Raw genomic sequence first — 55729 nt, forward strand, 5'->3', positions numbered from 1 at the left:
GTCGCCGCCGGCCTGATCACCCGGATCACGTGCTACGCCGACCGCGCCCAGGCGCTCGACGCGGCCTTCACCGGCACCACCGGCAGGCCCTGGAGATGGCCTCCCTCGCAGCCGGCCGTGCCTCCTCCGCCCGGGTGAAAGGCCTCGCCACCCGGATCGAGAAGGCGCGGGACCCGGAGATCACCACCACGACCGGCTGACTCGAGGCCTGTCAGGCCGCCAGCACCTTCCCCAACGTCGCCAGCGCCGACCGCAGTTCCTCCGCGGTGATGGTCAGCGGCGGGGCCAGCCGGATGGTGGAGCCGTGGGTGTCCTTGACCAGGACGCCCTCGCGCATCAGGCGTTCGCCGATCTCCCGCCCGGTGCCGATCGCCGGGTCCACGTCGACACCCGCCCACAGCCCGCGCGAGCGGAAGCCGACCACGCCCCTGCCGACCAGCTCCGTCAGGCCGTCGCGCAGGATCACGCCCAGCTCGGCGGCGCGGCGCTGGAAGTCGCCGCTCTCCAGCAGCTCGACCACCGCCGTGCCGACCGCCGCCGCGAGCGGGTTGCCGCCGAACGTCGAGCCGTGCTCGCCGGGGTGCAGGACCCCCAGCACCTCCCGCCGGGCCACCACCGCGGACACCGGCACGATCCCGCCGCCCAGCGCCTTGCCGAGCAGCAGCACGTCCGGCACCACGCCCTCGTGGTCGACGGCGAGGGTACGGCCGGTGCGGCCGAGGCCGGACTGGATCTCGTCGGCGACGAACAGGCAGCCCTTGCGCCGGGTCAGCTCGCGGACCCCGGTCAGGTAGCCGTCGTCCGGGATGAGCACCCCGGCCTCGCCCTGGATGGGCTCGATCAGCACCGCCGCCGTGGTCTCGTCGACCGCCGCCTCCAGCGCGGCCAGGTCGTTGTACGGCACGATCCTGAAGCCCGGCGTGAACGGGCCGAACCCCGCGCGGGCGGTCTCGTCGGTGGAGAAGCTGACGATCGTGGTGGTACGGCCGTGGAAGTTGTCCGCGGCGACGACGATCGTGGCCCGGTCGGCGGGGACGCCCTTCACGTCGTAGGCCCATTTGCGGGCCACCTTGATGCCGGACTCGACCGCCTCGGCGCCGGTGTTCATCGGCAGCACCATGTCCAGGCCGGTCAACTCGGCGAGCCGTTCGGCGAATTCGGCGAGCCGGTCGTTGTGGAAGGCGCGCGAGGTGAGGGTGAGGCGGTCCAGCTGGCGGTGCGCGGCCTCGATCAGCGCCGGGTGGCGGTGGCCGAAGTTGAGGGCCGAGTAGCCGGCCAGCATGTCGAGGTAACGGCGGCCCTCGACGTCCTCCACCCAGGTGCCCTCGGCGCGGGCGACGACGACGGGCAGCGGGTGGTAGTTGTGCGCGAGGACCGGGCCCTCCGCCTCGATCAGCTCGGCGGAGGTGCGGGTGCGGGCGGGTGCGGTCATCTGGGGGATCTCCTGGTCCTCAGCGGATTTCCTGGGTGCAGCACTTGATGCCGCCGCCTGCCTTGTGGAACTCCGACAGGTCGACGGGAACGGGCTCGTAGCCCCGGTCGGCGAGCCGGGCGGCCAGGGTCTCGGCCTGCGGCGCGATGAAGACGTGGCGGCCGTCGGAGACCGAGTTCAGGCCCCATGCCAGGGCGTCGTCGCGGGTGGCGAGCACCGCGTCCGGGAACAGCCGGCGCAGCACGTCACGGCTGCCGGGGGAGAAGGCCTGCGGGTAGTAGACGATGTTGTTCTGGTTCCCCTCGTCCAGGACGAACAGCGCCGTGTCCAGGTGGTAGAAGTACGGGTCCACCAGGGTCAGGCTGATCACCGGGTGGCCGAAGAACTCCTGGGCCTCCCGGTGCGCCTCGCGGGTGGTGCGGAATCCGGTGCCGGCGAGCAGGTACCGGCCCGTCCAGACCAGGTCGCCCTCGCCCTCGGCCACCGAGCCGGGGCGGTACACGTCATAACCCGCGGTCTTGAACCAGAGGTCGTAGTGGGTCGACTCGGGTCGCCGCTCGGGCGAGTGGAAGAGCGAGCCGAAGACCCGGCCGCCGACGACGACCGCCGAGTTCGCGGCGAACACCATGTCGGGCAGGCCGGGGACCGGCTCCAGCCGGTCGACGCTGTGGCCGTGGGCGCGATAGGCGCTGATCAGCGCGGTCCACTGCTCCTGGGCCAGGTCGACGTCGACCCTGGTGTCGGGGTTCATCCAGGGATTGATCGCGTACTGCACGGCGAAATGTCTGGGTTCGCAGACAAGAAAGCGCCTGAGACGCGGCACACGGCTTTCGGACACAGAGGGGTTCCTCCGCTTTCCCGCGGTGTCGACTGAGGGTTGACACCAAGGTAGAAAGCGTCGGATACGGGCGACAAGCAATGATTGTTGCGTGTCTGCGCAGGAATGCTGCGTCTCCGATCGTACAAACGCAGGATCAGTGCGTTTACTCCGGCACGGGGTGGGTGGCGCCCGCCTCGGGGCTCTCCGGGAGCAGATGCGACAGCACCATCACGCTGATCGTCTTCCGGATGAACGGCTCCACGCGGATCCGCTCCAGCACCTCCTCGAAGTGGTCCACGTCCCGGGCCCGCACATGCAGCAGGGCGTCCGCGCCGCCGGTCACCGTCATGGCCGCGGTGATCTCCGGGTGGTTGCGGACCACCTCCGCGAGCCGCCGGGGCGGCGCGGCGCCCTCGCAGTACACCTCGACGTACGCCTCCGTGCGCCAGCCGAGGGCCGACGGCTTGACGGTGGCCGTGAACCCGGTGATCACACCGGTCTCGCGGAGCCGGTCGACCCGCCGCTTCACGGCCGTCGCGGAGAGCCCGACGGCGGCGCCGATCTCGGCGAAACTGGTCCGCGCGTTCGCCATCAACGCGGTGGTGATCTTCCGGTCGAGATCGTCGAAGGGGGCGGTGCCGCTGTTCATGCCCGCACTGTAACCACGGCCGCGGACACTTCGGGAACACCACTTCATCCGGCGCGGACGTCCACGTCCGGTACATGTCCAGCGCCGCGTTCGGCCGCCTACACTCCGTTCATGCTGCGCGCCCTCGCCGTCGACGACGAACGCCCCTCGCTGGAGGAGCTGCTCTATCTGCTGAACGCCGATCCGCGCATCGGCAGCGTCGAGGGCGCCGGTGACGCCACCGAGGCGCTGCGCCGCATCACCCGCGCGCTGGAGTCCGGACCCCAGGGCCCCGAGGCCATCGACGTCGTCTTCCTCGACGTCCAGATGCCCGGACTGGACGGACTCGATCTGGCCCGGCTGCTCACCGGCTTCGCCCGGCCCCCGCTGGTCGTCTTCGTCACCGCCCACGAGGACTTCGCGGTAAGGGCCTTCGATCTCAAGGCAGTCGACTACGTCCTCAAGCCGGTACGCAAGGAACGCCTGGCGGAGGCGGTACGGCGGGCCGCCGAACTGCGCGGCAGCGCACCCCGGATACCCGTGCACGAACCCGACCCCGACCACATCCCCGTCGAACTCGGCGGCGTGACGAAGTTCGTGGCGGTCGACGACATCACCCACGTCGAGGCCCAGGGCGACTACGCCCGCCTGCACACCGACCGCGGCAGCCACCTCGTCCGCATCCCGCTGTCCACCCTGGAGGACCGCTGGCGCTCCCGCGGCTTCGTCCGCATCCACCGCCGCCACCTCGTCGCCCTCCGCCACATCGGCGAACTCCGCCTGGACGCGGGCACGGTGAGCGTCCTGGTCGGTGCGGAAGAGCTCCAGGTCAGCCGACGCCACGCCCGCGAGCTGCGGGACCTGCTGATGAGGAGGGCCTGACGATGCCCGCCGACCCCACCGAGCGCCGGGTCACCGTCACCGGCCCGCCCCGCCGCGGCCGTCGCGGCCACCGTGACCCCGGCTACTACCGCGCGCGCACCGAGATCGACGAGCAGACCACCCTCGGCCACACCTACGTCCGCTCCCTCATGCGCAGCCAACTGCGCGTCGCCCTCGTGGTGTTCGCGGTCCTGGTGCTGCTGGTCGGCCCGCTCCCGCTGGTCTTCGCCGCCGCCCCCGACGCGCGCCGACTGGAGTGGGTGGTGCTCGGCTTCTGCCTGTACGCCCCGCTGATCCTGCTCGCCCGCTGGTACGTGCGCCGCGCCGAACGCAACGAGGAGGACTTCGTCCGCCTCGTCGAGGACCGACAGGACCGATGAACTCCAGCTATGCCGTCCCGGCGGTCGCCCTCGTGGTCGTCGCGACCGTCCTCGTCGGCGCCTTCGGCCTGCGCATCTCCCGGACCACGTCCGACTTCTACGTCGCCTCACGCACCGTCGGCCCCCGCCTCAACGCGGCCGCGATCAGCGGCGAGTACCTCTCCGCCGCCTCCTTTCTGGGCATCGCGGGCCTGGTGCTCGTCCAGGGCCCCGACATGCTCTGGTACCCGGTCGGCTACACCGCCGGCTACCTCGTCCTCCTCCTCTTCGTCGCCGCCCCGCTGCGCCGCTCCGGCGCCTACACCCTCCCCGACTTCGCCGAGGCCCGGCTGGCCTCGCGGACGGTACGGCGGCTGGCCGGGGCGTTCGTCGTGGGCGTCGGCTGGCTCTACCTGCTGCCCCAGCTGCGGGGCGCCGGGCTGACGCTCACGGTCCTCACCGGCGCTCCCGACGCGCTCGGCGGACTCATCGTCGCCGTCGTCGTCGTGGCCACCGTGGCCGCCGGCGGCATGCGCAGCATCACCTTCGTCCAGGCCTTCCAGTACTGGCTCAAGCTCACCGCCCTGTTCGTCCCCGCCCTCTTTCTCGTCCTCGCCTGGCAGAACGCCGGCGCCCCCACCCACGCCTTCGACGAACCGGCCACCTTCCGCGACCGGCGCGTCGTGGACGTCCAGGACACCCTCTCGCTCAAGCTCGACCGTCCCCTCACGGTCACCGTCACCGGCACCGTCGACGGCAGCCCGCGCCGGGACACCCGGGTCACCCTCCCCGAGGGCACCCACCGCATCACCGCGGGCACCCGGCTGACCTTTGCCAGGGGCACCCGCGTCCCCGCCACCGACCGGGGCACCAACGGCGGCATGTCCACCTCGCTCGCCGAGAGCCGCGAGGAACGCCCGCTGTACGCCACGTACGGACTGATCCTCGCGACCTTCCTCGGCACCATGGGCCTGCCGCACGTCGTCGTCCGCTTCTACACCAGCCCGCACGGCGTCGCCGCCCGCCGCACCACGGTCGCCGTCCTCGCCCTGATCGGCCTCTTCTACCTGCTGCCGCCCGTCTACGGCGCCCTCGGCCGCCTCTACACCCCCGAACTCACCCTCACCGGCGAGACGGACGCCGCCGTCCTGCTGCTGCCCGACCGGGTCGTCGGCGGCCTCGGCGGCGACCTGCTCGGCGCGCTGGTGGCGGGCGGCGCCTTCGCCGCGTTCCTCTCCACCGCCTCCGGCCTGACCATGGCGGTCGCCGGCGTCCTCACCCAGGACGTCCTGCCGTCCCGCGGCGTACGGCACTTCAGGCTGGGGACCGTCCTCGCCATGGCCGTACCGCTCGCCGCGAGCGTGCCCGTGGGCGGCCTGCCGGTCGCCGACGCCGTCGGACTGGCCTTCGCCGTGTCCGCCTCCTCCTTCTGCCCGCTGCTGGTCCTCGGCATCTGGTGGCGGCGGCTGACCCCGCCCGGCGCCGCCGCCGGGATGCTGGCCGGGGGCGGCTCGGCGTTCTGCGCGGTGGCCGCGACGATGGCCCGCCTCCCCGGCACCGGCAGCCTGCACGCCCTGCTCGCCTGGCCCGCGCTCTGGTCGGTCCCGCTGGGCTTCCTCACCATGATCCTGGTCTCCCTGGCGACCCCGGGCCGGGTACCGCCCCAGACGGGCGCGATCCTGGCCCGCTTCCACCTGCCGGAAGAGCTGCGCGCGGAGGTCAAGGCGTGACCGGGTTCCTGGCGGGCCTCTGCGTGGCCGTGCTCCCGCTCCTCGCCGCCGGCTTCTGGCTCGGCCGCCGCACCGCGCGCCCCCAGAACCTCGGCGGCCTCGGCACCCCCGTCGAGCACGCCACCTTCGAGACCCTGCACACCGCCTCGCTCGCCGCACCCCCGCTGCGCGCGGGCCTCACCGAGGAGACCGCCCGCCGCTCGGCCCGCCGACTGCGCACCCTGCTCGGCACCGACGCCCTCTGCCTCACCGACCACGAGAACCTGCTGGTCTGGGACGGCGTCGGCGACCACCACCGCACCGAGATCACGGAGCGGCTCGCCGGCCCCCTGGAGACCGGCCGCGGTGAGGCCTTCCGGCTGCACTGCGAGACCCCCGACTGCCCGGTCCGCTGGGCCGTGATCACCCCGCTCACCGTCGACGACCGCGTCCACGGCACTCTGGTCGCCTGCGCCCCGCGCGAGTCCGCCGTCCTGGTCCGGGCGGCCGGTGAGGTCGCCCGCTGGGTCAGCGTCCAGCTGGAGCTGGCCGACCTGGACCGCTCCCGGACCCGCCTCATCGAGGCCGAGATCCGCGCCCTGCGCGCCCAGATCTCCCCGCACTTCATCTTCAACTCGCTCGCGGTGATCGCCTCGTTCGTCCGCACCGACCCCGAGCGCGCCCGCGAACTGCTGCTGGAGTTCGCCGACTTCACCCGCTACTCGTTCCGCCGGCACGGCGACTTCACCACCCTCGCCGACGAACTGCACGCCATCGACCACTACCTGGCGCTGGTGCGGGCCCGCTTCGGCGACCGCCTCACGGTCACCCTGCAGATCGCCCCCGAGGTACTCCCGGTCACCCTGCCCTTCCTCTGCCTCCAGCCCCTGGTCGAGAACGCCGTCAAACACGGTCTGGAGGGCAAGACCGGCACCTGCCACATCCAGATCACCGCCCAGGACGCGGGCGCCGAGGCCCTGGTCGTCATCGAGGACGACGGCGCCGGCATGGACCCGGCCCTGCTGCGCCGCATCCTCGCCGGCGAGAGCAGCCCGTCCGGCGGCATCGGCCTGTCCAACGTCGACGACCGGCTCCGCCAGGTCTACGGCGACGACCACGGCCTCGTCATCGAGACCGCCCCCGGCGCGGGCATGAAGATCACCGCCCGGCTGCCCAAGTACCAGCCCGGGGTGCACTAGGGCGTGTTGCGAAAGTCCCGCCTGCCGCGCGACGCCATGCACGCACTCTCGCCGCACCGGCCGAAAGCCCAAGTACATCCAGTACGAGAGCTTCCGCCCGGCACGCCGAGAGCACGCACCTGACGCCGCGCGGCCCGCCCTCCGGGCGGACGACGGGACTTTCGCAACACGCCCTAGACGCTTTGCGAGCAGCCGTCGTCCGTCCGCGGCGCCGTGGTGACCGGCCGCGCCCCCTCGGGACCCCGTGGGTGCGACCGGGACGTCAGCTGCCCTGGGTGACCACCATCGCCAGTGTCAGCAGGCCCAGCACCACCCATCCGAACCAGAGCCAGCCGTTGCTGCCGAGCGCCACCGTGTAGGCCGTGACCACCACCAGTGCGCCGACGGTGAGCACCCCCATCGTCTTGGTGGCACCGTTCGAGCCGTTCGCAGAACCGGGCATCGCGACACCCTCCTCATGGTCCGACTCCCCCCATGGTGCCCCCGTTCTGCTTCCGGGGGGCAGTGCACCCGAGGAATCGGCCTTCCGCCGCCGAACGGGGAGCCCTTCAGCCGTTGCGTGCGTTCAGCGCGGCCAGATAGGCGTTGTACGCCTCGAGTTCCTTGTCACCGTCCCGGTCGGCGGCCCGGTCCTGGCGGCGGGCCTGGCGCTGTTCGGAGTTGTACCACTGGAACAGGAGGGCGATCAGCACCAGTACGGACGGGACCTCGCTGAACGCCCAGGCGATTCCGCCGGCCGCGTTCTGGTCGGAGAGCGCGTCGATGCCGAGCGAGGCGGGCGGATTCCTGAAGGTCCCGACCATCGGCTCCGACGCCATCATCAACGCGATGCCGAAGAACGCGTGGAACGGCATGCCCGCGAACAGCTCCAGCATGCGCATCAGATGTCCCGGCCGGTGCGGTCCCGGGTCGACGCCGATGATCGGCCAGAAGAAGACGACACCGACGGCGAGGAAGTGCACCATCATCGCGATGTGCCCGGCCCTGGAGCCCATCAGGAAGTCGAACAGCGGGGTGAAGTAGAGCGCGTACAGGCTCGCGATGAACATCGGGATGGTGAAGGCGGGATGGGTGACGATCCGCATGTAGCGGCTGTGCAGCAGGGCCAGCAGCAGCTCACGCGGCCCCTTCCGGCCCCTCCCGGCGACGGGCAGCGCGCGCAGCGCCAGGGTCACCGGGGCGCCCAGCAGGATCAGGATGGGCGAGAGCATGCTGATGATCATGTGCTGCACCATGTGCACGCTGAACATGACCATCCCGTAGTCGTTCAGCCGGGTGCACATCACGAGCATGATGGTCAGCACCCCGACGACGAACGACACCGTCCGCCCCACGGACCAGGCGTCCCCGCGCCGTCGCAGCCGCACCACGCCCCACCCGTACAGCGCCAGCGCCGCGACACAGGCGACGAGGAAGAAGGGATCCGCCGACCACTCCAGGCCGCGCCCCAGCGTGAACGGCGGCAGATCCATGGTCATGCCGTGCCCGCTGTGATCCATGCGGCGGCTCCTGATTCGTGGGGGCTTGTACGTTTACTGCCGACCCCAGAGTAGAACCGCCCCCGGCCGCCGTTACGACCGGGGGGCACGAGAGCGCCCCCGCAGGGGCGCGGGGCCGTGCCGACGGGCGGCCCCGCCGCGTGGGCGCGACCAGCGCCCACGCACCCGCGGCCAACGCACGGCCGCAACCCTCACAGCACGGTCTCCGCCTCGTCGTACCGCTCGGTCGGAACCGTCTTCAGCGTCTCCACCGCGTCCGCCAGCGGCACCATCACGATGTCCGTCCCCCGCAGCGCGGTCATGTGGCCGAACTTCCCCCGGTGCACCGCCTCCACCGCGTGCCACCCGAACCGCGTCGCCAGCACGCGGTCGTACGCCGTCGGCGTGCCACCCCGCTGCACATGCCCGAGGATGACCGGCCGTGCCTCCTTGCCGAGCCGCTGCTCCAGCTCGACGGAGAGCTGCCGGGCGATCCCGGCGAACCGCTCATGGCCGTAGATGTCCTTGCCGCCCTCGTCGAAGGCCATCGTGCCCGCCTTCGGCTTCGCCCCCTCCGCCGCGACGACGATCGCGAAGCGCTTGCCCAGCTCGAACCGCTCGCCGACCCGGCGGGACAGCTCCTCGATGTCGAAGGGCCGTTCCGGTACGACGATGGCGTGGGCGCCGGCCGCCATGCCGGAGTGCAGGGCGATCCAGCCGGTGTGCCGCCCCATGACCTCCACGACCAGCACCCGCTGGTGGGACTCGGCGGTGGTCTTGAGCCGGTCGAGCGCCTCGGTCGCGACCCCCACGGCCGTGTCGAAGCCGAAGGTCACGTCGGTGACGGCGATGTCGTTGTCGATGGTCTTCGGCACGCCCACGATCGGCAGACCGGCGTCGGACATCAGCCGGGCCGCCTTCAGCGTGCCCTCACCGCCGATCGGGATGATCGCGTCGAGCCCGAGCTCGGCGACGTGCCCCCTGGCCAGCTCCACGCCGTCGCGCAGGTGCGAGGGCTGGACCCGGGAGGATCCGAGGATGGTGCCGCCGCGGGCCAGGATGCCGGCCACCGCGTCGAGGTCGAGCTTGAGGTAGTCGCACTCCAGGAGGCCCTTCCAGCCGTCCCGGAAGCCGATGACCTCGTCGCCGTGGTCGGCGACGGCACGGTGCACGACGGACCGGATGACGGCGTTCAGGCCGGGGCAGTCGCCGCCGGACGTGAGGACACCAATGCGCATAGCCCGAAACAACCTTCTCCACGTGGGCCGGGTACCGGACCGCGCTGTCCGGCTGTCATCGGCGTCACCCTACCGGCGTGAGGGGGGCCTTTCGCACCGGGCGTCCGCCTGCTGGACGCGCCCGCACATGTGAGCGGGCGCACTGTCAGGCGGGCCCCGGAAGCGGCCGTTCCCGAAGGGTCACGCAGGCTGCTGAGCGGCCGCGATGCGCTCGTTGCGGAGCGCCTCGTACCAGCGGTCGTCGATGGGCGGCAGCGCGTTCACGTCGAGCGCCAGCTTCAGCAGCAGGTCCGCGATGAGCGGGTTGCGGGCGAGGACCGGCCCGTGCATGTACGTGCCGAAGACGGTGTCGTTGTACGCGCCCTCCGTGCCGTCCCCGGTGCCGTTGCCCTTGCCCAGCTGGACCCGGGCGAGCGGGCGGGCGGTGGGGCCGAGCTGGGTGACGCCCTGGTGGTTCTCGAACCCGGTGAGCGGGGGGAGCCCGAGGCGCGGGTCGATGTCGGCGAGCACGTCACCGACGCAGCGCTCGCCGGTGCCGCGCACGGTCGTCACGTCGAGCAGGCCGAGGCCCGGCTCCCGCTGCCCGAGGTCGTTGATGAACTCGTGCCCGAGGATCTGGTAGCCCGCGCACACGGAGAACACGATCGCGCCGTTCTCCACCGCCCGGTACAGGTGCCCGTCCCGGCGCAGCCGCTCGGCGGCGAGCCGCTGCGGACGGTCCTCACCGCCGCCGATCAGGTAGATGTCGCCGGAGGTCGGGATCGGCTGGTCGCTGCGCACGTCGAGCCGGGCCACGTCGAGCCCGCGCTGCCGGGCCCGGCGCTCCACGACGAGCGCGTTGCCCTGGTCGCCGTAGGTGCTGAGCAGGTCCGGGTAGATCCACACCAGCCGCAGTTGGTTGTCGCTCATGAGGGGATCGTCACTCCGATGTCTGATGCGGTCAGTTGCCGACGCGGCGGCGCAGGTCCTGGAAGGCGGTGTAGTTCGCGATGACCTCGATCCGGCCCGGCGGGCACATCTGGACGGCCTGGTCCAGCGACTCGCAGACCTGGAAGTGCTGGCCCGCGACCTCCAGCCGTACCGCGAGGTCCAGCTTGCGGTCGCCGAGCACGAAGATCGGGTGGCCGGTCAGGCGCGTGTAGTCCACGTCCCACAGCCAGGAGGTGTCCGTGCCGTCGGCGCCGCGCGCGTTCACCGAGAGGATGACCGGCGCCGGCGGCGGGTCGATCAGCGAGAACGTCTCCAGCCAGCCGGCCGGGTTCTTGGCCAGCAGCAGTCGCAGGTCGCGCTCCTGGAACTGCACGACGTCGTAGCGCCCCGCGACGGCCTGCACCTGGTACATCCGCTCCAGGGCGACCTGCGGCGGCACTCCGAAGACGGCGGCGACGGCGGCCGAGGAGGCGGCGTTCGCCTTGTTGGCACGCCCCGGCAGCTGCAGGTGGATCGGCCAGGCGGACCCGTGCGGGTCGAGCACGTGATCGCCCGACAGCACCCAGCTCGGCGTCGGCCGCCGGAACCCGCACTCACCGCAGAACCAGTCGTCTCCGGGCCGCTGCATCACGCCACCGCAGGACGGGCAGGACCAGGCGTCGTCCTTCCACATCTGCCCGGCGGCGACCCAGATCACGTTGGGGGAGGAGGAGGCGGCCCACACCACCAGCGGGTCGTCGCAGTTCGCCACGATGACGGCCTTCGACCCGGCCAGGCCCTCGCGCCAGTTCTCGGCGAGCATCCGGGTCTCGGCGGCGCGGTCGAGCTGGTCCCGGGAGAGGTTGAGCAGGGCGATGCACTTCGGGTCGGTGTCCCGGGCCACCCCGGCCAGGTACTTCTCGTCGACCTCGATCACGCCGAACTTTGACTCCGACCCGCCCGCCAGGGCGGAGGTGATACCGGCCGGCATGTTGGCGCCGAGCGCGTTGGAGACGACCGGCCCCGCGGCCTTCAGCGCCTCGGCGATGAGCCTGGTGGTCGTCGTCTTGCCGTTGGTCGCCGAGACGAGGGTGACGTCCAGGTTCTGGGCGAGCCGGGCGAGCAGGTCGGGGTCGAGTTTGAGCGCGACCCGGCCCCCGATCACCGACCCGCTGCCGCGCCCCGCTGCCCGGGATGCCGCCGCGACCGCCTTGCCCGCGGTCACGGCCAGCTTGGCCCGCGGCGTGAGCGGGTCCGAGTTGCCTGCCATCAGTTCTCGATCCTCCTTGCGTACGCGCCGCGCCTGAGCCATCCGGCAACGTGGTGTGAGGTCAGCCTATCGAGATCCATTCGCACACCCGAATTCCGGCCCGTGCCTGCGCGGCGGGCAGGGCCCGATCCGAACCGTACCCTTACGGCCATGCGACACGGTTCCATTCCGGGCGCCCGCGGACGGGTCCGGCCTCTCACCCTGCTCGGTGACCCCGTCCTGCACGCCCGTTGCGCGGAGGTCACCGAGTTCGGCCCCGAACTCTCCCGGCTGGTGGAGGACTTGTTCGCGACGATGTACGCGGCGGAGGGCGTGGGCCTGGCGGCGAACCAGGTGGGGGAATCCCTCCGGGTGTTCGTCTTCGACTGCCCCGACGACGAAGACGTCCGGCACCTGGGCCACGTGGTCAACCCCCGCCTGGCGGCGGCGGACGGCGTCACGCTCCGCGGCCCGGAAGGCTGCCTGTCCCTGCCCGGCCTGGAGGCGGGCACGGAACGCTACGACCACGCGGTGGTGGAGGGCTTCACGGTGACGGGGGAGCCGATCACCGTCCATGGCACCGGCTTCTTCGCGAGGTGCCTCCAGCACGAGACCGACCATCTGGAGGGCCGCGTCTACGCCGACCACGTCACAGGCTGGCGCAAGCGCAAGCTGATGCGACAGGTGGCGAAGTCTTCGTGGCGCCGGTGAGGAAAAGCCTTCGGGGGCGCGGGGAACCGCGCGATCGGCGCCCGCCGGGCGGTCGGCCGGAACCGGACCCCTCAGAATCCCGGACCGCCGACCTTGTCCCCCGCGGCCGCCAGGCGACCCCACAGGAGATCAGCCAGACTCTTGACCAACTGGGCCCGAGTACACGGCCGTTCCCCCAGCCACCAGTCCCCGGCCGCATGCATCATCCCGACGATCCCGTGTCCCCACACCCGGGCCAGCTGCTGGCTCCCGGGGCCCAGATCCAGCCGCTCCTCGATGACCTGCGCCAGTTCCTCGCCCATCCGCCGCAACAGCGGAGCCGAGTGCTTCCCGACATCGAACCCCTGGTCGGTCCCCGTGCCGCCCTCCGCGGGATGCATCAGGAACCGGTACACCTGGGGCCGCGCCTCGATCGCCGCGAGGTACGTGTCCAGCGTCGCCTCGACCCGCTCACGGCGGTCCGCGGGAGCGTCCAGCGCCTCCCGCAGCGAGTTCAGCAGCGCGTCCGTGTGCCGCTTGGCCAGCGCCGCGTACAGCCCGCTCTTGTCACCGAAGTGGCGGTACAGGATGGGCTTGGTGATGCCGGCCTCCGCCGCGATCGCGTTCATGGAAGCCTGTGGGCCGTCGCGCAGCACCACCCGGTCGGCGGCCTCCAACAGCTCGCGCCGTCGGCGGTCGGCGGACCGCTGCTGTTCGGTCCGCTGTGTGGTGTCCATGTGCTCTCCCCACCCCGTGCTGTTATCGGTGACGCCTGCGCAAACTAACACCTGACAGCCATTCGCCCTCGAACTGGCTGCCGAGGTGACCTCGGGAGTTGACTTTTCCTACCGATGAGTAACAGACTCGGGTTACCGCTAGTAACATATTATGCGCCGCCGCTGGAGGAGTCATGGCCGAGTTCACCATGGAACTCAACGACGAACAGAAGGAGGTCCGGGACTGGCTGCACGGGTTCGCCGCCGACGTCATCCGCCCCGCGGCCGCCGAATGGGACGAGCGTGAGGAAACTCCCTGGCCGGTCATCCAGGAGGCCGCCAAGGTCGGCATCTACTCCCTGGACTTCTACGCCCAGCAGTACTTCGACCCCACCGGCCTCGGCATCCCCATGGCCATGGAGGAGCTGTTCTGGGGCGACGCGGGCATCGCCCTGTCCATCGTGGGCACCGGCCTCGCCGCCGTCGGCGTGCTCGCCAACGGCACCGAGGAGCAGATCGGCACCTGGATCCCCCAGATGTACGGCGACCCCAACGACGTCAAGGTCGCCGCGTTCTGCTCCTCCGAGCCCGACGCCGGCTCCGACGTGGCCTCCATGCGCACCCGGGCCGTCTACGACGAGGCCAAGGACGAGTGGGTGATCAACGGCACGAAGACCTGGGCGACCAACGGCGGCATCGCCAACGTCCACGTCGTCGTGGCCGTCGTCGACCCGGAGCTCGGCTCCAAGGGCCACGCCTCCTTCATCGTCCCGACGGGGACGCCCGGCCTGTCCCAGGGGCAGAAGTTCAAGAAGCACGGGATCCGTGCCTCGCACACCGCCGAGGTCGTCCTGGACAACGTCCGGGTGCCCGGGTCCTGCCTGCTCGGCGGCAAGGAGAAGCTGGACGAGCGGCTTGCCCGGGCCCGGGAGCGGGCGAAGTCGGGCGGGGAGCGGGTGAAGAACGCGGCCATGGCCACGTTCGAGGCGTCGCGGCCCGCCGTCGGTGCGATGGCCGTAGGCACCGCACGCGCCGCGTACGAGGTGGCCCTCGACTACGCCATGACCCGTGAGCAGTTCGGGCGTCCGATCATCGACAACCAGGGGGTGGCCTTCCAGCTCGCGGACATGAGGACGTCCATCGACGCGGCCCGGCTGCTGGTGTGGCGGGCGTCCTGGATGGCGGTCAACGGGAAGCCGTTCACCGCGGCCGAGGGGTCGATGTCGAAGCTGTTCGCGAGCGAGACGGCGAAGAAGGTGACCGCCCAGGCGATCCAGATCCTGGGCGGGAACGGGTACACGCGGGAGTACCCGGTGGAGCGGATGCACCGGGATGCCGCGATCTACACGATCTTCGAGGGCACCAGTGAGATCCAGCGGCTGGTGATCGCTCGCACTCTGTCGGGGATGCCGATTCGCTAGCGCCGTCGGGGGCGCGGTGCGCTGCGGACCGACGGCCGTCGGTGGCTGGTCGCGCAGTTCCCCGCGCCCCCGGACAACAGGTGGGCACTGTCACCGGTGTTTCAGCGGTGTGAGTTGCTCGATGTCGTAGCGCTGCCGGAGTTCCTCGATCGCCTGGTGGTCGAGGGGCCCGTCGCTGCCCAGGATCTCCAGCAGCTCCTCGAAGTAGCGCTCGTGATCGGGCGGCGGGGACGACTGGAAGAACATCCTCGCCGGGGTCTCCGTCGGGTTGGCGAAGGCGTGCGGGCATCCCGGCGGCACGACGATCACCGTGCCCGGGGTCGCCCGCACCACTCTCGTGCCCGAACTCGACTCCCACTTCTGCCAGTTGTCGGGGGTGCGGATGCGCGGCTCGAAGGCGAGGACGTCCAGCTCGCCGTCGAGGACGTAGAACAGCTCCTCGCTGCGGGTGTGTACATGGGCGCCCACGTCGAAGCCCGGCGGGACCTCCACCTCGAAGGTGGAGGACGTCCGTGAGTGCGTGCCCGTCACCTTGAAGGTGACGCGCTGGGCCGGCGTGTGGACCACGCGCCCGTGTCCCGGTGGTACGAGGAGTCCCTCGGTCGTGGTCATGGGCCGCTCACCAGGTCACCGGAAGCGTCTCGGGGCCCCGGATCGGCGCGCCCGTCCTGAAGGGGAAGACCTCCGGGTCGCGGCTGAACCGGGGGGCGTCGGCCACCATCCGTACGTCGTCGTACCAGGTGACCGGCCACGCCCGGCCCTCGCCGTTCGGCAGCCGGCTCCGGGTGACCGGACCCTCCCGCATCAGTTCGCTCAGGGCGGGGTCGAAGGCCGCCCCCACCCGGTCCGGCACCTCCCGGTGCCGGACCGGACAGGCGGCCCCGTCGGTGGGGCCGAGTGGTTCGGTGAGCGTCACCCCGGTCATGCCGCCCCTCCGTCCGAACGCCGCCAGCGACCCAGCGACATCTCCGCCGTGATGCCGGGACCGAACCCGGCCAGCAGGCCACGCGCCTGGTGTTCGGCGCCGCCCTCGTCGAACATCCGGCGCAGCGCGTCCAGGACGACGGCGCTGGCGATGTTGCCGTACTCGGTGAGCGTGGACCTACTGAACCGGAACGCGTGCGGCTCGACCCGGAGGAACTTGCTGAGGTCGTCCAGGATGCGCGGCCCGCCCGCGTGGACTATGTAGAAGTCCAGGTCGGACGCGTCCCAGCCGTGCAGCCCCGCCAGGTCCTGGAGGGCCGGCGCGAGCGGCTCCATGGTCGCCGGGACCCGCTTGTCCAGCAGGAAGTGGAACCCGGTGGCCCGCACGTCGTACATGATCCACTCTTCGGTCTTGGGGATCAGGTACGAGCCGTTGCGTTCGAGTTCGACGCCCGTGCCGCCCTTGCCGCGGACCACGGCGGCGGCGATGCCGTCGCCGAAGAGGCCGTTCGAGAGCAGCGAGCCGACGCCGAGGTCGGTCGGCTGGTAGCACAGCGAGCAGAACTCGCAGGCCACGATGAGGGCGTTGGCGTCCGGGTACGCCGAGCAGAAGTCGTGCGCCCGGTTGATCGCGGCTCCGCCGGCCGCGCAGCCGAGCTGCGCGATGGGGAGCTGGCGGGTGGTGGAGTCGAAGGCCATCTCGTTGATCAGCCACGCCGTGAGCGAGGGCATCATGAAGCCCGTGCACGAGACGTAGATGATCACGTCGATGTCGGTGGTGAGCAGTTCCGCGTCGTCGAGTGCCCGCTGGATGACGGCGGGGACCCGGGCCTTGGCCTCGGCCTCGTAGAGCTTGTTGCGCTCCTCGAAGCCGGGGTGCTTCAGGGTTTCCTCGATCGGCTGCACGATGTGCCGGGTGCGAACGCCAGTGTTCTCGATCAGTCTCAGCGCCAGCGGCAGCTGCGGGTGGTTCTCGTGGTGGGAGCGCGCCAGTTCCAGCGTCTCCTCCATCGTGATCACGTACTCCGGGACCGACACTGAGGGTTTGCACAAAGTCGCCATGAACCGTGCCTGCTTTCAGCTTTCCGGCGGGTTTTGCCCGACCGGTCAGAGAGGTGGTTCACCTCAGGAGGTGGTCCCCTCACGATCACCCGGGAGGGCGATGATCTCGCGCCGAACTACTCCGAACCGGTGACCCCGTGTCAGGGTCGGAGCAGCACAGAGGTATCAGGACGAGGAGGACGCGATGCCCGCCACGGCCGCGGAGATGCTGAAGAAGACCAGGTCAGAGCTTGCCCCGGACTCGAACGTCAATCCATGGGTCCCCCTCGTCGCCGGCGGCCGGGCGAGTCCGGGGACACTCGCCGTCCTCGCGCTGGGACAACACCGGGTGATTCCCGCCGACCGGCGCGCGTTCCTGCATCTGGCGCAGCGCGCCACCGAGGAGCCGGCGGCCGCCGGGTTCTTCGCGGCGCTGGCCGAGGGCGAGGAACTGGCGGCGGCGCGGCTGGGCGCGTTCGCCGAGGCGTGCGCGGTGGACGAGGAGCGCATGCGGGCGTACGAGCCCCTGCCGGGCTGCCAGGCGTACCTCTCCTGGCTCGCCCTCAACGCGGGCCCGACGGACGCCGTCCTGGCCGTCACGGCCAACTTCGCGACGTGGGGTACGTATTGCGCGAGCATCGCGCAGGGACTGCGCACCCACTAGGGTTTCACCGACGAGGCCTGCGCCTTCTTCGACTTCTTCGCGACTCCAGCGCCGGCCCTGGACCGGCAGGCGACGGCGGCGGTGGAGGCGGGACTGCACGCGGGCCGCCTGGACGAGAAGCGGGTGTACGCCTACGGCCGTCTGCTTCAGGCGTACGAGCAGATGTTCTGGACCTCGCTCAGTGCACTGGCTCAGGGGCGCGAGGCTGGGTTCGATGTGCGGCTGCCGCCGCGCGGGCGCCACGGCCCCCACCCGTCCCGCGCTCGCCGGACGACCGTCACTCCCCACTGCTGTGGGCGATACAGGCCACGTCGATCCGGTCGGCGAGCTTCGCCAGCTCGATGGTCAGGGCGGCCACCGTGTCCTCGTCCAGCCCGCCCTCGTCGGCCTCCACCAGACGCAGCCACCGCGCCCCCAACGTCCGCAACAACTTACTCACGTCGGCCGCGGCCACCTGCAAGGTACCGCGGTCGTCGACGATCAGAGGCAGAGTCACTTCGCGGTTCACACCCGGATCGTAGCCGTGCAACCGTCACACACCCTGCCAAACGGTGGTGATGTTGCAGAACTCCCGGATTCCGTGCCCGGACAGCTCGCGGCCGTATCCGGACCGCTTCACCCCGCCGAAGGGGAACGCCGGGTGGGAGGCGGTCATGCCGTTGACGAACACGCCACCCGCCTCCAGATCCCGTACGAACCGGTCCACCTCGGCGTCGTCCCGCGTCCACACGTTCGAACTCAGCCCGAAGGGCGAGTCGTTGGCGATGAGGATCGCCTCGTCCAGGTCCCCGGCCCGGTACAGCGTGGCCACCGGCCCGAACGCCTCCTCGCGGTGGATGCGCATGTCGCGGTGGATCCCGGCGAGCACGGTCGGCGGGTAGTACCAGCCGGGGCCGTCCGGCCGCTGCCCGCCGCACAGCACCTCGGCACCCGACCGCTTCGCGTCCTCGACCAGTTCCTCCAGGTCCTTGCGCCCCTGCTCGCTGGCGAGCGGCCCGACGTCCGTCTCCTCGTCCATCGGGTCGCCCGTCCGCAGCGCCGCCATGGCCGCCACGAACTTCTCGGCGAACGTGTCGTAGACGTCCGTGTGCACGATGAACCGCTTCGCGGCGATGCACGACTGCCCGTTGTTCTGCACGCGCGCGGTCACCGCGATCCGCGCGGCGCGGTCGATGTCGGCCGAGGGCATCACCACGTAGGGGTCGCTGCCGCCCAGCTCCAGCACCGTCTTCTTGATCATCTCACCGGCGGTGGCGGCGACCGCGCGGCCCGCGGGCTCGCTGCCGGTGAGTGTCGCCGCCTTCACCCGCTCGTCGCGCAGGACGTCGTCGACCGCGCCGGAGCCGATCAGCAGGGTCTGGAAGCAGCCCTCGGTGAAACCGGCCCGGTGGAACAGGTCCTCCAGATACAGGGCGGTCTGCGGGACGTTGGACGCGTGCTTGAGCAGGCCCACGTTGCCCGCCATCAGCGCGGGCGCGGCGAAGCGGACCACCTGCCAGAGCGGGAAGTTCCACGGCATCACGGCGAGCACCGGCCCGACCGGCCGGTAGCGCACCCGCACCCGGGACGCGCCCGAGTCCTTCACGTCCGTCTCGGCCGGCTCCTCGTCGGCCAGCAGCTCCGCCGCGTGGTCGGCGTACCAGTGCATCGCCTTGGCGCACTTGGCGGCCTCCGCGCGGGCCTGCTTCAGCGGCTTGCCCATCTCGGTGGTCATGGTGCGGGCGATGGCGTCCCGGTCCGCGTCCAGCAGGTCGGCGGCCCGGTGCAGCAGCCGGGCGCGTTCGGCGAAGGTGCTCGTGCGGTACGTGCGGAACGTGGCCTCGGCGAGTTCGAGCCGGCGTTCGAGCTCGTTCTCGTCCATGGCCTCGAACGTTTCGAGCGTCTCGCCGTTCGCCGGGTTGACCGTCGCGATGGGCATGGCTGACCTCCCTGGGAGCGGGCTTGCTATGACCTTCGCGCGCGGCCCCGGGGACCGCAACGCGTGGGCGTCTGTTCAGCCCGAGTGCTCCGCCAGCCGGTCGAGAAACGCGGCCTGGGCCGTGACGATCACCTCGCGGGCCCGGTCGGCGGTCAGCCAGGCCACCCGGTCCAGCTCCGGGAACTCCTGGATCCGGCCCGACCGCGGCGGCCACTCCATCACGAAGGTGCCGGGGGCGATCGTGGCCGGGTCCAGGTCGGCCTCGACCGCCCACGCCGTGACGATCTTGCCGTTGGCCTGCCGGACCTCGCCCAGTTCGATCGCCGCGCCGTCCGGCGGCGGCAGCCCCAGCTCCTCCTGGAACTCGCGCCGGGCCGCCTCCCAGGCCGGCTCGGCAGGCTCGTACTCGCCCTTGGGGACGGTCCAGGCACCGGCGTCCTTCTTCGCGAAGTACGGCCCGCCCATATGGCCGAGCAACACCTCAAGACCCGCACCGGTACGCCGGAACAGCAGCAGTCCCGCGCTTCGCCTCGGCTCCGTCAACGCCGTACCTCCGGGTGGGCGGCCAGCAGGGTCTCCACCGTATCGGCCTCCTGAGGCCGTTTGTCCTCGCGGTAGCGGACGACACGCGCGAAGCGCAGGGTGACGCCCGCCGGGTAGCGGGTCGACTTCTGCAGGCCGTCGTAGGCGATCTCGACGACGAGTTCGGGGCGTACGGTCACCACCCCGCCGCTGTCCGAGACCGCCAGTTCCCTGAGCCGGGCGGTCTGCCACTCCAGCATCGCGTCGGTCATGCCTTTGAACGTCTTGCCGAGCATGGCGAAGGTGCCGTCCGGGTTGCGGGCGCCGAGGTGGAGGTTGGAGAGCCTGCCGGTGCGGCGGCCGTGGCCCCATTCGGCCGCCAGGACGACCAGGTCGAGGGTGTGCACGGGCTTCACCTTCAGCCAGGAGGCGCCCCGGCGGCCGGCGCTGTAGGGGGCGTCCAGGGCCTTGACGATCACTCCCTCGTGGCCGCGGTCCAGGGTGGCCGCGAGGAACTCCTCGGCGGCCGCCGTCTCCCCGGGCCCCGACACCAGCGCGCGGCGCACCCGCATCGGCTCGGGGACCAGCCGGGCCAGCTCCGCGTGCCGTTCGGCGAACGGGAGGTCGAGCAGGTCGTGGTCGCCGACCGAGAGCGCGTCGAAGAAGACCGGGGAGACCGGGACCTCCCGCGCGGCCTTCGCCACATCCACCCGGGAGCCGACCCGGCCCGCCGTCTCCTGGAAGGAGCGGGGGCGGCCGTCCGCGGCGAAGGAGATCACCTCGCCGTCCAGGATGAACCTTCGGCCGTCCAACTCCCGTGCGGCGGACGTCACCTCGGGGAGGCGGTCGGTGATGTCGTCGAGGGCGCGGGTGAAGACGCGCACGGCGTCACCGTCCCGGTGGACCTGGACCCGGATGCCGTCCAGCTTCTCCTCGACCGCGCAGCCGCCCAGCTTCGCCACCGCTTCGGCGACCGCCGCGGCGGTGTGCGCCAGCATGGGCAGCACCGGGCGGCCGACGGTGAGCCGGAAGCGGTCCAGGGCCGGCGGGCCGTCCGCCAGCAGCGCCTCGGCCACCGTCTGGAGGGAACCGGCGAGCATCACCGCCCGGCGGACGGCGGCCGGGTCCGCGCCCGTCGCCTGCGCGAGTCCCTCGACGGCGACCGCGTCCAGGGCGCCCTGCCGTACCTCCCCGGTGATCAGCCCCAGCAGGAAGCGCTGCTCGTCCGCCGTCGCCGCGGCCATCAACTCGCCCGTGATCCGACTGCGTTCGGCCTGCGAGCCGGGTCCGGAGACCTTTCCCAGCTCGGTCAGCCGGGCGTCGACCTCGCGGACCGTGAGGGAGGGTTCGGCGGCCGGCGGGACGCTCCTGCCCAGCACCTTCCAGCCGACGCCGAGGCGGCCCTGGGGCAGCCGGCCGGCCAGGTAGGGGATGACCACCGGTACGTCGTCGGGCGCCGTCTCCCGGAAGAGCCCGGCGAGCAGCGCGGTCTTGCGGGAGACGGCCGCGGCGGCGGCGACCTCCCGGGACACTTCGGCGAGCCGGGTCAGCAGCATGCAGCCATGGTGCAACGGGCGCGGCCGGATCACACCACCACGGGCGTGCCCGGATCCGCGTCGGCACGGGGGGCGGCAGCACCCGCCTCCGCGCGGGCGGGGCCGGGCCCCACCCATCCCGCGCAGGCGGGGTCGGCCACCCCCCACCGCGCGGGCGGGGCGGTGCTACCCCCGCGCGGCCGCGTCCAGGTCCGTGAAGAGCAGTTCGCCGTTGATCGCCGCGCCTGCGCGGTAGCCCCGGCTCGCCGCGTTGACCACCTGCTCCGCGAACCCGCTCGCGTTGCCGGCCGCCCACAGCCCGGGCACGGTCGTCAGGCCCCGCTCATCGATCACCGGGTAGCTGCCGAACGGCGTCTGCTTCAGCTCCGCGCCCAGCGCGGTCAGCAGGTCGTTCCGCGGGACCGGCCGGGGCGCGACGAACAGCGCCTCCCGGTCGTGCACGCTCCCGTCCCGGAGCCGCACGCCCGTCAGCCGGTCGTGCTCGACGCACAGTCCCGCCACCTCGCCCGGCACCACCCGTACCCCGGCCGCGGCCAGCCTGCGCAGGTCGTCGTCGCTCAGCTCGGCCTCCTCGACCTGGTGCAGGAAGAGGGTCACGTCCTTGGACCACTGGGTGACCATCAGCGCCTGGTGCACGCTCATCGGGGTCGTGGCCAGCACGCCGAACGCCCGGTCGCGGACCTCCCAGCCGTGGCAGTACGGGCAGTGCAGCACATCCCTGCCGAAGCGTTCGGCCACGCCGGGGACGGGCGGCAGCTCGTCCTTCAGGCCGGTGGCGACGACCAGGTGCCGGGCCCGGACGGTCCGGCCGCCCGCCAGCGACACCGTGAAGCCGTCCGGGTGGCCGCCGGCCGCGTCCACCGCCCGGTCCCGGACCAGCTCCACGCCGTACCGGGCGATCTCCTCCCGGCCCACGGCCAGGAACTCCGCCGGCGGCATGCCGTCCCGGGACAGGAACCCCTGCATGTGTGCCGACGGGGCGTTGCGCGGCTCGCCCGCGTCGACGACCAGGGTGCGGCGCCGGGCCCGGCCCAGCACCAGCGCGGCGGACAGCCCGGCCGCGCCGCCTCCGACGACGACCACCTCGTACGTATCGGTCATGGTGACCACCTCCGCGGCCGAGCGTGGCCCGGCCGCTGCGGGATTGACAAACGCCTTTGCCGAAACTGCAATGCAGGGATGACTACGGACGACGTCCTCGCGGGCGTGGGGCCCCGGCTGCGCCGGCTCCGCAAGGAGCGTGAGGTCACCCTCGCCGCCCTCTCCGAGACCACCGGCATCTCGGTCAGCACCCTCTCCCGGCTGGAGTCCGGGCTCCGCAAGCCCAGCCTGGAGCTGCTGCTGCCGATCGCGCAGGCCCATCAGGTGCCCCTGGACGAACTGGTCGGTTCGCCGCCGGCCGGCGATCCGCGGGTGCGGGCCAAGCCGATGGAGCGCTACGGCCGTACCTTCCTGCCGCTGACCCGGCAGCCGGGTGGTCTGCAGGCCTTCAAGGTGGTCGAACCGAAGCGGGGCCTCGAACCCGAGCCGCGTACCCATGAGGGCTACGAGTGGCTGTACGTGCTGTCCGGGAAGCTGCGCCTGGTGCTCGGTGCGCACGACGTCGTGCTGACGGCGGGAGAGGCGGCCGAGTTCGACACCCGGGTGCCGCACTGGTTCGGGTCGACGGGGGAGGGGCCGGTGGAGTTCCTGAGCCTGTTCGGGCCGCAGGGGGAGCGCATGCACGTGCGGGCGCGGCCGAAGCGGGCGTGACGAATCCGGCGTTCCCCGGGAGGCTGTTCCCTCGACGGCAAGCGACCGCTTAGTATGCGATGGACCCAGGTCGGACGACGCAGTCGACACAGTCCCGTGGAGGCACCGCATGCAGGCATGGCAAGTGCACGAGAACGGCGAGCCGAGCGAGGTGATGCGGCTCCAGGAGGTGGAGCGGCCCACGCCCGGCGACGGCCAGGTGCTGCTCAGGGTGCGTGCCGCCAACATCAACTTCCCTGACGTGCTGATGTGCCGGGGCCACTACCAGGTGCGCCCGCCGCTGCCGTTCACCCCGGGCGTGGAGATCTGCGGCGAGACCGAGGACGGGCGCCGGGTGATCGCCAACCCGGCGCTGCCGTACGGCGGTTTCGCCGAATACGCGGTCGCGGACGCCGCCGCGCTGCTGCCCGCCCCGGACGCGCTGGACGACGCCGAGGCCGCCGCGCTGCACATCGGCTACCAGACGGGCTGGTTCGGCCTGCACCGCCGGGCGGCCCTCCAGGCCGGCGAGACCCTGCTCGTGCACGCGGCCGCCGGCGGGGTCGGCAGCGCTGCCGTGCAGCTCGGCAAGGCGGCCGGGGCGACGGTGATCGGCGTGGTCGGCGGCGCCGACAAGGCGGCCGTGGCCCGCGAGCAGGGCTGTGACGTCGTCATCGACCGGCGCGCCGAGGACGTCGTCGCCGCCGTGAAGGAGGCCACCGGCGGGCGGGGCGCCGACGTGATCTACGACCCGGTCGGCGGCGACGCCTACACCCAGTCCGCCAAGGTCGTCGCCTTCGAGGGCCGGATCGTGGTCGTCGGCTTCGCCAGCGGCACCATCCCCAGCCCGGCGCTCAACCACGCCCTGGTGAAGAACTACTCGATCCTGGGACTGCACTGGGGCCTGTACGCCACGAAGAACCCCAAGCTGATCCTGCACTGCCACCAGCAGCTCACCGAGCTGGCCGCCAAGGGCGCCATCAAGCCGCTGGTGAGCGAGCGGGTCCCGCTGTCCGAGGCCGCGGCCGCCGTGCAGCGGGTCGGTGACGGCGTCACCACCGGCCGGGTCACCGTCGTACCGAAGGGAGCCGCGGCATGACCGACGCCGTCGAACTGGAGCGCCGCACAGCCGAACTGCTGGCCGCACATCCGCCCACCCGTCTCCCACCACCGCCCTCAACCGAGGGCCCTGCGGGCCCGTCCCTCTCGTCTGCCACGACCGGGAAGCTCGACTTCCTGAAGGCCCGCTTCGACGCGGGACTGGCCTGGGTGCACTACCCGGAGGGCCTCGGCGGCCTCGGGGCCCCGCGCTCCCTCCAGGTCGTCGTGGACGCGGCGCTGGAGGCCGCGGGCGCCCCCGACAACGACTCGCGCCGCAACGGCATCGGGCTCGGCATGGCCGCGCCGACCATCCTCAAGTACGGCACGGAGGAGCAGAAGCAGCGCTTTCTGCGGCCGCTGTGGATCGGGGAGGAGGTCTGGTGCCAGCTCTTCAGCGAGCCCGGTGCCGGCTCCGACCTGGCCGCGCTCGGCACCCGGGCGGTCCGGGAAGGCGACGAGTGGGTGGTCAACGGGCAGAAGGTGTGGACGTCCGGCGCGCACAACGCCCGCTGGGCCATCCTCATCGCCCGCACCGACCCGGACGTGCCCAAGCACGCGGGCATCACCTACTTCGTCTGCGACATGACCGACCCGGGCGTGGACGTCCGGCCGCTGCGCCAGATCACCGGCGAGGCCGAGTTCAACGAGGTCTTCCTCACCGACGTCCGCATCCCCGACTCCCGCCGCCTCGGCGCCGTCGGCGACGGCTGGCGGGTCGCCCAGACCACGCTGAACAACGAGCGCGTCGCCATCGGCGGCATGCGGCTGCCCCGCGAGGGCGGCATGATCGGCCCGGTCGCGAAGACCTGGCGCGAACGCCCCGAACTGCGCACCCACGACCTGCACCAGCGGCTGCTGAAGCTGTGGGTCGAGTCCGAGGTCGCCCGCCTCACCGCCGAACGCCTGCGCCAGCAGCTCGTCGCCGGCCAGCCCGGCCCCGAAGGCGCCGGCATGAAGCTCGCCTTCGCCCGCCTCAACCAGGAGATCAGCGGCCTGGAGGTCGAACTCCGCGGCGAGGAAGGCCTGCTGTACGACGACTGGACCATGCGCCGGCCCGAACTGGTGGACTTCACCGGCCGCGACGCCGGCTACCGCTACCTCCGTGCCAAGGGCAACAGCATCGAGGGCGGGACCAGCGAGGTCCTGCTGAACATCGTCGCCGAACGCGTCCTGGGCCTGCCGGCCGAGCCGCGCACCGACAAGGACGTCGCATGGAAGGACCTGGCCCGATGAGCGCGCAGCCCGACCTGCTGTACTCGGAGGAGGAAGAGGCGCTGCGGGCGGCGGTACGGGACCTGCTCGCCGACCACTGCGACGCGCCGGGCGTGATCGCCCGCACCGAGTCGGACACCCCGCACGACGCGGCCGCCTGGAAGGCTCTCACGGAGGGCATGGGGCTCGCCGGACTGCTGGTACCGGAGAAGCTGGGCGGCCAGGGCGCCTCGCACCGCGAAGTCGCGGTCGTGCTGGAGGAGCTGGGGCGGGCGGTGGCGCCCGTGCCGTATCTGACCAGTGCCGTGGTGGCGACCGAGGCGCTGCTGGCCTGCGGCGACGAGGAGCTGCTCGGGAAGCTGGCGTCCGGGCGGACGGTCGGGGCGCTGGCGGTGGGGCTGCATGTCGCCCCGGAGGCCGCGTTCGCGGCCGTACGCGTCGAAGACGGCCGTCTGTACGGTGAGTTGACCGGGATCGCGGACGCGGCCGCCGCGGACGTGCTGCTGGTGCCCGGGGACGACGGCGGGCTGTACGCGGTGGAGGCGGGCGCCGTCTCCGTCACCCCGCAGGTGTCCTTCGACCTGACCCGGCCGCTCGCCACGGTGACGCTGGACGGGGCGGCGGCGCGGCGCGTGGGCGACGCGGAGCCCGCGGTACGGCGGGCACTGCGGGCCGGGGCCGGGCTGCTGGCCTCCGAACAGTTCGGGGTCGCCGAATGGGCGCTGACCGAGACCGTGCGGTACCTCAAGGAGCGCAAGCAGTTCAACCGGCCGGTGGGCGGGTTCCAGGCGATCAAGCACCGGCTTGCGCAGCTGTGGCTGGAGGTCGTCAATCTGCGGGCCGCCGCGCGGGGTGCCGCCGACGCGCTGGCCTCCGGCGAGGACGCCGACGTGCTGGTGGCCGTCGCGCAGGCCTACGCGGCGCCGGTCGCCGTGCGCGCGGCCGAGGAGGCGCTGCAGCTGCACGCGGGGATCGGGATGACCTGGGAACATCCGATCCACCTCTATCTGAAGCGGGCGAAGGCGGATTCGATCGCTTTCGGCACGGCGGGGGCGCATCGGGAAGCCCTGGGCGCGCTGGTCGATCTGCGGACGCCGTGAGGTAGCGGGTTCGGCCGCGGGTGCGTGGGGACTGGTCGCGCACCCGCGGCGGAGCCGCATGTCCGATACCGTCCCGCGCCGCTTCGGGGCGCGCCGGCGCTGAGGCCGCATGAAGTGAACCCGGCGTGTCGGTCCAGCCAACTCCGCTCGCGGACAAGCCCATCGGGCTCTGTTCGCACGCATACTCCCTTCGGTCCCTCATGGCCCTACAAGGGAGGCAGAGCATGGCCCTCACCACCCGTCGCGGAGCCCTCACGACCCTCGGTGCCGCACTCGCCGGCGCCGTCGTGCTGCCCGGGGCACAGGCCTGGGCGAGCGGCGGTCACCGCGGTCCGCGGCCGCTGTGGCGTGCCCACGCCCACAACGACTACGAGCACACCCACCCACTCCACGACGCCCTCGACCACCGCTTCGGCAGCGTCGAGGCCGACATCTTCCTCGTCGGCGACCAGCTCCTCGTCGGCCACACCGAGGACGACCTGGACCCGACCCGGACCCTCGAATCCCTGTACCTCGACCCGCTGGCCGCGATCGTCAAGGCCAACCACGGTTCTGTGTACCGGGGCCGGCGGCGGCCGCTGCAACTGCTCATCGACATCAAGACCGAGGGCTCCTCGACCTACCTGGAGCTCGACCGGCATCTGCGGCGCTACCCGCACCTGTTCACCACCTACGCGTACGGCCGGGTGATCCCCGGTGCGGTCACCAACGTCATCTCCGGGGACCGCGCCGCGCGCACGCCGATGGAGGTGCAGACCGTGCGCCGGGCCTTCTACGACGGCCGGCTCACCGACCTCGGCACCTCGGCGCCCGCCTCCTTCGTCCCGCTGATCAGCGACAACTGGACCCTCAACTTCTCCTGGCTCGGCGACGGCGACTTCCCGCAGGCCGAGCGCCACAAGCTGCGGGGCATCGTCCAGCAGGCGCACGCGGCCGGGCAGAAGGTGCGGTTCTGGGCCACCCCGGACGTGGCCGGACCGGCACGCGACGCGCTGTGGAGCGAGCTGCTCGCCGCCGGGGCCGACTACCTCAACACCGACGATCTCGCCGGTCTTGAGGCCTTCCTGGACGCCCACGCGATGTCGTGACACCACTCGAACGGAGGCCGTGTCAACCGCACCGGCCCACCCTCCGCTACGCCACACTTGCGGCCGAACGCCCCGAAACGGGCGTGGCGGAGGAGGTTCGCGATGGCCGTTTCCATCTCTGTGGTGCTGCTGCTCCTGTTCCTGGCCGTGTTCTTGACGCGCCAGGGCGGGCTGAAGATCTCGCACGCCCTGGTCTGCGTGGTGCTCGGCTTCTGCCTGGCCAGCACCAGCATGGCGCCGACCATCAGCGGCGGGCTCACCGCGACCGCCGACCTGGTCAGCGGTCTGCGGCCCTGAGCCGTCGGCTCAGGGTTTCCAGAAGACCCCGATCCCGTTCGCCACGGCGCGCTCCGGGCTGTCAGTGGGGTGGTTGAGCACGCTCACCGTCTTCGCCCCCGCGGTGCGGGCCACCATCGTCGTGGAGCCGCCGCCGTCCAGGCTGAACGCGTCGGCCGCCCCCAACTGCCGCATCTCGCGGGCGACTTCGGCGATGGTCATACCGCTGCGGTAGGCCACCGCGCCGTCCAGTGCCAGCAGCAGCAGCCGGTGCCCGCCGCTCGCGTAACCCACCGCCGTGCGCACGGCCGAGGTGGTGTCGTTCAGCCCGGCCGACGGCTCGCCGCCGCGCAGCACCGGGTAGCCGCCGACCGCGAACCGGTACGGGATCCTGGCGGCGGCCGACACCAAGTGCTCGCGCACCGTGACCGGTTCGCCCTTGACCAGGGCGCGCAGCCGGTCCGCGCCCGCTTCCCGGCCCAGCAGAACGGTCGTACCCGCCGCGATCGCGCCGCTGCCCGGGGCGGCGGACGTGGCGACGACCCGGCCGGCGCGGATCCGCACCTCGAAGGTGTCCGTGCTGCACCCGGCGGCCCGGTCGGTGTCCGAGCCGCAGGTGGCGCGCTTGCGGGAGGCCGAGCCCCAGGCGGTGGTGTAGGCGCCGACGGACCCCTGCGCCAGCGCGTACTGGTTGAGCCCGCGCAGCGCGAGGGTGGCGTAGGGGGTCCGGACCGTGCCCACGAGCGTCAGCCGGTCGAGCCGGGCCCGGCGGTCCACGCCGACACCGAAGACGTCGGTGGTGTCGGTGCCGGGCGGCAGTGCCGGGCCGAACCGCTGGGCCGTGGGCACCGCGGCCTTGAGCACCCTGCCGTGCGCGATCGCCGGGCCGACGCCGGCGCCGGTGGCCTCGACGCCCGGGTGCTGGGTCTCGGTGATGTTGAAGAAGTCGCCGTTCACGCCCGCGACCGCGCCCGCCGCGTCCGCCATCGCGGACACCGGCGACCGCGCGGCCACCGCGCCCGGGGTGAGCAGGTCCACGTGGACGTGCGGGTCGCTCAGGTCGACGGTCAGCAGATGGGCGTGGACCGTGCCCCGGGCCGCCGGGACGTCGAACTGCCGGTAGGTGACGCCGGACGCGATCCGGCCGGCGCCCGGCACGGCAGTGGCCGGTGCCGCCCCCGCGAGGGCCGCACCGGCCAGTAAGCCGGACGTGGTGAGAATCGTGCACAGAGTTCGGGTCACCGCCGCAAGCCGTCTCTGACGACGCGTCACCGCACCTCCTGATGTCTCGTCGAGTTCGCTCAGGACTCAGGAAGTGCAGCAGACGAGAGTGACCGGCGGGGCGGCTAGCCGTCGACTACGCGAGAACGGGTGAGGAAACGCACCCCCTCGGGTGCCTCCAGGGAGAAACCGCTCCCCCGTCCGGGTACCACGTCCACGATCAGCCGGGTGTGGCTCCACACCTCGTACTGGCTGCGGGACATCCAGAAGGTGACCGGCTGCTCGACACCGTCCACCGCCAGCTCGGCCAGCAGCACGTCCGAGCCGCCGGTGCGGAACTCGCCGTCCGGATAGCACATGGGCGCGCTGCCGTCGCAGCAGCCGCCGGACTGGTGGAACATCAGCGGACCGTGCTCGGCGTGCAGCCGGCGCACCAGCTCGGCGGCCTGCGTGGTGAGTTCGACGCGCGGTGGCGTCGCTGTCGGGTCGGCCATGGTCGCCCTCCCGGGGCCGGGGCGTGGGACCCCCTCAGTCTCACGCCCCGTCACGGGCACGTCCAGAAGCGGTCGCCGCTCTGTTCGGCACGCGGCGCGCTCGCCGGGCGGATCCGGGCCGCCCAGGTTCCAGTGCCGCGTCGAGGGGGCCGTCGTACGCCCTCGGGCCGGTGGGCGGGGCGAGGGCGTACGGCGCGCTCGGCCGTCGTACCGATGGACATCCGGACGCCCGAGCCGGACGGCCTGGAGGCCCCCGCCGGATCCTCGCCACCACCGCGGGTCCGCCTCACTTCGGGGCGGGCCCTGAGACAGTTGGGGGACGCCCCGGTGAACGCGGACGCGGACGCGGACTCACGGACGCGGCATCAGGTTCGCGATCGTCCGGTCCACAAGGGGCAGGGCACGCTGTCCCCAGACGGCCAGGGCGACCGACGCGGTCACCGCGCCCAGGGCGAACGGGCCCAGCGGGGTGCAGCCGAAGAAGTGGCTGATCCCCGGGGTTTCGATGACCGCGACCAGGGCGGCGGCCGAGCCGAGCGAGGCGAGGCGGACCAGCGCGCTGTCCCGGCGGTCCAGCAGGGTCTGGATGAGCTGGGTGCCGACCACCGCGGCCAGCGCCATCGTGCTGGAGCGGCGGGAGGTGCCGGGAGTGCCGCGGCCGACGAGCCAGGCCATGAGCGCGCCCGCGCTGGTCGTCAGCGCGCGGTGCCGGATCCGCCGCAGCAGGGGCGCGCCGAGCGCGGCCGACGGCGACCCCGGGTCCGACCGCTCCGCCGTCTCCTTCGGCGTGACCGCCACCGCCATCGCCGGGAACAGGTCGGTGAAGAGGTTGACCAGCAGCATCTGACGCGTGGACAGCGGGGCGCTGCGGGACAGCAGGGTGCCGAGGATGCCGAAGCCGATCTCGCCCGCGTTGCCGCCGATGAGGATGGCGACGGCGTCCGCGACGCTGTGCCACAGCGACCGGCCCTCCCGGACGGCGTCGATCAGCACCGTCAGGTCGTCGTCGGTGAGGACGACGTCGGCCGCGTTGCGGGCGGCGGCGGAGCCGCGGGCGCTGATGCCCACGCCGATGTCGGCGGCGCGGATCGCCGCCGCGTCGTTGGCGCCGTCGCCGACCATGCCGACCACCCGTCCCGCGTCCCGCAGCGCCTCTACGACCTGCAGTTTCTGCTCCGGCGCCACCCGGGCGACGACACCCGCGTCGCGGAGCATCCGGGCCCGGCCCGTTCGGTCGGCGGCGGCCAGCTCCTCGCCGGTCACCACGACCGTGTCCGCCGGCCAGCCCAGCTCCGTGGCGATCGACCGGGCGGTCTGCGGATGGTCGCCGGTGAGCATCACCGGCCGTACCTTCTCCTCGTAGAGACTGCGCACCAGCTCCTTGGAGGTTTCACGCGGGGCGTCCGCGAAGCCGAGCAGTCCGAGGAACTCCAGTCGCTCCAGGGGCTGTTCGAGAGCATTCGGCGCGTTCTCGGCGTCGCTCGTGCGGCGTTGGGCGACGGCCAGGACCCGCAGGCCCTCGGCGGCCAGCTCGTGGGCCGTCCGCGAGGCGTGTCCGGTGACGTCGGAGCAGGCGGGCAGCACTGTCTCCGGGGCGCCCTTCACCACCAGCAGGGGCGGTTCCCCGCCGGAGCGGCCGACGGCCGCGGCGTAGCCACGGGCCGCCTCGAACGCGAGCTCCTGCGACTGCTCCCACCCGGGGTCGGGTTCGGCCGCGTCCAGCACCGCCGCGTCGGTGGCGTGCTCCGGCGGGCCGTCGCCGTCATCGAGCTGGGGGCAGGCCCGGGCCGCCACGCGCAGGATGCCGGCCACCGCCTCGTCGTCCGGGGCATGGCTCTCCCCGTCGGTGCCGGTCACCTTCACCAGGCGCAGCGTGTTCTCGGTGAGCGTGCCGGTCTTGTCGAAGCAGATGGTGTCCATCCGGCCGAGCGCCTCCAGCGCGCGGGGTGCCCGGACCAGCGCCCCGTCCCGGCTCAGCCGCCGGGCGGCGGCCAGCTGGGCCACCGTCGCCACCAGCGGCAGCCCCTCCGGTACGGCGGCCACGCCGACGGCCACGCCACCGCTCACCGCCTGCCGGATCGGGGTGCCGCGCAGCAGGGCGAGGCCGGTGATGGCGGCGCCGCCGCCCAGTGTCAACGGCAGCGCCTTCGCGGTGAGTTCGTGCAGCCGGGCCTGCACTCCGGCGGCCGGGGGTGTCCGCGCGGCGAGGTGGACGGCGCGGGCGGCCTCGGTGCGCTCGCCGGTGTCCACCACGACCGCCCGCGCGTGACCGGCGGCCACCGTGGTGCCCTCGAAGACCATCGAGTGCCGGTCGGCCACCGGCACGTGCGGGGTCGCGGCGGTGTGCTTCTCGGTCGGCACCGACTCCCCGGTCAGCGCGGACTCGTCGACCTCCAGGCCCTCCTCGAACAGCACCCGGGCGTCGGCCGGCACCACGTCGTCCGTGTGCAGGTCGATCACATCGCCCGGTGACAGGCGTGCCGCGTCCACGGTGTGCGTCTCCGGCCCCTCGGCGGAGTCGGCCACCCGGGCCTGCCGTTGCTGCTCGGCGAGCAGCCCGGACACGGCCCGTTCGGCCCGCAGCCGCTGGATTCCGCCGATCAGGGCGTTGAGGTCGAGCGCGCCGACCACCAGCAGGGCGTCCACGGCCGAGCCGACGATCGCGGACGCCGCCGAGCCGACGGCGAGCACCGGGGTCAGCGGGTCGTCCAGTTCACTGCGTACGGCGTGGGCGAGCCGCCGTGTCCACCGTACCGGCGTGAGCAGCGGGCTCGGGGACGGCTCGGGGGTCCGCTCGCGCTCCCCGGGCGGCTCGATCTCGCGTTCGTGCTCCAGCCGTTCCAGGGTTTCCCGCGGCCCGAGTTCGTGCCAGTGCACCCGCGCCCTGGGGTGGGGGGCCTCGGCCCGCGCCACCCGCAGGGCCGCCCGCGTCCCGGACACCAGCGCGGCCGCGGCGGCGCCGTCCACCGGTGCGTGCCGCAGACCGGGCAGCGCGATCCAGCCGCCGCGCCCGGTCCTCCGCCCGCCGACGGCGACCAGCAGCCCGGAGAGCGCGGCACCCGACCGGGCCAGGGTCTGCGAGCGCCGGCCCACCCGGCGCGCGGCCGGGATCGCGGTCAGCAGCCGCCACACGTCGGGCAGCCCGTGCAGGGCGAGGGCGTCGGCGCTCCAGACGACCGCGCTGCCGCCGTCGGTGAGGGCGAGCGCGATGTCACCGGCGAGCAGCCCGGCCAGCACCCCGGTGTCCCTGCCCGACCACAGCCGGGCCACCGTGATCACCGCGCCCGAGTCCTCGGGCAGGGAGCAGACGATGTCGTCCAACGGCCGCCGGGCGTCGACCACCTGGTCGGCGAGGCCGGTGAAGTCCTCCAGCGCCGGGTCGTCCACCAGCACCACCCGCAGCCCGGCGCGCCGGGCCGCGTCCAGCACCGGCTCGGTCCAGGGGTCGGGATCCCCGTCCGCGGTGCGCACCGCGCTCGGATGCAGCACGATCGTGCCGGCCAGTTCCAGTTCGCGCAGCCGTTCCGGATCGCGGACCAGCAGCCCCGACCGGGCCAGTACGGCGCCGAGCACCGCCTCGAACGCGGTCGGCCCGTACCGGGCGGCCTTGGGGGAGCCCGCGAGCACCGCCTCCGCCGCCTCGGTGGCGTCGTGCTTGACCAGCAGGGTGGCCGCCGCGCCCAGCACACTGCCGGCGAAGGCGTGGGTGGCGTACTCCTGGGCGGGGGTGGTGCGCAGGGGCCGGCGCGGACGGCTGCCGTCGCCGACGCTCGGCCGGTCCGGGGTGCACAGTTCGTCGTGGAAGAGCTCGAAGGCGACCGCCCGCCCCATGGTGTCGGCGAGCTGGCAGCCGCGCAGCGCCCCGTCGAGCAGCAGTGCGGCGGGGGTCTGCCCGGCCCCGTGGGCCGCGGCGTTGGCGCAGGCCAGCAGCAGGTCCATGGCGTCGGCGCCCAGGCGGGCGCGGATCGCGCCGCGGACGCGCGGGTTCTCCCGGAGCACCGTCACCACCGCGGTCACCGCACGCGGGGACGGCGGGAGCCGCAGCCAGTACGCGGCGACACCGATCCCGGCACCGATCAGGTCGGCCGCCAGGGTCGCCAGGGCAGCCCGGATGCCCGCCGGGTCGGCGGGGTGTGTGACCTCCTCGGGCGCGTCGGCCGCCGCGGTGAGACCGTGCCGGTCGGCGAGGTCGGCCGCGTGTTCCAGGATCTGGTCCACGGCCGTGTCCTCGGCGGCGGCCACCACCAGGCGGCCGAGGCCCTCGTCCCAGTAGGCGAACAGGACGTCAGGGTGTTCGGCCAGTGCCTCGGCGACATGCCCGGCGATCCGGTGCAGACCGCCCGCGTCCCGGGCCTGCCCGGGGTCGGCCGCCCGCAGCGCGAGGTGTGCGCGGGTGCCGGACCGCCACTGCCGTCCGTCGCTGAGCAGCGCATTGCGGGCCGCCCTGGTCATCCGGGCGGCCGTGTCCAGGCTCCTGACGCCGGCCCGCGCGGTGCCGGCCGCCGCTCCCGCGACCGCACCGACTCCCGGCGCGGCCGCCCGGGCCAGCAGCCGGGGCGCCCCGGACAGGACCCGCCCGGCGACGGACGGCACGGCCGGCAACCCGAGCGTCATCGCCCCTCGCCCCTGGCTCACGTCAGCTGGTGGGCGGCGGGGTCGGGCCGGTGGCCGGCGGCTCCTCGCTCCCGTGCGCCGCTTGCGAGCCGGTGGGCGGGGTGGCCGGCTCGGCCGGCCGGGTCCAGGCGCCGCCTCGCATCTCGTCCTCCAGCATCGGGCCCGGGGCGCCGGTGGCCGGGCCCTGCGGCGCCGTCGTCGCCGCGTCGCCCATCGCCACGTAGGCGCCGTGGCCCGCGGTGTCGGTCATGTCCGCCGCCTCGGGGTGGGCGGTCTCGCCGTCGTGGTGCGGACGGGGCTGGGTGAGCCAGGCCACCGCCGCCCCGGTCAGCGCGACGGGCCACTCGACCAGTCCGACCGCTCCGAGTACGCCGGCTCCGGCGTACACGGCCATCCGGCGGCCCCGGGGCGAGACGGCCCCGATCCTGTCCAGGGTTCCCTCGGCGGCCTTGCTCACCATCTCGGCGCCGGGCACGTGGCGCACCGCCGAGGCGACGTTCCGCAGGGGCGTGGCGAGGGCCGAGGAAGACGTTCGCTCAGCCATGACTACTCCTCGTCGATGCAGGGATCACACGTTCTGCCTTGCTGAGTGCCCCCGAATATCCGGGATCATCCAGGATCTGTCGGATGTATCGGAAAGTCATCTGCAAAGTGGATATAACGGATGATCCCGGCGACCGGCCCTGGCGCTGTGCGAGCGGATGAGGCCGGTGTGAGGCCCTGGTCCGCCATTGACCGAAGCGCGTCCGCATCCATAGCCTCTATCTGCATATATAGATGACCCGTCCGCGGCAGTGAGGACCTTCGCCCATGAGTCAGCCCTTCGTCACCCGTTTCTCCGTGTATCCGGTGGCAGGCCGGGACTCCATGCTGCTCAACCTCTCGGGTGCGCACGCCCCGTACTTCACCCGCAATGTCGTGGTCGTCGAGGACTCCGAGGGGCGGACCGGGCTCGGTGAGGTGCCCGGCGGGGCGGCGATCACCCGGACCCTGCGGGATGCCGAGCCGCTGGTCGTGGGCGCACGGCTGGGGGACTACCAGCGGGTGCTGCGGGCCGTGGGGAAGGAGTTCGGCGGGCGGGACGCCGGCGGCCGCGGGGAGCAGACCTTCGACCTGCGTACCACCGTGCACGCCGTCACCGCCGTCGAGTCCGCCCTGCTCGACCTGCTCGGCCAGCACCTGGAGGTGCCGGTCGCCGCCCTGCTGGGCGACGGCAAGCAGCGCGACTCGGTGCGCGTCCTCGGTTACCTCTTTTACGTCGGCGACCCCGACCGCACCGACCTGGACTACCTCCGTGAACCCGACTCGGACGTGCCCTGGTACCGGATCCGCCGCGAGGAGGCACTCACCCCGGAGTCGATCGTCCGGCAGGCCGAGGCGGCCTACGACCGCTACGGCTTCCGTGACTTCAAACTCAAGGGCGGTGTGCTGGCGGGCGCCGAGGAGGTCAAGGCCGTCCAGGCGTTGAAGCAACGCTTCCCCGAGGCCCGGATCACCCTCGACCCCAACGGTGCCTGGTCCCTGCGCGAGGCCGTAGAGCTGTGCCGCCCGCTGCTCGGCACGCTCGCCTACGCCGAGGATCCCTGCGGCGCCGAGGGCGGCTACTCCGGCCGCGAGATCCTCGCCGAGTTCCGCCGGGCCACCGGGCTGCCCACCGCGACCAACATGATCGCCACCGACTGGCGGCAGCTCACCCACGCCCTCGCCCTGCAGTCGGTGTCGATCCCGCTGGCGGACCCGCACTTCTGGACCATGCGCGGGTCTGTGCGGGTGGCGCAGCTCTGCCACGAGACGGGGCTGACCTGGGGCTGCCACTCCAACAACCACTTCGACATCTCGCTCGCGATGATGGCCCACTGCGGTGCGGCGGCCCCGGGCGACTACAACGCCCTGGACACGCACTGGATCTGGCAGGAGGGGCAGGAGCGGCTGACCGTCGAGCCGCCGCGGATCGTCGGTGGTGAGGTCGCCGTCACCGACGCACCCGGCCTCGGCGTCCGGCTCGACATGGACCGGCTGCTCGCGGCCCACGCCCTCCACGAGGAGCGCGACCTCGGCGCGGGCCGGGACGACGCCGCCGGGATGCGGTACCTCGTGGAGGGCTGGACCTTCGACCCCAAGCGGCCCTGCCTGGTGCGGTGAGCCGTCAGGCGCCCCGCGCGGCCTGGGCCGCCTGACCGACCGTGGTGTGGCCCGCCGCCCGGAGCGTCGGCTGCTGCCGCGGCGCGCGCAGCAGGACCACCGCGACCAGGGCCGCCAGCAGTGTCAGGCTCCCCGCCGTGATCAGGCACAGGCGCATTCCGTCCAGGAAGGAGTCGCCGAGCGCTCCCATCGTCCGGCCGGCCGAGGCGCCCAGGTCCAGCCCGGCGACCGCGCCGAGGCCGTCCGCCCGAGCGGTCGCGACGACCTGGTCCTGCGTCGCGCCGGTGACCCCCGCGCCGGTGAGGTGTTCCGGCAGCGCGCCGAGGGCCCGGCTGGTGAGCAGCGCGCCCAGGACGGCCGGACCGAGGGCGCCGCCGACCTGCCGGAAGGCGTTGTTGGCGGCGGCGGCCATGCCGGCCAGGTGGTGCGGCACAGAGGCCACCGCGGTCGCGGTCATCGGCGTCATGACGAACCCGACGCCGAGGCCCAGCAGGGCGAGCCGCCAGGCCGCCGAGCCGAACGAGGTGTCGGCGGTCAGGCCGGTCAGCGTGAACTGGGCGGCGGCCACCAGCAGCAGACCGCCGGTGATCATCACGCGCGCCGATATCCGGTGCATCAGCCGCCCGGCCGGGCCGCCGACCAGCAGGGACGCCCCGGTGACCGTGACCAGTCGCCACGCCGCCTGCATGGTGTCGAGCCGCTGCACCATGCCGAAGTACAGGCTGAGCACGAAGAAGAACCCGATGAGTGCCAGGAAGCTGGTCATCGCGACCAGCGTGGTGGCGGTGAAGGCGGGGCTGCGGAACAGGCTCAGGTCCAGCATCGGGCTGTCGCTGCGCCGTTCCACCAGCACGAACGCGCCCCCCGCGGCCACGGCCGTGAACAGCGCCACCATCACCTTCACGTCGGTGAACGAGCTCGCCCCGCCCTCGATCACGCCGTACACCAGGGCGGTGACCGCGAGCGTGGCGGTCAGCTGGCCGGGCCAGTCCAGGCGGCGCCCGTGCGGCGCCCGCGAGTCGGGCAGCCGCCGGGCCGCGACGGCCACGGCCGCCAGCGCGACCGGAGCGCTCGGCAGATAGATCCAGCGCCACGAGAAGTGCTGGACGACCACACCGGCGATCAGCGGACCGACGGCCAGGGCCGCCATCAGACAGGTGGCCCAGACGCCGATGAACCTGCCGCGCTCCCGGTGGTCCGGCACCGCATGGCTGATCAGCGCCAGCGTGGTCGGCAGCAGCGCGGCCGCGCCGACGCCGGCCAGGGCCTGCCCGGCCCAGACGACCTCGATCGAGCGCGCGCACAGCGCGGTGACCGCGCCCGCCGCCGAGAACAGCAGGCCCGCCTGGAACACCTTCTTGCGCCCGTGGACGTCCCCGAAGACGCCCGCGGTCAGGATGAACGCGGCCATCGGCAGCACGAACGCGTCCTGCACCCACGACAGCTGGGCGGTCGAGGCTTTCAGCGCGGCCTGCACGGCGGGCAGGCTCACGGCGACGGTGGTGACCGGGAGGTAGGCGACGAAGACGCCCAGGCAGGCCATGACGATCGTGGCCGCCCGCCGCTCGACCGGCGCGCTCGCCGGTGTCGTGACGTTCACGGAGATACTCCTTCGCGACGCAGCGCGCCGCGGTCGAAGGCCCACCGGGGTGTCCGGTGGGCCTGTGTCGTACGGACGTCCGAGGGGAAACCCGCCGCCACAGCATCCACTCCTCACGCCCACAACCACCAACCAAGGGGCCCTCCGGCCGCGAAAACCTCCATGGGGCCCGCCTGGCCATGACACACTTCCGCCATGCTCGACACCGTGGACAGGAAGATCCTCCGCGCCCTGCAGTGCGCGCCCCGGCTGCCCTTCCGCCGGATCGGTGAGGTGGCCGGTGTCTCCGAGCAGACCGCGGCCCGCCGCTACCAGGCGCTGCGCCGCAGCGGCGCACTGCGCGTGCTGGGACTCGTCAACCCCCGGGTCTACGGCTCCGCGGAGTGGGTGGCCCGGGTCCGCTGCCGCCCCGACCGGGTCGGCCCGCTCGCCGACGCCCTGACCCGGCGCCCCGACATCGCCTACGCCCATCTGGCCTCGGGCGGTTCGGAGATCTTCTGCGTGATCCGCTCGCCGTTCGACACGGAGCGCGACGACGGCCTGTTCCGGCAACTGCCGAAGTCCGCGTCGGTCCTGGACGTCAGCATCGATCTGCTCCTGCACGAGTACGGCGCTCCCGGCACCGCCGAGTGGACCGGCTACGGCGACAGCCTCGACGCCGAGCAGGTACGGCAGCTCACGGCGGAGCGGCCCCCGCCCGCCCCCGCGCCCCCGCCGCCTCCCGCGGACGAGGACGCCCCGCTGCTCGACGCCCTCGCCGAGGACGGCCGCACCACCCACACCCGCCTCGCCGAACGCACCGGCTGGTCGTCGACCCGGGTGGCCCGGCGGCTGGAGGCGCTGGAGAGTGCCGGGACCCTCGAATACGAGGTCGAGCTGCTCCCGGAGCGCCTGGGTTACCCCCTCAACGCCCACATGTGGCTGCGGGTGGCCCCCGCCCACCTGGAGCGGGTCGGCGAGGAGGTCGCGCGCCACGCGGAGGTCCCGTTCGTCGGGGCCGTCACCGGCGAGTACAACCTGCTGGCCAGCGTCATCACCCGGGACCCCGACGACTTCTACCGCTACCTGACCACCCGCGTCGCCGCGATCTCCGGCGTCGACGGCTACAGCGTCAGCATGCGGGCCCGGCCCCTCAAGAAGGCGGCGTCCCTCATCTCCAGGGGCCGCCTGGTGCCTTCGACGTCCGGTTAGAAAACCGTGTTGTCGACAAACTCGACCGATTCGCTCGTGCAGCCTCCCGGCACGGGCTTCCCGCCGCCGTTCGGTTTTCGCTCCGTTGTCCCCGCCGGGGAGCCGAGTCAGCGGCCGCGGTGTGCCCGGCGGGTCTCCACCAGCAGCGGCAGCAGGGACAGGACGACGATCACGCCGACCAGCGGCAGCAGATACCGGTCGATGTGGGAGACCGAGGAGCCCAGGGCGTATCCGGCGAGGACGAAGCTCTGCGACCACAGGACACCGCCGACGGTCTGCCAGAGGGTGAACGGCCGCACCGGCACCCCGAGCGCGCCGGCCGCCGGATGCAGCACCGACCGGAGCATCGGCACGAAACGGCCGATCACCAGCGCCTTGCCGTATCCGTAGCGGGCCAGCAGCCGCTCCGCCCGGACGGCACCCTCCCGCACCCGCGCCCGGGAGGTACGGGCCAGCAGCGGCCGCCCGCCGTGCCGGCCGATCAGATAGCCGACCTGCCCGCCCGCCACCGCACCCACGGCCGCGCACACCAGCACCTGCCACAGCTCCAGGCGGGGCGGCCGGTCCGCCGTCGCCGCGCACAGCACACCGGCGGGGAAGAGCAGCGTGTCACCCGGCAGGAAGAAACCCACCACCAGCAGCCCCGACTCGGCGAAGATCACCGCCAGTACGCCCAGCGCCCCGAAGGCGGCGAGCAGCGAGCCGCTGTCCGTCGGATTGACGGCGATCACCACGTTCGCCTCCCCGCCCCGTTCGCCGGCCGTCCCACTCAAGTGTCCCGTGCCGGGCCCGCGTACCCGCCCGCGACACCGCGCACCCGGACGTCCCGCATCAGGTGTCGTACATACTGCCCAGGATGTCCGGACGCGGGTGTGCCCGGCCGCACGGGATCTGTCGTCGATGGTGGGTCCAAGGGAGACCTCTCTTCGATGTGACGGCCAGTGCCGGTGTGCACCGCGGCCCGCTGGAACCGGCCGGGCCGGTGGCCGTGCGGGCGGGTCAGCGGCGCCAGATCCTCCGGTAGGCCTCCCGGTAGCCCGGCGGGTCCCAGGCCGTGGCTCCGGCGCTGTTGGCGGCCGTCGAGACATGTGTGGGGGCGACATAGCCGCTGGCGGGGCGGCCGGAGAAGGCGCGGTTGAACTCGTCGACGATCTGCCAGCCCTGCTCGGACAGCGGCTCGGGAACGGTGGCCGCCTGGTACTGCCGGCTGTTGACGCGCTGGAAGGCGGACGGGTCGCCGTCCCCGGCACCGATGTTGAAGGGCGGTCCCGCACCCTTCCGGCCGGCGGCCCGGAAGGCGGGGGCGGCGTCGGCGAAGTACAGGTCGTTGATGGCGACGGAGTGCGTCCACGTGTCCGGGAAGCGGGAGAGCAGGGAGGCGATCTCGCGCGGGGTGCGGCTGCCGGCGTCCGGGATCGGGATGTTCTCGTACGCGAGCAGCCGGACCCCGGCGCAGGTGGCGAGTTTCTCTCTGATCAGCTCGGACTTCCGCTTCGCGAACGGGACCGAGGCGTCGGTGAACAGCACCACCCCGGCCCGGCCGCCGGAGTGCGCGATGATCCACTGCGCGCTGATGCCGGCCACGTTCGCGACGCGGGTGGTGACGTTGGTGAAGAGCGGGGGCCGCCTGCTCGGGCCGGGGGCCGCGACCGCGTGCCACCCGATGAGGGGGATGCCGGCCGCGCCCGCCGCGCCGACCTGCTGCGCGGTCGAGCCGGGGTCGAAGCCGCCGATGACGATGCCCGAGGGCCGCAGGTCGACGGCCTCGCTCATGGCCGCCTGGATACCGGCGGGGCTGCCGCCGCCGTCGATGACCCGGACGCGCCAGCCGATGACGCGCGCGGCCTCCCGCAGGCCGCCGGCGACGCCCGCGACTCCGGGATTGGTCATGGTCTGCGCGACGTAGACGATCGTCTTGCCGGACACCGCCGCGGGGCCGGTGGCCGGCCCGTTCCAGGTGTTGTCGGTCCGCTCCGCCCGTGCGACGGCGGCCACGGCTGCGGCCTGCACGGCGGGACAGCCACTCGGGCCGGTGGCGGCCGTGCCGGGGCCCTTCGACGAACCACGCTGGCAGCCGGCCAGGGCGACGGCCGCGGCCAGCAGCGCGAGCCCGACGGTCCTGATCCGGCCGGCCTGAAGGCCGCCGGCCTCGCGGGCGCGGCGCACGGGACCTCCTCGCGGAGCGACGAACGTCTCGCCCTGGCTGGGGACGGGGCCGGAGCCCCTGGTGGAGGCCGTGGTCATGGTGTGGGGTCCGCGGGTCCGTCTTCGGAGGCCGACGCCGGCGGGCGGGGCGGAGCCGCCGGTGTGCCGTGGGCCGCGTCGGCCCCGGTGCGCAGCCGGCGGGCCGAGTACCCGGCCAGGCCGACGGCGAGCAGCAGTGTGCCGCCGTAGAACAGGGGGACCGTCCAGAACGCGGCGCCCAGCTGGCCGATCCCGGTGAGGCCGACGGCCAGCACGGCGACGGCGACGAGCGTGCCCAGGGCGTTGGGACGGCCGGGCCGGATCGCGGTGGAGCCGAGGAGGGCGCCGACGAACGCGGGCAGCAGATAGTCGAGACCGACGCTGGGATTGCCGATCTGCTGCTGAGCCGCCAGCAGCACCCCGGCGAAGCCGACGATCAGCCCCGACGCCGCGAACGCGTAGACGGTGTACCTGCGGGCCGGAATGCCGACCAGCTCGGCGGCCCGCGGGTTGGCACCGATGACGTACAGGCACCGGCCGAGCGGCAGCCGTTCCAGCACCACCCACAGGACGACGGCGACGCCGAGCACGTAGAACGCGGGCAGCGGCAGGCCGAGGAGCGTGGAGTCGTAGAGGTCGGTGAAGGCGGCCGGCAGACCGCCCGGGCCCGGGACGACCCTGCCGCCGCCGGTGACCCAGCCGGTCACGGCGTACAGCATGCTGCCGGTCCCGAGGGTGGCGATGAACGAGTCGATGCGGCCGAACTCGACGATCAGACCGTTGAGGACGCCCACCACCCCGCCGCCGGCGATCACCGCCAGGCACGCCCAGGGCCACGGCCATCCGGCGTCGACGACGAGCCGCAGCACCATGACATGGGCCAGTCCCAGACCGTAGCCGAGGGAGAGATCGAAGGAGCCGGTCACGATGGGGACCATGGCGGCGAGCGCGAGGACGGCCGGGATCGACTGGGTGGACAGGATCGAGTCGACGGTGTCCCGGGTGGGGAACGTGTGCGGCAGCACCAGGGAGAAGGCCAGCACGAGCAGCGCGGTGAGAACCACAAGGCCGTAGGCGCCCGCGAGGTGCCAGCGCGGACTGCGCCCGAGCGGCCGGGGGCGGGGCGAGGAGGGGGGCGGCGCGGCGGTCATGAGTCCGTGGCGGTGCCGGGGGCAGGCAGGGCCGAGGCCGCCCGGGCCAGCGCCGTGACCGTGAGGCCGGCCCCGCTCAGCTCGGTGGCCGCGCGGCCGCGGACGAACACCAGGGCACGCCGGCACACGCCCGCCACCTCCTCGAAGTCGGTCGAGACCAGCAGCACCGCGAGACCGCCGGCCAGCGCCTCGTCGAGCAGGCGGTGCAGCGCGGCCTTCGCCCCGACGTCCACGCTCGCGGTCGGCTCCTCCAGGATCAGCAGCCGCAGGTCCGCTCTGAGCCATCGCCCGATCAGGACCTTCTGCTGGTTGCCGCCGGACAGGGTGGCGAGGGGGGCCTCGGTGTCGCGGGGGCGCACCGCGAACCGTTCGATCAGCTCCGCGGCCCGGGCGCGTTCGTGGCGGGGACCCGTCCAGCGCAGCGCGGGCAGACCGCCCGCCCGGGGATTGGCCAGCAGGTTCTCGCGCACGGTCAGCCCCATGGCACAGCCCTCCCGCTGTCTGTCGCCGGGCACGAGGCCGACCGCGGCGGCGACGGCGTCGGTGACGGTGCGGGGCCGGTAGGGCCGGCCGGCCAGAAGGGCCCGGCCGCCGAGGAAGGGCCGGGCGCCGGCCAGCGCGCGGCCCAGCTCCACGTGTCCGGCGCCCGAGAGGCCGACCAGGCCCAGGGCCTCCCCGGCCCGCAGCTCGAGGGTGACCGGTGCCGTGCCGGCGGTCCGTGCGCCGTCGAGGACCAGGACGGGCGGGCCGCCCGCGGGCACGGCGGCGGGAAGCGGGCGGACGGGTTCCGTGCCGACGATGTCGTGGACCAGCCGGGCGGGGCTGTGGCCCGCCAGCGGGCCGTGGCTGACGAGCCGGCCGTCGCGCAGGACGGCGAAGGCGTCGGCCACCTGGAACACCTCGTCCATGCGGTGGGTGACGTAGAGGATGCCGCGCCCCTGGTCCCGCAGGGCGTGCAGGACCCCGAAGAGGCGGGCGCAGTCGGCGGCGGGCAGGCGGGCGGTCGGCTCGTCGAGCACGACGAGCCGGGCCTGCGCCGCCAGGGCCCGGCCGACGGCGACCAGCGAACGCTCGGCGGGACCGAGCCGGGCGACCGGCGTGTCCGGATCGAGGTGCCCGCCGACCGCCTCCAGGGCCTCGGCGCACCGCTGCCGGGTCAGCCGCCAGGAGATCAGTCCGGCGCGGCGCGGATATCCGGTGGTCAGGGCGATGTTCTCGGCGACGGTCATCCACTCCACGAGCCCGAGGTCCTGGTGGATGAAGGACATCCCGCGGGCGGCGGCGCGACTTCCGAGCGGGTGCCCGGCCACCGTCACCGAGCCCGCGTCGGCATGGTGGACCCCCGCGAGCACCTTGATGAGCGTGGACTTTCCGGCACCGTTGGGCCCGAGCAGGGCGAGCACACTGCCGGCCCTGACGTCGAGGTCGACCCCGTCCAGCGCACGGGTCCCGCCGAACCGCTTGGCGAGCCCGCGGATCCGTACCAGCGGGTCGGGAGGGTCGTGCACGGAGATCTCCGGGGGTCGGCCTGGCGTTTTCTTCGTCCCGGCGCTGCCTCTCGCCAGCGATACTAGTGGGACAGATCATGGCATTCCGGATCCGGCGCCCATGTGGTGAACACGTGGCGAATTCGCCGGCCGAGATGACACCGACGGGTCAGCCGGGCCCATGACCGTGAGCGTCCGCGATCCGAGCGCCCGCGGCCTCAGGCGGCGCCGAGCGCGCACTCCGCCCAGATGACCTTTCCCTCCCGGAGGTAGCGGGTGCCCCAGCTCCGGGTCAGCTGGGCCACCAGGAAGAGGCCGCGGCCGCCCTCGTCGGTGGTGGCCGCCCGGCGCAGGTGCGGGGCGGTGTTGCTGTGGTCGGAGACCTCGCAGATCAGGGTGCGGTCGTGCAGCAGGCGTACGCGCACGGGACCGGAGCCGTGGCGGATGGCGTTGGTGACCAGTTCGCTCAGCACCAGCTCCGCGGCGAACGCGGTCTCCTCAAGTCCCCAGTCGGCCAGTCGGCGCAGCGCCGACGAGCGGACCTCGCTGACGAGGGACGGGTCGGCGGGCAGGTCCCAGGTGGCGATCCGGTCGGGGGCCAGGGCACGGGTACGGGCGACGAGCAGGGCGATGTCGTCATCCGGGTGGACCGGAGCCACGGTGTCCAGGACCGTCTCGCAGATCTCCTCGGGCGTACGGCCCGGGTGGGCGAGGGTGTCGCGCAACCGGCCGAGAACCACGTCGACGTCGCGGTTCCGGCCCTCGATGAGCCCGTCGGTGTAGAGGACCAGCCGGCTGTCCTCGGGGAGGTCGACGTCGACCGCTTCGAAGGGCAGGCCGCCGAGGCCCAGCGGGGGCCCGGCCGGCAGGTCGGGGAAGCAGACCGTGCCGTCGGGGAGGACGAGCGCGGGGGGCGGATGCCCGGCCCGGGCCATGCTGCACTGCTGCGTGGTCGGGTCGTAGACGGCGTACAGGCAGGTCGCGCCGATGATGCCCGCCTCGCCCGTGGCGGGAGCCTCCCGGTCCAGGCGGCCCACCAGGTTGTCGAGGTGCGTGAGCACCTCGTCGGGGGAGAAGTCGAGTTCGGCGAAGCTGCGGGCGGCGGTGCGCAGCCGCCCCATGGTGGCGGCCGAGAGCATCCCGTGCCCCACCACGTCACCGACCAGGAGGCCGACCCGGGTGCCGGAGAGGGGGATGACGTCGTACCAGTCGCCGCCCACGTCGGACTCCGCGGGCAGGTAGCGGTGCGCCACCTCGACGGCGTCCTGGTCGGGCAGGCCCTGCGGGAGCAGACTGCGCTGCAGCGCCAGGACCATGGTGCGCTCCCGCGTATAGCGGCGGGCGTTGTCGACGGACAGGGCGGCCCGGCCGGCGAGTTCCTGGAGGAGCGAGCGGTCGTCGTCGTCGAAGGGGGCGGAGTGCTGCCCGCGGTAGAACGCGGCCACGCCGAGGATGACGCCGCGGGCCACGAGGGGGACGGCGACGAGGGAGCGGACGTGGCTCAGCAGTGCGTCCGTGTGCTGCGGGTCGTGGGCGAGCCAGCCCATGGCTGCCCTCAGGTCCGGTTCCAGCACCGCCTGCCCGCTGGTCAGGCAGCGCAGCTGCGGCGTGGCCGGGCCGTAGTCGACGCGCTTGCCGACCGGGTAGAAGGGACAGTCGTCGGCGATGCCGTGGACCACCGTGCGATACAGGTCCGAGAAGGGGTCGGCGGCCTCCTCGCCCCGCAGTACGGCCTCGGGCAGGTCGATCGTGACGTGGTCGGCCAGCCGTGGCACCGCCGTCTCGGCGAGCTCCTCGGCGGTACGGCGCACGTCCAGGGTGGTCCCGACGCGCGTGCTGGCGTCGCTCAGCAGCTCCAGGCGGCGCCGGGCGGCGAGCGCGTACCGGCCCACGTGCGGCTCTCCCACCAGCACCAGCCCCCTGGCCGGCGGACCTGCCGGGGTCGGTGCGTCCGGACGACCGCCCACCGCCGCGCCGGTGCCCCCGCCCGGCTCGACCGCCATCGTGCCGGCGCCGCGCGTACCGGCTCGCAGGGGCACGGGCCCGGTCGCCGCGGGAAGGGAAGGCGGGCCGGGTGCCGCGGGGACGGGTGCCGGGACGGGTGCCGGGCCTGTCGCGGCCACGGGAACGGCCGTGGACGGCGGAACGGTGAGGACGACGGACGTCGCCTGGACGCGCGTGACGGCGGCTTCCGCGGCCGTGGCGGACCCGGCGGTGGCGCGGGCGAAGCCGGTGGGGGCGAGGGCGAGGCGCGGTTCCTCGGCGGGCCACGCGATGAGGAGCGGCTCGTACGGTACCGGGCCGGGCAGGACGGCCTCGGTGACGAAGCCCTCCACCCCCGTGGGGGTCGTCATCGGACGGCTCACCAGCGTGACCTCCCGGCCGTCGGACAGGACCACGCGGACCGCGGCCCGCTGTGCGCGGGAGATCAGCTGGGCGGCCTTTTCCCGCAGGATCGCCTGGTCGCCGGGGCGTATCCCGGGGCCCAGGTCGCCGACCCCGACGCTGTGGTGCGGCAGGGCGGCGGTCTCGGCGCGGGTGTCCAGGTACGCCCGCAGCAGGGCGCGCTCGCGTTCGGAGCTCTGTCCGAGCAGCCGCCTCTCGACGGCGTGGGCCGCCCGGCGTATCACCGTGGCCAGCGCCGGGTCCTCGACGCCGCGCGGGTAGCCGAGGCACAGAACGCCCTCGATGCGGCCGCTGATCGGGTCGCGGACCGGAACGGCCCGGCAGGCGTTGCCCTGCGAGCGTTCGGCGAAGTGCTCGGCGCCGTAGACCTGGACGAGTTGCCGCTCGGCCAGCGCGAGCCCGATGCCGTTGGTGCCGGCGTACTGCTCGGCGAAGACGAACCCGGGGACGCGCTGGAACGCCGGGAGGGTCCTGGCCAGGGACGGCTCTCCGAAGCGGCGCAGCAGCACGGTCCCGTTCGCGTCCGCGAGGGAGATGTTCATCCTGGTGCCGGCGAACCAGGACTGCAGCCGGTCCAGCACCGGCACGGCCGCGCGGACGATCCGGGAGTCGTGCTCGAAGTCCTGCAGGAAGGGGAGCCCGGGCTGGTCGGGGGAGAGCCCCAGGGCCCGGCAGCGCTGCCACGAGTGCCAGATGGGGACGCGGACGCCGGCTTCGACCGCCTCGCCCTGCAGAAAGCGCTCACGCGAACGGGCGGGCCCCTTGCCGTCCGTCGCTGTCGCTTTCCCGCCACCCCGAACCACGCTTCGCCTCATTCGCTCCCGCAGAATCCGTTTCCCTACCATAAAAGGATATACGGTGCATTACAGACATCGTCCATTCGGTGTCACAGAACGGCGACCGGGTTGACCGGCGAGCCCGTCCCGCCCGGGATATCCAGCGGCGCCACGACGAGCAGGAACTCGTGCCGTCCCGCCCGGGCCGTCGCGGCCGCCAGTGCCTCAAGGCCGAGGTTGTCCAGGAGCGGCACCCCCATCGCGGCCAGCAGCAGGGCGTGGACGGGCGAGTGCACGCCGTCCACGGGGGAGGGCCGTACGTCACTGTCGCCGTCCCCGCCGAGCAGCGCGATGCCGCGCTCGGCCAGCAGCGGTACGGCGTCCACGTGGAAGCCCGCGCAGGCCGTGTCCGGGTCCCAGGCGCCGAGGTCCGCGCGGCGGCGGGCCTGCCCGGAGCGCAGCAGCACCGCGTCGCCCTCGCCGATCCTGACGCCGAGCGCCCGCTCCGCGGTGATGACGTCCGCCGCGTGCACCGCCAGCCCCGGCTCCAGCCAGCGGACCCCCAGGACGGCGGGGAGGTCGAGGAGAACGCCCCGGGTGACGAGGGGGCCGAGCGCCGACACCGCCGCGAACCGCGTCCCCGCCGCACCGACGGCCTCCCTCGCCGGCCGGCCGCCGTAGAGCTGTCCCCGGTAGGAGACATGGCACAGGGCGTCGAGATGGGTGACGGCCTTGCCGTGGTAGTCGGCGGCGATGAAGTCCTTGTGGGTGGCGGGCTCCGGGCTCTGCACGTCACCGAGATCGGTCATGTGGTGCAGGGCGGGCCGGGGGTTGTCGGGGCCGGGCACGGTGTTCCAGGGCAGCGCCAGCGGTACGACCTGACCGGACCGCACCGCACCCGTGGCCCGCCGCACGTGCTGCGCGGTCACCCGGTTCCAGGCGCCGCGGTCGGCCGGGGTCCAGCGGCCCCAGGTGCGGACCGCCGCGAAGAGCGTGTCGAACTCCCGGCGGGAGACGGCGGGCCCGTTCCCGGCACCGGCCGGCCCCGGATCCGGACCGTCCGCGGGGCTCGCGCTCGCGTTCATCCGTGTTCACCGTTCCCAGCGTCGGGCTTCCAGCCTCGCACGACCCGCGCCGGCCCGCCGGGTCCGCAGGGCCGGTCGCACGGCGGGCAGAGCCGCGGCCCGGACCGTAGATTGAGGAGGAAGCCGTTGAGGCGGGAAGGAGCGTCAGCGGTGGCATCGCGGGTTGATCACACGGCGCTGTTCGCCGCGACACCGAGCCCGTATCTCGTGCTCGGCCCCGACCTGGTCATCGTCGATGTGAACCGGGCCTATCTGGCGGCCACCCGGCGCACCCGGGAGGACCTGGTCGGGCGGCACATCTTCACCGCGTTCCCGGACAACCCCGCCGACCCCGACGCCGACGGGGTCCGCAATCTCGGCGCCTCCCTGCACCGGGTCCTCGCCACCGCCCGGCCCGACACGATGGCGCTGCAGAAGTACGACATCCCCGTCATGGGGAGGCCCGGGGCCTTCGAGGAGCGCTGGTGGTCCCCGGTGAACACCCCCGTGCTCGGCCCGGACGGGCAGGTGGCCTACATCATCCACCGGGTGGAGGACGTCACCGCGTTCGTCAAGGAGTACCGGGCCGCCCGTCCCCACGGCTTGCAGGCGGGGGAGCGGCCGGAGGAGACGCAGGCGCTGGAGGCGGAACTGTACGCGCGGGCGCGGGAACTGCAACGGCTCAACGAGGAGCTGCGGCAGGCCCACACCCGCGAACGCGAGGTCGCCTTCATCCTGCAGGAGGCCATGCTCCGCGTCCCCGACCTGGCCCACCACCGGGACATCGCGGTGCGCTACCTGCCCGCCACCGGCTCCCTCAACGTCTGCGGTGACTGGTACGACGTCGTCGACATCCCGCCCGACCGGTTCGCCGTCGCGGTCGGCGACGTCATCGGCCACGGCCTGGAGGCGGCGGCCGTCATGGGCATGCTCCGCAGCGCCCTGTCCGCCGCCGTCCGGGCCCTGGAACGTCCCGCCCAGGCCCTGGAGGTCCTCGGCCTGTACGCCAGGTCGGTCGAGGGGGCGCTGGGCACCACCGTCGTCAAGGCCGTCGTCGACCTGCGCAGCCGTCTGATCACCTACAGCAGCGCGGGCCACCCGCCGCCGATGCTCATCCACCCCGACGGCAGCTGCGAACTGCTGGACCAGGCCACCGACCCACCGCTCGGCGCCCGTCCGCACCACGTCCCCCGCCCGCAGGCGAGCCTGGCCTACAGACCAGGCGACACCCTCGTCCTGTACACCGACGGGCTCATCGAGCGGCGGGACCAGGACATCGATGTCGGCCTGAATCAACTGGCCCATGTCCTCGGCGAGTTCAACCATCTGGGCACCGAACAGCTCGCCGACACCGTCCTGGCCCGCCTGGGCGTCGCCAGCGGCGGCCTGGACGATGTCGCGCTCATCGTCGTACGGCTCTGAGCCGTACGGCTTCCAGCCGTAGGACTCCGACGGGGGAGCGGAGTTCCTAGCGGCCGGCGCGCACCCCGTCCAGGGCGATGCCGAGGACGCGGTCGCGCTGGGCGTCGTCGTCGAAGGCCGTGGCCGTGATGCCGGAGACCATGCGGAGCAGGTCGCCGATCTCCATGTCGGTGCGGACCGCGCCCGCCTTCTGGGCCCGCTCCAGCAGCGGGCCGCCGGCCGCGTACATCGAGTCACGGCAGGCCTGGAAGATCTCCGACTCGTCGTTCAGGGCCTCGCGCACCGCCCGCTTGGTGACCATGTAGCCGGTGAAGCGGTCCAGCCACGAGGTCAGCGCCTGCCACGGCTCCAGCTCGGCCAGGTCCACGGAGGCCCGGCACAGCGCGTTGACCTCGTCCGCGTAGACGCTCTCGAAGAGGTCGCGGCGGGTGGGGAAGTTCCGGTACAGGGTGCCGATCCCGACCCCCGCGCGGCGGGCGACGTCCTCCAGGGAGACGTCCGCGCCCCGCTCGGCGAACGCCTCGCGGGCGGCCGTGATCAGCGCGTCGTAGTTGCGGGCGGCGTCCTTACGGTGCGGTCTCCGGGACGCGACGATTCCACTGACGGGGAACGGACTGTCCGTCACTGCTGCCTCCCGCGTGACAAGGGTGAACCGGAGGGATTCCTCGACTTCGGTTGAAGCGGAGGGTGGCCTCCAGTAGAGTGGAGGGGTACCTCCACTTTAGCAGTGCGGAGCGGCAACGCCATGGCCGGACGCGGCCCGGCCTCCGCCTCCCGCGCGCTCACCGGCATCTCCGTCACCTTTCCTCTGCTTTCCCCTGCTTCCCTTCCGTTTTTCCCCCTGCTTCCCTCCTTTTCCCTCCTTTTCCCTCCGTTCCGATTTCGGAGAGGTTCTTCATGCCCCGGAAGTCCACCCGCCTCACCTTCGCGGTCCTCGCGACCGGTGCCGGCGTGTTCTCCATGCTCCAGTCGCTGGTCGCACCGGCCCTGCCGACCGTCCAGCACGCCCTGCACACCTCCCAGTCCACCGCGACCTGGGTGATGACGGCCTACCTGCTGTCCGCCTCGGTCTTCACCCCGATACTCGGCCGCGTCGGCGACCTGACCGGCAAGAAGCGCACCCTCGTCGCCGTCCTGCTGGCCGTCCTGGCCGGCTGCCTGCTCGCCGCACTCGCGCCGAACATCGGCGTCCTGATCGTCGCCCGGGTCGTCCAGGGCATCGGCGGCGCCCTGTTCCCGCTCTCGTTCGGCATCATCCGCGACGAGTTCACCGCGGCCGAGGTCAGCGGCAGCATCAGCAACCTGTCCGCGGTGATCGCGGCCGGCGGCGGCGTCGGCATCGTGGCCGCGGGCCCGATCGTCTCGGCGCTCGACTACCGCTGGCTGTTCTGGATCCCGGTCGGCGTGGTCGCGGCGACCGTCCTGATCGCCGCCCGCTACGTCCCGGAGTCGCCCAAGCGGGCCGCGGGCAGCGTCAGCTGGCTCGGTGCCGGACTGCTCTCCGCCTGGCTGGTGGCGCTGCTGCTGCCGCTGAGCCAGGCCGGGCAGTGGGGCTGGGGCTCGGCCAGGGTCCTCGGCATGTTCGGCACGGCGGTCGTCCTGTTCGCCGTCTGGCTGCTCGCCGAGGCCCGCTCCGCCACCCCGCTGATCGACCTGCGCGTGATGCGGCAGCGCGCCGTCTGGACCACGAACACGGCCGCCCTTCTCTTCGGCGCCGGCATGTACGCGATCTGGTCCTTCCTGCCCGGCTTCGTCCAGACCCCGGCCTCGGCCGGATACGGCTTCGGTGCCACCGTCACCGAGTCCGGCCTGCTCATGCTGCCCATGCTCATCGCCATGTTCCTCTCGGGCGTCATCGGCGGCCGCCTCCAACACCGCGTCGGCGCCAAGGCGCAGCTCACCGCGGGAGCCGCGCTCGGCGCCCTGGCCTGCGGCTTCCTCACCCTCTGGCACGACCAGCAGTGGCAGATCGGCGTCGTCGCGGGCCTGTTCGGCCTCGGTATCGGCCTGGCCTTCGCCTCGATGGCCAACCTCATCGTCGGCAGCGTGCCGCCCGAGCAGACCGGCGCGGCGACCGGCATGAACGCCAACATCCGCACCATCGGCGGCTCGATCGGCGCCGCGCTCACCAGCGTCCTGGTCACCGGCCGGCTCCAGCCCTCCGGGCTGCCGTACGCCTCCGGCTACACCCACGCCTGGGCCCTGCTCGCGCTGTTCTGCCTGGCCGCCGCCGGGGCCGCCCTCCTCGTCCCGGTCCGCCGCGCGAGCCGCGCCGCCGGCCCGGTCACGGAGCGGACGGCGGCAGCACCCGCACGCGTGCGGTAGTGTTGACCTGCGTGATCACGTGGACCACCGCGTGACCCCGCAGCGGGACGTGGCGCAGCTTGGTAGCGCACTTGACTGGGGGTCAAGGGGTCGCAGGTTCAAATCCTGTCGTCCCGACTGGAGACAGTCGCAGTTCAGGGCCGGTTTCGGAGGCATCCGAAACCGGCCCTTGATCATTCTTGGGGACCAGTTGGGGACCGGCGCCCTTGACCGGGGGCAGCAGGTCACGACGATCGGGCTCGGGCAGCGAGCGGGGTGCGCGCAGCATGCTGAGGTGTGCGGAGAGCGCCGCCCCGGCGGCCGTGATCTTGTGTACGTCCGGGTGCGGGTAGCGCTGAGTGGTGGTCAGGGATCCGTGGCCGGCGGTGCGTCGCAGGAGCGTTTTCAACTCCAGGCCGCGCAGGGCGAGGCCCATGTTCGCTGCGCCGTATTCGGCGAGCTTCATGATGGCCGGCGACGGGCTCAGGCCGGCCTGTGCGGCCTCGATGATGGCCTGGAGCCATTCCTGCGCTTCTTCGCTGTCTTTTCCCTCGGACAGTGGCAGGCGGCGCTTGCTGGTCGCATGGCCGCTGCACTCCCCGGCCCCCAAGCGCCGATGCGGGCGGTTCAAAGGGGCGGGCGGCCGCCCGGGCGCGACGGCTGTGAGCCGCGGGACCGGGCGGCCGGTGAGAACCGGAGGCTCAGAGTCGGTCGAGGATGCTCTGCAGCTGCTTGACCTCCGTGGACTGGCCCGTGGCGATGTCGCCCGCCATCTTCTTGGCGTCGGCGTTGTGGCCCTTTTTCTGCTCGTCCTTGGCCATGCTGATCGCACCGTCGTGATGCTGGATCATCATCTGGGCGAACATCTTGTCGAACTCGGCGCCCGTCATGGACTTGAGCCCCTTCATGTCCTTGCCGGACATCATGCCCTCGCCCATGCTCATCCCGGGCATGTCGCCCATGGCTTCCGGCTTGGCCCACGACTGCAGCCAGCCCTTCAGGGTCGTGATCTCGGGATCCTGAGCCTTCTCGATCTTCGCGGCGATGTTCTTGATCGCCGAGTCGGAGGCCCGGCCGTTGGCCAGCTTGGCCATTTCCAGGGCCTGTTCGTGGTGCGGGATCATCATCTGGGCGAACTTGACGTCGGCCTCGTTGTAGACGCCGGTCGTGGACGTCGCCGTGGCGGAGGACGTGGTGCTGCCGTGGTCCATGCCGGGCATGCCGCCCATGTCGTCGCTGTTGCTGCTGCAAGCAGAGAGGATCAGGGCTCCCGCGACTATGACGCCCAGGGCGGCGAGGCGGGGGGTGGGCTTGCGGCGCGGGGCGCACGTGAAGGCAGTCATGGTCGATGTCACCTCGTGTGTCTGGTTCTTGTGGCTGTTTTGGCGCATGCGGCATCGCGGGGTCGCGCGTTGCACGCGACCGCCAGGACGGTTGGGCCTACAGCCGCAGAACCGACAACTGTGTGAGACGGGGACCGCGTGGAGGAGGGTTGGGCCGCAGCAGGACGGGAGCCTGGGCCAGGAGACGCGCCAGCCAGTCGGAGCGGCGGGTGAGTGCGGCGCGCAGAAGCGCGGCGAGGAACGAGGCTCCGAGCAGCACGGCCAGACACAGCGACAGCATGTCCATCGGCGGCGGAGGCATGTGAGCCGACGACGACCGGTCGGTGTTCATCGTCGGGCGCGCCCCCGTGGACGCGTCGGCCGAGCCGGCTTCGTGAACCGCCGGACCGTCTCTCAACGCGGCGGCCGGAGCGTGGGAGGGCGTGCCCATCCCGGTGGAAGGGGAGTTCGGGTGCCCCAGGGTGTGCATCACGAGGACGCAGACCGCGAGCACGACGACGAGCAGCAGGTGCCCGAGGGCGCCTGCTGTCCATACGCGTCGGCTCACGTCCACTGCGGGACCTCCGGGTCCGGCCGTTGTGAATCCCATGTGGATCTCGGCGTCCGAGAGTACAGAAGCGGACGAGGGCGTGCTGCGGGTGCGCACCTGGATGCCGCGTCAGTGGCTGGCGGCGGTGGCCGGCGGCCCCCGTCGCCGGTGTCAGGATCGGTGTGCCGACCGGAGTCGTCCACGCGGTGAGCTGGAGGGACCGGGCCTGGGTCCTGTAGGCCGATCTGTGTCCGTCAGCGGTGCACGGCAGCGATCACGCAGGTGTGACCTTGAGTGACAGTCGGCTGGGGACGTCGGAGACCCCGCCGGTGGACGGTCGGTGCTCAACGATGGTTGGTCATTTTGCTCAGAGACGAGTGGCCACCTCAGGCTCGACTTCGGCGTGGACGCGTCCCTGGCAGGCAGCCGACGGTGCCGCGTCATGAGCGGCAGGGCCTGCGCGGCCGCCTGCGACACCGGTCTTGTCGTCTCGTGTGGGCCGGTCGTCGTCGGGGCGGGCCGGATGGCCCCTGGGGCCTCTGCCGGCCCGATGGGAGTCTGGGAGCGGACAGGCCCCCGGCCTCACTCGGCGGCCGTGGGCGGACCGGCGGGAAGAGGTGAGGATCATGACCCGCAGGCGCACACGGGCGGCCACCGCCGCCTCCCTGGCCCTGGCAGGCGCGCTGGCCCTTGGGGCATGCGCGGCCGACGCCATCGGCGGCGGTAACGCCGGAGCCACCATCCCCGCGACATCGGCCGGTACGACGCCCGGACCGGGCGGTACCTCGCCCTCCGCAGGGCCTACCAGCGGGTGGGGCCCCGGCATGTGGGGCGGCACCCAGGGCCCCGGGATGATGGGCGGCCCGGGCTCGTGGGCGCCCGGCATGATGGGCCAGGGCATGATGGGCAACTGGTGGCTGGCGGGCAATGGCAACCGGGTACAGACCCTTGACCAGGCCCGTCAACGGGCGCAGGCGTTCGCCGACCGACTCGGCCTCAAGGCCGGCGAGGTGATGCAGTTCTCCCGGAACTTCTACGCCGAGCTGGAGACCAGCGGTGGCCGTATGGCCACTGAGGTCCTGGTCAACCCGGTCGACGGCGCCGTGCAGATCGAGTACGGGCCGGCGATGATGTGGAACACCGACTACGGCATGCGCTACGGCAGCCAGAGTCAGGTGCGAGTCTCTGCTGCGCAGGCCCGCAGCATCGCCCAGCAGTGGCTGCGCGGCCAGGGCACAGGTCTCACCGCGGGTGAGGCGGATTCCTTCCCCGGCTACTACACCCTGCACACCCTCAAGTCCGGCAGGATCACCGGCATGCTGTCGGTCAACGCCACCACCGGCCAGGTCTGGTATCACAGTTGGCACGGCGGCTTCGTGGCGATGAGCGACGGGTGACGAGTGCCTCTCGGGCCTCGGCAGGCGCAGCGCACCAGAAGCGTGACGACCGGTCGTGGAAGCCGGCCAGGCAGACCACGACGAAGTACCACATCGTCGCCCCGTCGTTTCCTCACGCCTGGCCCAGTAGGTCTGCGACTGGCCGTCTGTCGCTGGAGGTCACAGCAGGACGCTGTCGCGGACACCCCGGACCCGGCGGGCGCTCCGGCCGGTTTCGGAAACAGATGAGTACCGAGGAAGCGGACGCGCTACGCTCGGCGCTCCGAGCGGTGAAGAGGCGGAGCAGCGCATGATCACAGCCGCGGGGCTGGCCGGATACGCGGTCCTGGTGGGTGCCGTGGTGCCGCCCCTGCTGGCCAGGGCCTCGTGGGCGCACCGGGCGCCGGCTGCCGCGGTCCTGGCATGGCAGGGCCTCATGGTCACGTTCGTCGTCGCCACTGCCCTCTCTGTGTACCACTTGGTGACGGCCGAACAGCATGTGCACGACGGAATGATCGGGCTGCTCACAGCCTGCGGACTGCCTGCGGACGCCCCTTCGGCA

The 55729-nt window shown here is 72.8% G+C and carries 51 protein-coding genes and 1 tRNA gene; 20 read left to right on the forward strand and 32 right to left on the reverse strand.

Features of this window, described 5'->3' with window-relative positions; translation table 11 throughout:
• Nucleotides 1-29: 29 nt before the first annotated feature.
• Complete coding sequence (locus LQ326_RS39615; protein ID WP_372497075.1) at nucleotides 30-200, forward strand: DUF305 domain-containing protein; 171 nt, start codon at nucleotides 30-32, stop codon at nucleotides 198-200.
• A gap of 11 nt (nucleotides 201-211) precedes the next feature.
• Here the strand turns inward: LQ326_RS39615 and rocD are convergent, their stop codons facing one another.
• The 3 genes from rocD to LQ326_RS39630 all read right to left on the reverse strand — a co-directional run bounded on the left by rocD (nucleotide 212) and on the right by LQ326_RS39630 (nucleotide 2901).
• Nucleotides 212-1432 carry an ornithine--oxo-acid transaminase gene (rocD, locus tag LQ326_RS39620; RefSeq protein WP_234543924.1) on the reverse strand — a complete coding sequence of 407 codons (1221 nt, stop codon included), beginning with the start codon at nucleotides 1430-1432 and terminating at the stop codon, nucleotides 212-214.
• Nucleotides 1433-1451: 19 nt separating this feature from the next.
• Entirely contained in the window at nucleotides 1452-2270 is an 819-nt protein-coding gene (gene ddaH / locus LQ326_RS39625) for a dimethylargininase (RefSeq protein WP_234543925.1), read from the reverse strand.
• Nucleotides 2271-2415: 145 nt separating this feature from the next.
• Nucleotides 2416-2901 (reverse strand): Lrp/AsnC family transcriptional regulator, encoded by a 486-nt coding sequence (locus LQ326_RS39630; RefSeq protein WP_181802789.1) that lies wholly within the window; start codon nucleotides 2899-2901, stop codon nucleotides 2416-2418.
• 111 nt (nucleotides 2902-3012) lie between these two features.
• Here LQ326_RS39630 and LQ326_RS39635 point away from each other — a divergent pair, with 111 nt between their 5' ends.
• The 4 genes from LQ326_RS39635 to LQ326_RS39650 are packed head-to-tail and all read left to right on the forward strand — an operon-like array spanning nucleotide 3013 to nucleotide 7029.
• Nucleotides 3013-3762 carry a LytR/AlgR family response regulator transcription factor gene (locus LQ326_RS39635; protein ID WP_234543926.1) on the forward strand — a complete coding sequence of 250 codons (750 nt, stop codon included), beginning with the start codon at nucleotides 3013-3015 and terminating at the stop codon, nucleotides 3760-3762.
• 2 nt (nucleotides 3763-3764) lie between these two features.
• Entirely contained in the window at nucleotides 3765-4142 is a 378-nt protein-coding gene (locus LQ326_RS39640) for a hypothetical protein (protein ID WP_234543927.1), read from the forward strand.
• Nucleotides 4139-5851 carry a sodium/solute symporter gene (locus LQ326_RS39645; protein ID WP_234543928.1) on the forward strand — a complete coding sequence of 571 codons (1713 nt, stop codon included), beginning with the start codon at nucleotides 4139-4141 and terminating at the stop codon, nucleotides 5849-5851. Before LQ326_RS39640 ends, LQ326_RS39645 begins: the two co-directional genes overlap by 4 nt.
• On the forward strand, nucleotides 5848-7029 hold the full coding sequence (locus LQ326_RS39650; protein WP_234543929.1) for a sensor histidine kinase: 1182 nt from the start codon (nucleotides 5848-5850) through the stop codon (nucleotides 7027-7029). The genes LQ326_RS39645 and LQ326_RS39650 overlap by 4 nt, the downstream gene beginning before the upstream one ends.
• Nucleotides 7030-7291: 262 nt before the next feature.
• Here LQ326_RS39650 and LQ326_RS39655 read toward each other — a convergent pair whose 3' ends face one another.
• The 5 genes from LQ326_RS39655 to LQ326_RS39675 all read right to left on the reverse strand — a co-directional run bounded on the left by LQ326_RS39655 (nucleotide 7292) and on the right by LQ326_RS39675 (nucleotide 11924).
• Nucleotides 7292-7471, reverse strand: coding sequence for a hypothetical protein (locus LQ326_RS39655; RefSeq protein WP_234543930.1), 180 nt, complete (start codon nucleotides 7469-7471; stop codon nucleotides 7292-7294).
• Between the two features lie 106 nt (nucleotides 7472-7577).
• Complete coding sequence (locus LQ326_RS39660; RefSeq protein WP_234543931.1) at nucleotides 7578-8528, reverse strand: cytochrome c oxidase assembly protein; 951 nt, start codon at nucleotides 8526-8528, stop codon at nucleotides 7578-7580.
• A gap of 191 nt (nucleotides 8529-8719) precedes the next feature.
• A complete protein-coding gene (locus LQ326_RS39665) occupies nucleotides 8720-9745 on the reverse strand; it encodes a 6-phosphofructokinase (protein ID WP_234543932.1) in 1026 nt (341 codons plus the stop codon).
• Nucleotides 9746-9925: 180 nt separating this feature from the next.
• Nucleotides 9926-10654 (reverse strand): type 1 glutamine amidotransferase, encoded by a 729-nt coding sequence (locus LQ326_RS39670; RefSeq protein WP_093505915.1) that lies wholly within the window; start codon nucleotides 10652-10654, stop codon nucleotides 9926-9928.
• Between the two features lie 31 nt (nucleotides 10655-10685).
• Nucleotides 10686-11924, reverse strand: coding sequence for a MurT ligase domain-containing protein (locus LQ326_RS39675; RefSeq protein WP_234543933.1), 1239 nt, complete (start codon nucleotides 11922-11924; stop codon nucleotides 10686-10688).
• A gap of 150 nt (nucleotides 11925-12074) precedes the next feature.
• Between LQ326_RS39675 and def the strand changes: the two genes are divergently transcribed.
• Complete coding sequence (gene def / locus LQ326_RS39680) at nucleotides 12075-12614, forward strand: peptide deformylase (protein WP_234543934.1); 540 nt, start codon at nucleotides 12075-12077, stop codon at nucleotides 12612-12614.
• 71 nt (nucleotides 12615-12685) lie between these two features.
• Here def and LQ326_RS39685 read toward each other — a convergent pair whose 3' ends face one another.
• Nucleotides 12686-13330 carry a TetR/AcrR family transcriptional regulator gene (locus LQ326_RS39685; RefSeq protein WP_234543935.1) on the reverse strand — a complete coding sequence of 215 codons (645 nt, stop codon included), beginning with the start codon at nucleotides 13328-13330 and terminating at the stop codon, nucleotides 12686-12688.
• A gap of 173 nt (nucleotides 13331-13503) precedes the next feature.
• Between LQ326_RS39685 and LQ326_RS39690 the strand changes: the two genes are divergently transcribed.
• Nucleotides 13504-14730, forward strand: a complete 1227-nt coding sequence (locus tag LQ326_RS39690) for an acyl-CoA dehydrogenase family protein (protein ID WP_234543936.1) — start codon at nucleotides 13504-13506, stop codon at nucleotides 14728-14730.
• A gap of 90 nt (nucleotides 14731-14820) precedes the next feature.
• Here LQ326_RS39690 and LQ326_RS39695 read toward each other — a convergent pair whose 3' ends face one another.
• The 3 genes from LQ326_RS39695 to LQ326_RS39705 are packed head-to-tail and all read right to left on the reverse strand — an operon-like array spanning nucleotide 14821 to nucleotide 16716.
• Complete coding sequence (locus LQ326_RS39695; protein WP_234543937.1) at nucleotides 14821-15342, reverse strand: cupin domain-containing protein; 522 nt, start codon at nucleotides 15340-15342, stop codon at nucleotides 14821-14823.
• Between the two features lie 7 nt (nucleotides 15343-15349).
• Complete coding sequence (locus LQ326_RS39700) at nucleotides 15350-15655, reverse strand: hypothetical protein (RefSeq protein WP_372497074.1); 306 nt, start codon at nucleotides 15653-15655, stop codon at nucleotides 15350-15352.
• Entirely contained in the window at nucleotides 15652-16716 is a 1065-nt protein-coding gene (locus LQ326_RS39705) for a type III polyketide synthase (protein ID WP_234543938.1), read from the reverse strand. The genes LQ326_RS39700 and LQ326_RS39705 overlap by 4 nt, the downstream gene beginning before the upstream one ends.
• A 184-nt stretch (nucleotides 16717-16900) precedes the next feature.
• Between LQ326_RS39705 and LQ326_RS39710 the strand changes: the two genes are divergently transcribed.
• Nucleotides 16901-17359, forward strand: a complete 459-nt coding sequence (locus tag LQ326_RS39710) for a hypothetical protein (protein ID WP_308402122.1) — start codon at nucleotides 16901-16903, stop codon at nucleotides 17357-17359.
• A gap of 277 nt (nucleotides 17360-17636) precedes the next feature.
• Here LQ326_RS39710 and LQ326_RS39715 read toward each other — a convergent pair whose 3' ends face one another.
• The 5 genes from LQ326_RS39715 to LQ326_RS39735 all read right to left on the reverse strand — a co-directional run bounded on the left by LQ326_RS39715 (nucleotide 17637) and on the right by LQ326_RS39735 (nucleotide 22456).
• Complete coding sequence (locus LQ326_RS39715; protein WP_089105419.1) at nucleotides 17637-17867, reverse strand: DUF6213 family protein; 231 nt, start codon at nucleotides 17865-17867, stop codon at nucleotides 17637-17639.
• A gap of 24 nt (nucleotides 17868-17891) precedes the next feature.
• The gene (locus LQ326_RS39720; RefSeq protein WP_234543939.1) at nucleotides 17892-19277 is read right to left on the reverse strand and encodes an NADP-dependent succinic semialdehyde dehydrogenase; all 1386 of its coding nucleotides are present in this window, start codon (nucleotides 19275-19277) and stop codon (nucleotides 17892-17894) included.
• A 75-nt stretch (nucleotides 19278-19352) separates the two neighbouring features.
• Nucleotides 19353-19820, reverse strand: a complete 468-nt coding sequence (locus LQ326_RS39725; protein ID WP_234543940.1) for an NUDIX hydrolase — start codon at nucleotides 19818-19820, stop codon at nucleotides 19353-19355.
• Nucleotides 19817-21355: an ATP-dependent DNA ligase gene (locus LQ326_RS39730; RefSeq protein WP_234543941.1), complete on the reverse strand. Its 1539-nt coding sequence runs from the start codon at nucleotides 21353-21355 to the stop codon at nucleotides 19817-19819. The genes LQ326_RS39725 and LQ326_RS39730 overlap by 4 nt, the downstream gene beginning before the upstream one ends.
• A gap of 165 nt (nucleotides 21356-21520) precedes the next feature.
• Nucleotides 21521-22456 carry an NAD(P)/FAD-dependent oxidoreductase gene (locus LQ326_RS39735; RefSeq protein WP_234543942.1) on the reverse strand — a complete coding sequence of 312 codons (936 nt, stop codon included), beginning with the start codon at nucleotides 22454-22456 and terminating at the stop codon, nucleotides 21521-21523.
• Between the two features lie 78 nt (nucleotides 22457-22534).
• Between LQ326_RS39735 and LQ326_RS39740 the strand changes: the two genes are divergently transcribed.
• From LQ326_RS39740 to LQ326_RS39765, 6 genes are all read left to right on the forward strand, one after another.
• Entirely contained in the window at nucleotides 22535-23107 is a 573-nt protein-coding gene (locus tag LQ326_RS39740; RefSeq protein WP_234543943.1) for a helix-turn-helix domain-containing protein, read from the forward strand.
• A gap of 109 nt (nucleotides 23108-23216) precedes the next feature.
• Nucleotides 23217-24185, forward strand: a complete 969-nt coding sequence (locus LQ326_RS39745; RefSeq protein ID WP_234543944.1) for an NADPH:quinone oxidoreductase family protein — start codon at nucleotides 23217-23219, stop codon at nucleotides 24183-24185.
• The gene (locus tag LQ326_RS39750) at nucleotides 24182-25420 is read left to right on the forward strand and encodes an acyl-CoA dehydrogenase family protein (protein ID WP_234543945.1); all 1239 of its coding nucleotides are present in this window, start codon (nucleotides 24182-24184) and stop codon (nucleotides 25418-25420) included. The genes LQ326_RS39745 and LQ326_RS39750 overlap by 4 nt, the downstream gene beginning before the upstream one ends.
• Nucleotides 25417-26499 (forward strand): acyl-CoA dehydrogenase family protein, encoded by a 1083-nt coding sequence (locus LQ326_RS39755; RefSeq protein ID WP_234543946.1) that lies wholly within the window; start codon nucleotides 25417-25419, stop codon nucleotides 26497-26499. The genes LQ326_RS39750 and LQ326_RS39755 overlap by 4 nt, the downstream gene beginning before the upstream one ends.
• A gap of 224 nt (nucleotides 26500-26723) precedes the next feature.
• On the forward strand, nucleotides 26724-27587 hold the full coding sequence (locus LQ326_RS39760) for a phosphatidylinositol-specific phospholipase C/glycerophosphodiester phosphodiesterase family protein (RefSeq protein WP_234543947.1): 864 nt from the start codon (nucleotides 26724-26726) through the stop codon (nucleotides 27585-27587).
• Between the two features lie 102 nt (nucleotides 27588-27689).
• Nucleotides 27690-27884 carry a hypothetical protein gene (locus tag LQ326_RS39765; RefSeq protein WP_234543948.1) on the forward strand — a complete coding sequence of 65 codons (195 nt, stop codon included), beginning with the start codon at nucleotides 27690-27692 and terminating at the stop codon, nucleotides 27882-27884.
• A gap of 9 nt (nucleotides 27885-27893) precedes the next feature.
• Here LQ326_RS39765 and LQ326_RS39770 read toward each other — a convergent pair whose 3' ends face one another.
• The 4 genes from LQ326_RS39770 to LQ326_RS39785 form a co-directional block, all read right to left on the reverse strand.
• Nucleotides 27894-29105 (reverse strand): phosphodiester glycosidase family protein, encoded by a 1212-nt coding sequence (locus LQ326_RS39770; protein ID WP_234543949.1) that lies wholly within the window; start codon nucleotides 29103-29105, stop codon nucleotides 27894-27896.
• A 104-nt stretch (nucleotides 29106-29209) separates the two neighbouring features.
• Nucleotides 29210-29578: a DUF779 domain-containing protein gene (locus LQ326_RS39775; RefSeq protein ID WP_234543950.1), complete on the reverse strand. Its 369-nt coding sequence runs from the start codon at nucleotides 29576-29578 to the stop codon at nucleotides 29210-29212.
• A gap of 351 nt (nucleotides 29579-29929) precedes the next feature.
• Complete coding sequence (locus LQ326_RS39780) at nucleotides 29930-34192, reverse strand: cation-translocating P-type ATPase (RefSeq protein ID WP_234543951.1); 4263 nt, start codon at nucleotides 34190-34192, stop codon at nucleotides 29930-29932.
• Nucleotides 34193-34214: 22 nt separating this feature from the next.
• Nucleotides 34215-34736 carry a hypothetical protein gene (locus LQ326_RS39785; protein WP_234543952.1) on the reverse strand — a complete coding sequence of 174 codons (522 nt, stop codon included), beginning with the start codon at nucleotides 34734-34736 and terminating at the stop codon, nucleotides 34215-34217.
• Nucleotides 34737-35002: 266 nt separating this feature from the next.
• Between LQ326_RS39785 and LQ326_RS39790 the strand changes: the two genes are divergently transcribed.
• A complete protein-coding gene (locus tag LQ326_RS39790) occupies nucleotides 35003-36334 on the forward strand; it encodes an enolase C-terminal domain-like protein (protein WP_234543953.1) in 1332 nt (443 codons plus the stop codon).
• A 4-nt stretch (nucleotides 36335-36338) separates the two neighbouring features.
• On the opposite strand, the gene LQ326_RS39795 is transcribed toward LQ326_RS39790, so the two are convergent.
• Nucleotides 36339-37934: an MFS transporter gene (locus LQ326_RS39795; protein WP_234543954.1), complete on the reverse strand. Its 1596-nt coding sequence runs from the start codon at nucleotides 37932-37934 to the stop codon at nucleotides 36339-36341.
• Between the two features lie 195 nt (nucleotides 37935-38129).
• Between LQ326_RS39795 and LQ326_RS39800 the strand changes: the two genes are divergently transcribed.
• Nucleotides 38130-39125, forward strand: a complete 996-nt coding sequence (locus tag LQ326_RS39800; RefSeq protein WP_234543955.1) for an Lrp/AsnC family transcriptional regulator — start codon at nucleotides 38130-38132, stop codon at nucleotides 39123-39125.
• Nucleotides 39126-39232: 107 nt separating this feature from the next.
• On the opposite strand, the gene LQ326_RS39805 is transcribed toward LQ326_RS39800, so the two are convergent.
• The 6 genes from LQ326_RS39805 to LQ326_RS39830 form a co-directional block, all read right to left on the reverse strand.
• On the reverse strand, nucleotides 39233-39856 hold the full coding sequence (locus LQ326_RS39805; RefSeq protein ID WP_234543980.1) for a DedA family protein: 624 nt from the start codon (nucleotides 39854-39856) through the stop codon (nucleotides 39233-39235).
• A 268-nt stretch (nucleotides 39857-40124) separates the two neighbouring features.
• Entirely contained in the window at nucleotides 40125-41369 is a 1245-nt protein-coding gene (locus tag LQ326_RS39810) for a substrate-binding domain-containing protein (RefSeq protein ID WP_234543956.1), read from the reverse strand.
• Entirely contained in the window at nucleotides 41366-42460 is a 1095-nt protein-coding gene (locus LQ326_RS39815; RefSeq protein WP_234543957.1) for an ABC transporter permease, read from the reverse strand. Before LQ326_RS39815 ends, LQ326_RS39810 begins: the two co-directional genes overlap by 4 nt.
• On the reverse strand, nucleotides 42457-43968 hold the full coding sequence (locus LQ326_RS39820; RefSeq protein ID WP_234543958.1) for a sugar ABC transporter ATP-binding protein: 1512 nt from the start codon (nucleotides 43966-43968) through the stop codon (nucleotides 42457-42459). The genes LQ326_RS39815 and LQ326_RS39820 overlap by 4 nt, the downstream gene beginning before the upstream one ends.
• 197 nt (nucleotides 43969-44165) lie before the next feature.
• On the reverse strand, nucleotides 44166-47156 hold the full coding sequence (locus LQ326_RS39825; protein WP_234543959.1) for a SpoIIE family protein phosphatase: 2991 nt from the start codon (nucleotides 47154-47156) through the stop codon (nucleotides 44166-44168).
• Between the two features lie 83 nt (nucleotides 47157-47239).
• The gene (locus LQ326_RS39830; protein WP_234543960.1) at nucleotides 47240-48214 is read right to left on the reverse strand and encodes a cyclase family protein; all 975 of its coding nucleotides are present in this window, start codon (nucleotides 48212-48214) and stop codon (nucleotides 47240-47242) included.
• A 150-nt stretch (nucleotides 48215-48364) separates the two neighbouring features.
• On the opposite strand from LQ326_RS39830, the gene LQ326_RS39835 reads away from it, so the two are divergent.
• Complete coding sequence (locus tag LQ326_RS39835) at nucleotides 48365-49615, forward strand: PP2C family protein-serine/threonine phosphatase (protein ID WP_234543961.1); 1251 nt, start codon at nucleotides 48365-48367, stop codon at nucleotides 49613-49615.
• Nucleotides 49616-49661: 46 nt separating this feature from the next.
• Here LQ326_RS39835 and LQ326_RS39840 read toward each other — a convergent pair whose 3' ends face one another.
• Complete coding sequence (locus LQ326_RS39840) at nucleotides 49662-50240, reverse strand: TetR/AcrR family transcriptional regulator (RefSeq protein WP_181803373.1); 579 nt, start codon at nucleotides 50238-50240, stop codon at nucleotides 49662-49664.
• A 272-nt stretch (nucleotides 50241-50512) separates the two neighbouring features.
• Between LQ326_RS39840 and LQ326_RS39845 the strand changes: the two genes are divergently transcribed.
• Together LQ326_RS39845 and LQ326_RS39850 are read left to right on the forward strand one after the other, a co-directional pair.
• On the forward strand, nucleotides 50513-51940 hold the full coding sequence (locus LQ326_RS39845) for an MFS transporter (protein WP_234543962.1): 1428 nt from the start codon (nucleotides 50513-50515) through the stop codon (nucleotides 51938-51940).
• Between the two features lie 43 nt (nucleotides 51941-51983).
• A tRNA-Pro gene (locus LQ326_RS39850) sits at nucleotides 51984-52057 on the forward strand.
• Here LQ326_RS39850 and LQ326_RS39855 read toward each other — a convergent pair.
• The 3 genes from LQ326_RS39855 to LQ326_RS39865 form a co-directional block, all read right to left on the reverse strand.
• Nucleotides 52023-52529 carry a hypothetical protein gene (locus LQ326_RS39855; protein WP_234543963.1) on the reverse strand — a complete coding sequence of 169 codons (507 nt, stop codon included), beginning with the start codon at nucleotides 52527-52529 and terminating at the stop codon, nucleotides 52023-52025. The genes LQ326_RS39850 and LQ326_RS39855 overlap by 35 nt on opposite strands.
• 91 nt (nucleotides 52530-52620) lie before the next feature.
• Complete coding sequence (locus LQ326_RS39860) at nucleotides 52621-53262, reverse strand: DUF305 domain-containing protein (RefSeq protein WP_234543964.1); 642 nt, start codon at nucleotides 53260-53262, stop codon at nucleotides 52621-52623.
• Nucleotides 53263-53359: 97 nt separating this feature from the next.
• A complete protein-coding gene (locus LQ326_RS39865) occupies nucleotides 53360-53809 on the reverse strand; it encodes a hypothetical protein (RefSeq protein WP_234543965.1) in 450 nt (149 codons plus the stop codon).
• Nucleotides 53810-54417: 608 nt separating this feature from the next.
• On the opposite strand from LQ326_RS39865, the gene LQ326_RS39870 reads away from it, so the two are divergent.
• A complete protein-coding gene (locus LQ326_RS39870; RefSeq protein ID WP_234543966.1) occupies nucleotides 54418-55188 on the forward strand; it encodes a hypothetical protein in 771 nt (256 codons plus the stop codon).
• Nucleotides 55189-55729 lie beyond the last annotated feature (541 nt).

Source organism: Streptomyces shenzhenensis, assembly GCF_021462265.1.
GTDB classification, from domain to species: Bacteria; Actinomycetota; Actinomycetes; order Streptomycetales; family Streptomycetaceae; genus Streptomyces; species Streptomyces shenzhenensis.

Bases quoted from the DNA above. Each gene is read 5' to 3' on its own strand.
- rocD (WP_234543924.1), bottom strand. From the start codon at position 1,432: ATGACCGCACCCGCCCGCACCCGCACCTCCGCCGAGCTGATCGAGGCG.
- LQ326_RS39630 (WP_181802789.1), bottom strand. From the start codon at position 2,901: ATGAACAGCGGCACCGCCCCCTTCGACGATCTCGACCGGAAGATCACC.
- LQ326_RS39635 (WP_234543926.1), top strand. From the start codon at position 3,013: ATGCTGCGCGCCCTCGCCGTCGACGACGAACGCCCCTCGCTGGAGGAG.
- LQ326_RS39640 (WP_234543927.1), top strand. From the start codon at position 3,765: ATGCCCGCCGACCCCACCGAGCGCCGGGTCACCGTCACCGGCCCGCCC.
- LQ326_RS39645 (WP_234543928.1), top strand. From the start codon at position 4,139: ATGAACTCCAGCTATGCCGTCCCGGCGGTCGCCCTCGTGGTCGTCGCG.
- LQ326_RS39655 (WP_234543930.1), bottom strand. From the start codon at position 7,471: ATGCCCGGTTCTGCGAACGGCTCGAACGGTGCCACCAAGACGATGGGG.
- LQ326_RS39660 (WP_234543931.1), bottom strand. From the start codon at position 8,528: ATGGATCACAGCGGGCACGGCATGACCATGGATCTGCCGCCGTTCACG.
- LQ326_RS39665 (WP_234543932.1), bottom strand. From the start codon at position 9,745: ATGCGCATTGGTGTCCTCACGTCCGGCGGCGACTGCCCCGGCCTGAAC.
- LQ326_RS39670 (WP_093505915.1), bottom strand. From the start codon at position 10,654: ATGAGCGACAACCAACTGCGGCTGGTGTGGATCTACCCGGACCTGCTC.
- LQ326_RS39675 (WP_234543933.1), bottom strand. From the start codon at position 11,924: ATGGCAGGCAACTCGGACCCGCTCACGCCGCGGGCCAAGCTGGCCGTG.
- def (WP_234543934.1), top strand. From the start codon at position 12,075: ATGCGACACGGTTCCATTCCGGGCGCCCGCGGACGGGTCCGGCCTCTC.
- LQ326_RS39685 (WP_234543935.1), bottom strand. From the start codon at position 13,330: ATGGACACCACACAGCGGACCGAACAGCAGCGGTCCGCCGACCGCCGA.
- LQ326_RS39690 (WP_234543936.1), top strand. From the start codon at position 13,504: ATGGCCGAGTTCACCATGGAACTCAACGACGAACAGAAGGAGGTCCGG.
- LQ326_RS39695 (WP_234543937.1), bottom strand. From the start codon at position 15,342: ATGACCACGACCGAGGGACTCCTCGTACCACCGGGACACGGGCGCGTG.
- LQ326_RS39700 (WP_372497074.1), bottom strand. From the start codon at position 15,655: ATGACCGGGGTGACGCTCACCGAACCACTCGGCCCCACCGACGGGGCC.
- LQ326_RS39705 (WP_234543938.1), bottom strand. From the start codon at position 16,716: ATGGCGACTTTGTGCAAACCCTCAGTGTCGGTCCCGGAGTACGTGATC.
- LQ326_RS39710 (WP_308402122.1), top strand. From the start codon at position 16,901: ATGCCCGCCACGGCCGCGGAGATGCTGAAGAAGACCAGGTCAGAGCTT.
- LQ326_RS39720 (WP_234543939.1), bottom strand. From the start codon at position 19,277: ATGCCCATCGCGACGGTCAACCCGGCGAACGGCGAGACGCTCGAAACG.
- LQ326_RS39730 (WP_234543941.1), bottom strand. From the start codon at position 21,355: ATGCTGCTGACCCGGCTCGCCGAAGTGTCCCGGGAGGTCGCCGCCGCC.
- LQ326_RS39735 (WP_234543942.1), bottom strand. From the start codon at position 22,456: ATGACCGATACGTACGAGGTGGTCGTCGTCGGAGGCGGCGCGGCCGGG.
- LQ326_RS39740 (WP_234543943.1), top strand. From the start codon at position 22,535: ATGACTACGGACGACGTCCTCGCGGGCGTGGGGCCCCGGCTGCGCCGG.
- LQ326_RS39745 (WP_234543944.1), top strand. From the start codon at position 23,217: ATGCAGGCATGGCAAGTGCACGAGAACGGCGAGCCGAGCGAGGTGATG.
- LQ326_RS39750 (WP_234543945.1), top strand. From the start codon at position 24,182: ATGACCGACGCCGTCGAACTGGAGCGCCGCACAGCCGAACTGCTGGCC.
- LQ326_RS39755 (WP_234543946.1), top strand. From the start codon at position 25,417: ATGAGCGCGCAGCCCGACCTGCTGTACTCGGAGGAGGAAGAGGCGCTG.
- LQ326_RS39760 (WP_234543947.1), top strand. From the start codon at position 26,724: ATGGCCCTCACCACCCGTCGCGGAGCCCTCACGACCCTCGGTGCCGCA.
- LQ326_RS39765 (WP_234543948.1), top strand. From the start codon at position 27,690: ATGGCCGTTTCCATCTCTGTGGTGCTGCTGCTCCTGTTCCTGGCCGTG.
- LQ326_RS39775 (WP_234543950.1), bottom strand. From the start codon at position 29,578: ATGGCCGACCCGACAGCGACGCCACCGCGCGTCGAACTCACCACGCAG.
- LQ326_RS39780 (WP_234543951.1), bottom strand. From the start codon at position 34,192: ATGACGCTCGGGTTGCCGGCCGTGCCGTCCGTCGCCGGGCGGGTCCTG.
- LQ326_RS39785 (WP_234543952.1), bottom strand. From the start codon at position 34,736: ATGGCTGAGCGAACGTCTTCCTCGGCCCTCGCCACGCCCCTGCGGAAC.
- LQ326_RS39790 (WP_234543953.1), top strand. From the start codon at position 35,003: ATGAGTCAGCCCTTCGTCACCCGTTTCTCCGTGTATCCGGTGGCAGGC.
- LQ326_RS39800 (WP_234543955.1), top strand. From the start codon at position 38,130: ATGCTCGACACCGTGGACAGGAAGATCCTCCGCGCCCTGCAGTGCGCG.
- LQ326_RS39810 (WP_234543956.1), bottom strand. From the start codon at position 41,369: ATGACCACGGCCTCCACCAGGGGCTCCGGCCCCGTCCCCAGCCAGGGC.
- LQ326_RS39815 (WP_234543957.1), bottom strand. From the start codon at position 42,460: ATGACCGCCGCGCCGCCCCCCTCCTCGCCCCGCCCCCGGCCGCTCGGG.
- LQ326_RS39830 (WP_234543960.1), bottom strand. From the start codon at position 48,214: ATGAACGCGAGCGCGAGCCCCGCGGACGGTCCGGATCCGGGGCCGGCC.
- LQ326_RS39845 (WP_234543962.1), top strand. From the start codon at position 50,513: ATGCCCCGGAAGTCCACCCGCCTCACCTTCGCGGTCCTCGCGACCGGT.
- LQ326_RS39860 (WP_234543964.1), bottom strand. From the start codon at position 53,262: ATGACTGCCTTCACGTGCGCCCCGCGCCGCAAGCCCACCCCCCGCCTC.
- LQ326_RS39870 (WP_234543966.1), top strand. From the start codon at position 54,418: ATGACCCGCAGGCGCACACGGGCGGCCACCGCCGCCTCCCTGGCCCTG.